52 protein-coding genes and 2 pseudogenes (1 of these 54 cut by a window edge) are annotated in these 57,369 nt (G+C 62.1%); 25 read left to right on the top strand and 29 right to left on the bottom strand.

Features of this window, described 5'->3' with window-relative positions:
- The 11 genes from hutH to PSH94_RS01775 all read left to right on the top strand — a co-directional run.
- Nucleotides 1–468, top strand: the 3' portion of a protein-coding gene (hutH, locus tag PSH94_RS01725) for a histidine ammonia-lyase (RefSeq protein ID WP_181080307.1). It extends 1,065 nt beyond the left edge of the window; 468 of the gene's 1,533 nt are visible here — the last part of the coding sequence; its start codon lies off the left edge, out of view; the stop codon is at nt 466–468.
- Between the two features lie 15 nt (nt 469–483).
- On the top strand, nt 484–1,689 hold the full coding sequence (gene hutI, locus PSH94_RS01730) for an imidazolonepropionase (RefSeq protein ID WP_181080308.1): 1,206 nt from the start codon (nt 484–486) through the stop codon (nt 1,687–1,689).
- 11 nt (nt 1,690–1,700) lie between these two features.
- Complete coding sequence (gene hutG / locus PSH94_RS01735) at nt 1,701–2,501, top strand: N-formylglutamate deformylase (RefSeq protein ID WP_266245528.1); 801 nt, start codon at nt 1,701–1,703, stop codon at nt 2,499–2,501.
- A gap of 252 nt (nt 2,502–2,753) precedes the next feature.
- On the top strand, nt 2,754–3,725 hold the full coding sequence (pip, locus tag PSH94_RS01740; protein ID WP_181080310.1) for a prolyl aminopeptidase: 972 nt from the start codon (nt 2,754–2,756) through the stop codon (nt 3,723–3,725).
- Complete coding sequence (gene dtd, locus PSH94_RS01745; protein ID WP_181080311.1) at nt 3,722–4,159, top strand: D-aminoacyl-tRNA deacylase; 438 nt, start codon at nt 3,722–3,724, stop codon at nt 4,157–4,159. Before pip ends, dtd begins: the two co-directional genes overlap by 4 nt.
- Nucleotides 4,160–4,483: 324 nt before the next feature.
- Nucleotides 4,484–6,163 (top strand): glucan biosynthesis protein G, encoded by a 1,680-nt coding sequence (locus PSH94_RS01750; RefSeq protein WP_370694753.1) that lies wholly within the window; start codon nt 4,484–4,486, stop codon nt 6,161–6,163.
- Nucleotides 6,156–8,726, top strand: coding sequence for a glucans biosynthesis glucosyltransferase MdoH (mdoH, locus tag PSH94_RS01755; protein WP_181080313.1), 2,571 nt, complete (start codon nt 6,156–6,158; stop codon nt 8,724–8,726). The genes PSH94_RS01750 and mdoH overlap by 8 nt, the downstream gene beginning before the upstream one ends.
- A 186-nt stretch (nt 8,727–8,912) precedes the next feature.
- Nucleotides 8,913–9,713: a transporter substrate-binding domain-containing protein gene (locus tag PSH94_RS01760; RefSeq protein ID WP_253510029.1), complete on the top strand. Its 801-nt coding sequence runs from the start codon at nt 8,913–8,915 to the stop codon at nt 9,711–9,713.
- Between the two features lie 166 nt (nt 9,714–9,879).
- Nucleotides 9,880–10,677 carry a transporter substrate-binding domain-containing protein gene (locus PSH94_RS01765; RefSeq protein WP_305436247.1) on the top strand — a complete coding sequence of 266 codons (798 nt, stop codon included), beginning with the start codon at nt 9,880–9,882 and terminating at the stop codon, nt 10,675–10,677.
- A gap of 137 nt (nt 10,678–10,814) precedes the next feature.
- A complete protein-coding gene (locus tag PSH94_RS01770) occupies nt 10,815–11,774 on the top strand; it encodes an amino acid ABC transporter permease (RefSeq protein ID WP_305436249.1) in 960 nt (319 codons plus the stop codon).
- Nucleotides 11,767–12,501: an amino acid ABC transporter ATP-binding protein gene (locus PSH94_RS01775; RefSeq protein ID WP_181080317.1), complete on the top strand. Its 735-nt coding sequence runs from the start codon at nt 11,767–11,769 to the stop codon at nt 12,499–12,501. The genes PSH94_RS01770 and PSH94_RS01775 overlap by 8 nt, the downstream gene beginning before the upstream one ends.
- Before the next feature lie 15 nt (nt 12,502–12,516).
- Here PSH94_RS01775 and PSH94_RS01780 read toward each other — a convergent pair whose 3' ends face one another.
- From PSH94_RS01780 to ubiE, 12 genes and pseudogenes are all read right to left on the bottom strand, one after another.
- Nucleotides 12,517–14,424 carry a methyl-accepting chemotaxis protein gene (locus PSH94_RS01780; RefSeq protein WP_305436251.1) on the bottom strand — a complete coding sequence of 636 codons (1,908 nt, stop codon included), beginning with the start codon at nt 14,422–14,424 and terminating at the stop codon, nt 12,517–12,519.
- Nucleotides 14,425–14,568: 144 nt separating this feature from the next.
- A complete protein-coding gene (locus PSH94_RS25975; protein WP_370694754.1) occupies nt 14,569–15,441 on the bottom strand; it encodes a methyl-accepting chemotaxis protein in 873 nt (290 codons plus the stop codon).
- 33 nt (nt 15,442–15,474) lie between these two features.
- Nucleotides 15,475–16,485: pseudogene (locus PSH94_RS25980) on the bottom strand (methyl-accepting chemotaxis protein); the annotation flags it as partial.
- Nucleotides 16,486–16,793: 308 nt separating this feature from the next.
- The gene (locus PSH94_RS01790; protein WP_181080320.1) at nt 16,794–17,501 is read right to left on the bottom strand and encodes a 16S rRNA (uracil(1498)-N(3))-methyltransferase; all 708 of its coding nucleotides are present in this window, start codon (nt 17,499–17,501) and stop codon (nt 16,794–16,796) included.
- Nucleotides 17,498–18,289, bottom strand: a complete 792-nt coding sequence (tatC, locus tag PSH94_RS01795) for a twin-arginine translocase subunit TatC (protein WP_181080321.1) — start codon at nt 18,287–18,289, stop codon at nt 17,498–17,500. The genes PSH94_RS01790 and tatC overlap by 4 nt, the downstream gene beginning before the upstream one ends.
- Complete coding sequence (tatB, locus tag PSH94_RS01800) at nt 18,286–18,684, bottom strand: Sec-independent protein translocase protein TatB (protein WP_181080322.1); 399 nt, start codon at nt 18,682–18,684, stop codon at nt 18,286–18,288. The genes tatC and tatB overlap by 4 nt, the downstream gene beginning before the upstream one ends.
- Before the next feature lie 10 nt (nt 18,685–18,694).
- Nucleotides 18,695–18,973 (bottom strand): twin-arginine translocase TatA/TatE family subunit, encoded by a 279-nt coding sequence (locus tag PSH94_RS01805; RefSeq protein ID WP_017738835.1) that lies wholly within the window; start codon nt 18,971–18,973, stop codon nt 18,695–18,697.
- 26 nt (nt 18,974–18,999) lie between these two features.
- Nucleotides 19,000–19,332: a phosphoribosyl-ATP diphosphatase gene (locus PSH94_RS01810; protein ID WP_027605032.1), complete on the bottom strand. Its 333-nt coding sequence runs from the start codon at nt 19,330–19,332 to the stop codon at nt 19,000–19,002.
- A gap of 2 nt (nt 19,333–19,334) precedes the next feature.
- Nucleotides 19,335–19,727: a phosphoribosyl-AMP cyclohydrolase gene (gene hisI, locus PSH94_RS01815; RefSeq protein WP_305436254.1), complete on the bottom strand. Its 393-nt coding sequence runs from the start codon at nt 19,725–19,727 to the stop codon at nt 19,335–19,337.
- A 41-nt stretch (nt 19,728–19,768) separates the two neighbouring features.
- Complete coding sequence (gene ubiB, locus PSH94_RS01820) at nt 19,769–21,373, bottom strand: ubiquinone biosynthesis regulatory protein kinase UbiB (RefSeq protein ID WP_253510037.1); 1,605 nt, start codon at nt 21,371–21,373, stop codon at nt 19,769–19,771.
- The gene (locus PSH94_RS01825; protein WP_181080325.1) at nt 21,370–21,993 is read right to left on the bottom strand and encodes an SCP2 domain-containing protein; all 624 of its coding nucleotides are present in this window, start codon (nt 21,991–21,993) and stop codon (nt 21,370–21,372) included. The genes ubiB and PSH94_RS01825 overlap by 4 nt, the downstream gene beginning before the upstream one ends.
- Complete coding sequence (gene ubiE / locus PSH94_RS01830; protein ID WP_034095486.1) at nt 21,993–22,763, bottom strand: bifunctional demethylmenaquinone methyltransferase/2-methoxy-6-polyprenyl-1,4-benzoquinol methylase UbiE; 771 nt, start codon at nt 22,761–22,763, stop codon at nt 21,993–21,995. Before ubiE ends, PSH94_RS01825 begins: the two co-directional genes overlap by 1 nt.
- Nucleotides 22,764–22,921: 158 nt before the next feature.
- On the opposite strand from ubiE, the gene PSH94_RS01835 reads away from it, so the two are divergent.
- The 3 genes from PSH94_RS01835 (at nt 22,922) to PSH94_RS01845 (ending at nt 24,621) form a co-directional block, all read left to right on the top strand.
- Nucleotides 22,922–23,197, top strand: coding sequence for a polyhydroxyalkanoic acid system family protein (locus PSH94_RS01835; protein WP_181080326.1), 276 nt, complete (start codon nt 22,922–22,924; stop codon nt 23,195–23,197).
- A gap of 104 nt (nt 23,198–23,301) precedes the next feature.
- On the top strand, nt 23,302–23,724 hold the full coding sequence (locus PSH94_RS01840) for a phasin family protein (protein WP_253510041.1): 423 nt from the start codon (nt 23,302–23,304) through the stop codon (nt 23,722–23,724).
- 12 nt (nt 23,725–23,736) lie between these two features.
- The gene (locus PSH94_RS01845) at nt 23,737–24,621 is read left to right on the top strand and encodes a phasin family protein (RefSeq protein ID WP_285427699.1); all 885 of its coding nucleotides are present in this window, start codon (nt 23,737–23,739) and stop codon (nt 24,619–24,621) included.
- A gap of 57 nt (nt 24,622–24,678) precedes the next feature.
- Here PSH94_RS01845 and PSH94_RS01850 read toward each other — a convergent pair whose 3' ends face one another.
- The 6 genes from PSH94_RS01850 to PSH94_RS01875 form a co-directional block, all read right to left on the bottom strand.
- The gene (locus tag PSH94_RS01850; protein ID WP_219855352.1) at nt 24,679–25,173 is read right to left on the bottom strand and encodes a fimbrial protein; all 495 of its coding nucleotides are present in this window, start codon (nt 25,171–25,173) and stop codon (nt 24,679–24,681) included.
- Nucleotides 25,174–25,224: 51 nt separating this feature from the next.
- Entirely contained in the window at nt 25,225–26,172 is a 948-nt protein-coding gene (locus tag PSH94_RS01855) for a fimbrial protein (RefSeq protein WP_181080329.1), read from the bottom strand.
- Between the two features lie 38 nt (nt 26,173–26,210).
- Nucleotides 26,211–28,823, bottom strand: a complete 2,613-nt coding sequence (locus tag PSH94_RS01860) for a fimbria/pilus outer membrane usher protein (protein ID WP_305436259.1) — start codon at nt 28,821–28,823, stop codon at nt 26,211–26,213.
- A 144-nt stretch (nt 28,824–28,967) separates the two neighbouring features.
- Nucleotides 28,968–29,735: a molecular chaperone gene (locus PSH94_RS01865; protein WP_305436260.1), complete on the bottom strand. Its 768-nt coding sequence runs from the start codon at nt 29,733–29,735 to the stop codon at nt 28,968–28,970.
- A 7-nt stretch (nt 29,736–29,742) separates the two neighbouring features.
- On the bottom strand, nt 29,743–30,504 hold the full coding sequence (locus tag PSH94_RS01870; RefSeq protein WP_305436262.1) for a molecular chaperone: 762 nt from the start codon (nt 30,502–30,504) through the stop codon (nt 29,743–29,745).
- Between the two features lie 61 nt (nt 30,505–30,565).
- Complete coding sequence (locus PSH94_RS01875; RefSeq protein WP_305436264.1) at nt 30,566–31,144, bottom strand: fimbrial protein; 579 nt, start codon at nt 31,142–31,144, stop codon at nt 30,566–30,568.
- A 399-nt stretch (nt 31,145–31,543) separates the two neighbouring features.
- Between PSH94_RS01875 and PSH94_RS01880 the strand changes: the two genes are divergently transcribed.
- The gene (locus tag PSH94_RS01880; protein WP_181080343.1) at nt 31,544–32,206 is read left to right on the top strand and encodes a response regulator transcription factor; all 663 of its coding nucleotides are present in this window, start codon (nt 31,544–31,546) and stop codon (nt 32,204–32,206) included.
- Between the two features lie 12 nt (nt 32,207–32,218).
- Here PSH94_RS01880 and PSH94_RS01885 read toward each other — a convergent pair whose 3' ends face one another.
- The 10 genes from PSH94_RS01885 to PSH94_RS01930 all read right to left on the bottom strand — a co-directional run bounded on the left by PSH94_RS01885 (nt 32,219) and on the right by PSH94_RS01930 (nt 44,885).
- Nucleotides 32,219–32,839 carry a TetR/AcrR family transcriptional regulator gene (locus PSH94_RS01885; protein WP_181080334.1) on the bottom strand — a complete coding sequence of 207 codons (621 nt, stop codon included), beginning with the start codon at nt 32,837–32,839 and terminating at the stop codon, nt 32,219–32,221.
- A 26-nt stretch (nt 32,840–32,865) separates the two neighbouring features.
- Nucleotides 32,866–34,548, bottom strand: a complete 1,683-nt coding sequence (phaC, locus tag PSH94_RS01890; RefSeq protein WP_305436267.1) for a class II poly(R)-hydroxyalkanoic acid synthase — start codon at nt 34,546–34,548, stop codon at nt 32,866–32,868.
- An 88-nt stretch (nt 34,549–34,636) separates the two neighbouring features.
- On the bottom strand, nt 34,637–35,482 hold the full coding sequence (phaZ, locus tag PSH94_RS01895; protein ID WP_285427694.1) for a poly(3-hydroxyalkanoate) depolymerase: 846 nt from the start codon (nt 35,480–35,482) through the stop codon (nt 34,637–34,639).
- An 84-nt stretch (nt 35,483–35,566) separates the two neighbouring features.
- Nucleotides 35,567–37,246 carry a class II poly(R)-hydroxyalkanoic acid synthase gene (gene phaC / locus PSH94_RS01900; RefSeq protein WP_305436268.1) on the bottom strand — a complete coding sequence of 560 codons (1,680 nt, stop codon included), beginning with the start codon at nt 37,244–37,246 and terminating at the stop codon, nt 35,567–35,569.
- Between the two features lie 249 nt (nt 37,247–37,495).
- Nucleotides 37,496–37,873, bottom strand: coding sequence for a gamma-butyrobetaine hydroxylase-like domain-containing protein (locus PSH94_RS01905; protein ID WP_253510051.1), 378 nt, complete (start codon nt 37,871–37,873; stop codon nt 37,496–37,498).
- 79 nt (nt 37,874–37,952) lie between these two features.
- Nucleotides 37,953–39,290, bottom strand: a complete 1,338-nt coding sequence (gene hslU / locus PSH94_RS01910; RefSeq protein ID WP_181080339.1) for an ATP-dependent protease ATPase subunit HslU — start codon at nt 39,288–39,290, stop codon at nt 37,953–37,955.
- Nucleotides 39,291–39,326: 36 nt separating this feature from the next.
- Nucleotides 39,327–39,857, bottom strand: a complete 531-nt coding sequence (gene hslV / locus PSH94_RS01915) for an ATP-dependent protease subunit HslV (protein ID WP_003171209.1) — start codon at nt 39,855–39,857, stop codon at nt 39,327–39,329.
- Nucleotides 39,858–40,115: 258 nt separating this feature from the next.
- Complete coding sequence (locus PSH94_RS01920; protein WP_181080344.1) at nt 40,116–40,817, bottom strand: SPOR domain-containing protein; 702 nt, start codon at nt 40,815–40,817, stop codon at nt 40,116–40,118.
- 1 nt (nt 40,818) lies between these two features.
- Nucleotides 40,819–42,555, bottom strand: a complete 1,737-nt coding sequence (argS, locus tag PSH94_RS01925; protein WP_253510052.1) for an arginine--tRNA ligase — start codon at nt 42,553–42,555, stop codon at nt 40,819–40,821.
- 110 nt (nt 42,556–42,665) lie between these two features.
- Nucleotides 42,666–44,885, bottom strand: coding sequence for a primosomal protein N' (locus tag PSH94_RS01930; protein WP_253510053.1), 2,220 nt, complete (start codon nt 44,883–44,885; stop codon nt 42,666–42,668).
- A 216-nt stretch (nt 44,886–45,101) separates the two neighbouring features.
- Here PSH94_RS01930 and rpmE point away from each other — a divergent pair, with 216 nt between their 5' ends.
- From rpmE to PSH94_RS01945, 3 genes are all read left to right on the top strand, one after another.
- Entirely contained in the window at nt 45,102–45,335 is a 234-nt protein-coding gene (gene rpmE, locus PSH94_RS01935) for a 50S ribosomal protein L31 (protein ID WP_005784030.1), read from the top strand.
- Between the two features lie 14 nt (nt 45,336–45,349).
- Nucleotides 45,350–46,156 (top strand): thermonuclease family protein, encoded by an 807-nt coding sequence (locus PSH94_RS01940; RefSeq protein ID WP_181080347.1) that lies wholly within the window; start codon nt 45,350–45,352, stop codon nt 46,154–46,156.
- A gap of 181 nt (nt 46,157–46,337) precedes the next feature.
- Nucleotides 46,338–47,606: a malic enzyme-like NAD(P)-binding protein gene (locus PSH94_RS01945; protein WP_181080348.1), complete on the top strand. Its 1,269-nt coding sequence runs from the start codon at nt 46,338–46,340 to the stop codon at nt 47,604–47,606.
- A gap of 144 nt (nt 47,607–47,750) precedes the next feature.
- Here the strand turns inward: PSH94_RS01945 and PSH94_RS01950 are convergent, their stop codons facing one another.
- The gene (locus PSH94_RS01950; RefSeq protein WP_370694755.1) at nt 47,751–50,216 is read right to left on the bottom strand and encodes a penicillin-binding protein 1A; all 2,466 of its coding nucleotides are present in this window, start codon (nt 50,214–50,216) and stop codon (nt 47,751–47,753) included.
- Between the two features lie 216 nt (nt 50,217–50,432).
- Between PSH94_RS01950 and pilM the strand changes: the two genes are divergently transcribed.
- From pilM to PSH94_RS01985, 7 genes and pseudogenes are all read left to right on the top strand, one after another.
- Complete coding sequence (gene pilM / locus PSH94_RS01955) at nt 50,433–51,086, top strand: type IV pilus biogenesis protein PilM (protein ID WP_305436272.1); 654 nt, start codon at nt 50,433–50,435, stop codon at nt 51,084–51,086.
- A complete protein-coding gene (locus PSH94_RS01960; protein ID WP_253510060.1) occupies nt 51,083–51,637 on the top strand; it encodes a PilN domain-containing protein in 555 nt (184 codons plus the stop codon). The genes pilM and PSH94_RS01960 overlap by 4 nt, the downstream gene beginning before the upstream one ends.
- The gene (locus PSH94_RS01965; protein ID WP_305436273.1) at nt 51,634–52,614 is read left to right on the top strand and encodes a pilus assembly protein PilP; all 981 of its coding nucleotides are present in this window, start codon (nt 51,634–51,636) and stop codon (nt 52,612–52,614) included. The genes PSH94_RS01960 and PSH94_RS01965 overlap by 4 nt, the downstream gene beginning before the upstream one ends.
- A gap of 139 nt (nt 52,615–52,753) precedes the next feature.
- Nucleotides 52,754–54,010 (top strand): annotated as a pseudogene (locus tag PSH94_RS01970) (type IV pilus secretin PilQ); the annotation flags it as partial.
- A 4-nt stretch (nt 54,011–54,014) separates the two neighbouring features.
- Complete coding sequence (gene aroK / locus PSH94_RS01975) at nt 54,015–54,533, top strand: shikimate kinase AroK (RefSeq protein ID WP_034105907.1); 519 nt, start codon at nt 54,015–54,017, stop codon at nt 54,531–54,533.
- Between the two features lie 125 nt (nt 54,534–54,658).
- On the top strand, nt 54,659–55,759 hold the full coding sequence (aroB, locus tag PSH94_RS01980; protein WP_253510064.1) for a 3-dehydroquinate synthase: 1,101 nt from the start codon (nt 54,659–54,661) through the stop codon (nt 55,757–55,759).
- Nucleotides 55,760–55,769: 10 nt separating this feature from the next.
- Nucleotides 55,770–57,347 (top strand): SPOR domain-containing protein, encoded by a 1,578-nt coding sequence (locus PSH94_RS01985; RefSeq protein WP_181080354.1) that lies wholly within the window; start codon nt 55,770–55,772, stop codon nt 57,345–57,347.
- Nucleotides 57,348–57,369: the final 22 nt, after the last annotated feature.

The raw sequence follows: 57,369 nt of genomic DNA on the forward strand, positions 1-57,369 counted from the left end.
CGTATCTCGCTGATGATGGACAAGCACATGTCCCAGTTGCCGCCGTTCCTGGTGGGCAATGGCGGGGTCAACTCCGGCTTCATGATCGCCCAGGTCACCGCCGCCGCGCTGGCCAGTGAGAACAAGGCATTGGCCCATCCCCACAGCGTCGACAGCCTGCCGACCTCCGCCAACCAGGAAGACCACGTTTCAATGGCCCCGGCTGCCGGCAAGCGCCTGTGGGAAATGGCCGAAAACACCCGTGGCATCCTCGCCGTGGAATGGCTGGCGGCGTGCCAGGGCCTGGACCTGCGCGAAGGCTTGAAAACCTCGCCGAAACTGGAAAAAGCCCGTGGCATCCTGCGCAGCAAAGTGGCGTTTTACGACAAGGACCGCTTTTTCGCCCCGGACATCATCGCCGCCAGTGAACTGCTCGCCGGCCGCTGCCTGAACGAGCTGGTCCCGGCCCGGTTGCTGCCGAGCCTGTAACCCAAGGAGTGTCGGATGAAAACCCTTTGGCAGCACTGCCACGTCGCAACCATGGCCCAGGGCAAGTACTCGATCATCGAGGATGCGGCCATGGTCACCGCCGGTTCGCTGATCGAGTGGATCGGCCCACGCAGCCAGGCGCCGAGCGCGGATTACGCCCAGGTCCACGACCTGCAAGGCGCGTGGGTAACCCCCGGGCTGATCGATTGCCACACTCATACGGTGTTCGGCGGCAACCGCAGCGGCGAATTCGAGCAACGCCTTGAAGGCGTGAGCTATGCCGAGATCGCGGCCCAGGGCGGCGGGATCGCCAGCACCGTGCGCGCCACCCGCGCCGCCAGTGAAGATGAACTGTTCGCCAGCGCTCATAAGCGCCTGCGCAGTCTGCTGCGTGACGGTGTGACCACGGTGGAAATCAAATCCGGCTACGGCCTGGACCTGGCCAACGAGCGCAAGATGCTGCGCGTGGCCCGACGCCTGGGGGAAGCGCTGCCGGTCAGCGTGCGCGCTACCTGCCTGGCCGCCCATGCCTTGCCGCCGGAGTACAAGGACCGTACCGACGACTATATCGAGCATATCTGCAGCGAAATGCTGCCGGCCCTGGCGGCCGAAGGGCTGGTGGATGCGGTGGATGCGTTCTGCGAATACCTGGCATTTTCCCCGGCACAAGTGGCCCGCGTGTTTGACGTCGCGCAGCAACTTGGCCTGCCGGTGAAGCTGCACGCCGAACAACTGTCCTCGCTGCACGGCTCCAGCCTGGCGGCGCGTTATCACGCATTGTCGGCGGACCACCTGGAGTTTATGACCGAAGAAGACGCCATCGCCATGGCCGCCGCCGGCACCGTTGCGGTGTTGCTGCCGGGGGCATTCTACTTTCTGCGTGAGACTCAGTTGCCGCCCATGGAGGCCCTGCGCAAGCACGGTGTGAAAATCGCCATCGCCAGCGACCTCAACCCCGGCACCTCGCCAGCGCTGTCTGTGCGCCTGATGCTGAACATGGCCTGCACCTTGTTCCGCATGACCCCGGAAGAAGCCCTGGCCGGCGCCACGCAACACGCGGCCACCGCCCTGGGCATGGGCCACACCCACGGTTCGCTGGAGGTGGGCAAGGTTGCGGATTTTGTCGCCTGGCAAATCGACCGTCCAGCCGACCTGGCTTACTGGCTGGGCGGCGAACTGGATAAACGCGTCGTGCGCCATGGCGTCGATGCCATCGTCTAAGGAGTACCGTTGTGGATAAGGTTCTGAACTTCAAACAAGGCCGCACACCGCTGCTGATCAGCATGCCTCACGCCGGCTTGCGCCTGACGCCTGCGGTAAAGGCCGGGCTGATCCCCGAGGCGCAAAGCTTGCCGGACACCGACTGGCATATTCCTTTGCTGTATGACTTTGCCGAGGAATTGGGTGCCAGCACCTTGTCGGCGGAGTATTCGCGGTTTGTCATCGATCTGAACCGACCGTCCGACGACACGCCGCTGTATGCCGGCGCCACCACCGGCCTGTACCCCAAAACCCTGTTCGATGGCGTGCCGTTGTTTCTGGAAGGCCAGGAACCCTCCGAGGAAGAACGGGCGACCTACCTGCAGAAAATCTGGGGCCCCTACCACCGCGCGCTGCAGGAGGAGCTGGCACGACTCAAGGCAGAGTTCGGCTATGCGCTGCTGTTCGATGCGCACTCGATTCGCTCGGTGATCCCGCACCTGTTCGACGGCAAACTGCCGGACTTCAACCTCGGCACCTTCAACGGCGCGGCCTGCGCCCCGGAACTGGCCGGCCAATTGGAAGCCATCTGCGCCAGGCACCCGCAGTACACCCATGTGCTCAACGGGCGCTTCAAGGGCGGGCATATCACCCGGCATTACGGCGACCCGGCCGAGAATATCCACGCCGTGCAGCTGGAATTGTGCCAGAGCACCTATATGGAGGAGTTCGAACCGTTCAAGTACCGCGCCGACCTGGCCGAGCCGACGCAGGTGGTGTTGAAACAGTTGCTCGAAGGCCTGCTGGCCTGGGGGCGCAAGCGTTACGGCTAGGCAGGATCTGCAGCGCAGGTCTTGCCCTCAGCCCAAGACAGCCCCAACCGTGGGAGGGGCCTGCCCTGGATTGCACCCTGCCAGGCACTTATCCCACCAATGGCTGGCTAAGCCTTCCTAAGCTGGGCGAAGGGCTGACACAGGTCTAAGCGCTCAAGGACATGCTCATTGCACAATTCGGGTTTATAGTGCCAGACGGCAGAATAATAGACGTCCCCCCAGGGATGAACCCGAACCCCTACGGAGCGCGCAATGCAGACTTGGTTCCCGCAGATCAAACCCTACGCCCGGCACGATCTGGCTGTCGATGACACGCATACCCTGTATGTCGATGAAAGTGGCTCCCCCGAAGGCTTGCCGGTTGTATTCATCCATGGTGGCCCCGGCGCCGGTTGCGATGCCCAAAGCCGTTGCTATTTCGATCCCAACCTGTATCGCATCGTTACCTTCGACCAGCGCGGTTGCGGTCGCTCTACGCCGCGCGCCAGCCTGGAGAACAACACCACCTGGGACCTGGTCGCCGACATGGAGCGCATCCGCGAGCACCTGGGCATCGATAAATGGGTGCTGTTCGGCGGTTCCTGGGGCTCGACCCTGGCGCTGGCCTATGCGCAGACCCATCCCGAGCGCGTGCATGGCCTGATCGTGCGCGGCATCTTCCTGGCCCGCCCGCAGGACATTCACTGGTTCTACCAGGAAGGCGCGAGCCGCCTGTTCCCGGATTACTGGCAGGATTACATCGCGCCGATCCCGGCCGACGAGCGTCACGACATGATCGCGGCGTATCACAAACGCCTCACCGGCAATGACCAGATCGCCCAGATGCACGCGGCCAAGGCCTGGTCCGGCTGGGAAGGGCGCATGCTCGGCCTGTGCCCGAGCCCGCAGCATGTGGAGCGGTTTTCCGAGCCGCAGCGGGCGCTGTCGATTGCGCGCATCGAGTGCCATTACTTCACCAACCACTCGTTCCTGGAGCCTGACCAGCTGATTCGCGATATGCACAAGATCGCGCACCTGCCTGGCGTAATCATCCACGGGCGCTACGATATGATCTGCCCGTTGGATAACGCCTGGGAATTACACCAGGCGTGGCCCAACAGCGAGCTGCAGGTGATCCGCGAGGCGGGCCATGCGGCGTCCGAGCCAGGCATCACGGATGCGCTGGTACGCGCGACCGGCGAAATGGCCCGGCGTTTGCTCGACCTGCCGCCTGAAGAAGCATGAAGGGCCTGCTGCAGCGGGTGCTTGGCGCCCGAGTCGAGGTGGCGGGTGAAACCGTGGGTGCCATCGACCAGGGGTTGCTGGTGCTGGTGGCGGTGGAGCCTTCAGATACGCCCGAAAGCGCCGACAAACTGCTGCACCGGCTGCTGAACTATCGGGTGTTCGGCGATGACGAAGGCAAGATGAACCTGTCGCTCAAGGACATTGACGGCGGATTGCTGCTGGTCTCGCAGTTCACCCTGGCGGCGGACACCAAGAGCGGGTTGCGGCCCAGCTTCTCCACAGCGGCCCCTCCGGCCCTGGGAGCGGCGCTTTTTGATCACTTGCTGTTACAAGCGCAACAATTGCATGGCAAGGTGGCTTCGGGCCGTTTTGGCGCGGATATGCAGGTGCATTTGGTCAATGATGGCCCTGTGACCTTCCTCCTGCAGACGTGAATGTATTGAAAACGACTTTTAATGCTTAAAAACGCAGGATTTCGCTACAAATACTTCGTTGCCCCTGATGCGTTGTCTCGCGGGCTACTAGATAATCGCGCGCTACGGGGATCAGCGTTGTTTGGTCCATTTTTGACTTAGGTAGAGACTTGTCCGACATCCACTGGGGAATCATTTTGACCCAGGGGAGTCGGAACAATGCTCGCCAACCTGGCATATAGATAGCTGGCCGTTGGTTTTTTGATCTGTTTTCGGCGAGGGTTGCTCGTGATTGTTAGTCCCTGTAATGCACCAAAATTGTCTGCCAAACGGTTACGAAACGCACTGGTGACGGGCTCTGCCCTGTTTTGCCTGTTCGGCGCGGGTCAACTGTGGGCATTCAATCTGGATGATGTGTCGGCCAAGGCAAAAGAGCTGGCTGGGCAGAAATACGAAGCTCCGCGCAGCAATCTGCCGAACGAATTCCGCGAAATGAAGTTCGCGGACTACCAGAAGATTCGTTTCCGCAATGAAAAAGCCGAGTGGGCCGATCAAAACACCCCGTTCAAGCTGTCCTTCTATCACCAGGGTATGCACTTCGATACACCGGTGAAAATCAACGAAGTGACCGCTGACAGCGTCCAGGAAATCAAATACGACCCGTCGCGTTTTGACTTCGGCGACGTGAAATTTGACCCTAAAGCCACCGAACAGCTGGGTTATGCCGGTTTCCGTGTGCTCTACCCGATCAACAAGGGCGACAAGCAAGACGAAATCATGACCATGCTCGGCGCCAGCTACTTCCGCGTCGTGGGCAAGGATCAGGTGTATGGCCTGTCCGCCCGCGGCATGGCGATCGACACCGCGCTGCCGTCCGGCGAAGAGTTCCCACGCTTCACCGAGTTCTGGATCGAGCGTCCTAAGCCGGGTGACAAGCACCTGGTGATCTTCGCCCTGTTGGACTCGCCACGCGCGACCGGCGCCTATCGCCTGACCCTGCGTCCGGGCACCGACACGGTGGTCGACGTCAAATCCCAGATGTACCTGCGGGACAAGGTCAGCAAGCTGGGCGTTGCCCCATTGACCAGCATGTTCCTGTTCGGCGCGAACCAGCCGTCCAAGGTGCTCAACTACCGTCGCGAGCTGCATGATTCCAGTGGCCTGTCGATCCATGCCGGCAACGGCGAGTGGATCTGGCGTCCACTGAACAACCCTAAACACCTGTCGGTCAGCAACTTCAGCGTAGAAAACCCGCGTGGTTTCGGTCTGCTGCAACGTGGCCGCAACTTCAGCCACTACGAAGACCTGGACGATAACTACGACAAGCGTCCAAGCGCCTGGATCGAACCTGAAGGCGATTGGGGCAAAGGCTCCGTGGACCTGGTTGAGATCCCGACCGCCGACGAGACCAACGACAACATCGTTGCGTTCTGGAGCCCGGAAAAACTGCCGGAAGTCGGCCAGCCGCTCGACGTCGCCTACCGCCTGCACTGGACCCTCGACGACGCCGCGTTCCACTCGCCGGACAGCGCGTGGGTCAAGCAGACCCTGCGTTCGACCGGTGACGTCAAGCAATCCAACCTGATCCGTCAGCCGGATGGCAGCGTCGCGTACCTGGTGGACTTCGAAGGCCCGTCCCTGAAAAAACTGCTGCCGGATGCGCCCGTGCGCAGCCAGGTGAGCGTGGGTGACAACGCTGAACTGGTTGAAAACAGCGTGCGTTACAACGAGCACACCAAAGGCTGGCGCCTGACCCTGCGCATGAAGATCAAGGACGCGAGCAAGCCGACCGAAATGCGTGCTGCCCTGGTGCAGGACGTTGCTCCGGCCGAGCCTGAGCATGTGTCCACCCAGGTTCTCAAGGCCGACAAGGTCCTGGCCAAGCAACATGAGAAGCAGGCCAAAAAAGACGCCAAGGACAAGGAAGCCAAGCAGCCGGAAGCTGCCCCAGCCACACCGGAGCCGATCAAGACTGAAGAAGTCCTGACCGAAACCTGGAGCTATCAGTTGCCTGCCGATGAGTAATTCCCAAGCCCAGCCAGAGACTCTGTCCGAGTATCTGGCGCATCTCCCGATGACCCCAGAGCAGCGCGCCGAACTGGCGGGCTGCACCTCCTTCGCCGAACTGCACGAGCGCCTGTCGTCCGCAACCTTCGACGCGCCGGTCGACGCCGCACAGGCGTCGGTTGGCCGCCGGTTGACGCTCAACACCGCCGAAGAGCTGCAGGACGCGGAAATGCTTGCGGTCGACGCCGCCGGTCGCGTGTGCCTTAAGGCCACGCCGCCGATCCGTCGTACCCGCGTAGTGCCGGAGCCGTGGCGCACCAATATCCTGGTGCGCGGCTGGCGTCGCATCACCGGGCGCAGCAACCCGCCCAAGCCGCCGAAGGATGAACGCGTACTGCCGGCCGCGCGCTGGCGCACCGTCGGCTCGATCCGCCGCTACATCCTGCTGGTGCTGATGCTGGGCCAGACCATCGTGGCCGGCTGGTACATGAAAGGCATCATGCCGTACCAGGGCTGGTCGCTGGTCGACTTCGACGAAATCCGCAACCAGACCCTGCTGCAGACCGCGACCCAGGTGCTGCCCTACGCGCTGCAGACCAGCATCCTGATCATGTTCGGGATTTTGTTCTGCTGGGTGTCGGCCGGTTTCTGGACGGCGCTGATGGGCTTCCTCGAATTGCTCACCGGTCACGATAAATACCGGATCTCCGGTAAAAGTGCCGGTGACGAGCCGATTCCGAAAGACGCCCGTACCGCGCTGGTGATGCCGATCTGCAACGAAGACGTGCCCCGGGTATTCGCCGGTCTGCGCGCCACGTTCGAATCGGTGGCCGCCACCGGTGACCTGGACCGTTTCGACTTCTTCGTGCTCAGCGACAGTAACGACGCCGACATCTGCATCGCCGAACAGCAGGCCTGGCTCGACGTGTGCCGCGAAGCCGGTGGCTTCGGCAAGATCTTCTATCGCCGTCGCCGTCGTCGCGTCAAACGCAAGAGCGGCAACCTCGACGACTTCTGCCGTCGTTGGGGCGGTGACTACAAGTACATGGTGGTGCTCGACGCCGACAGCGTCATGAGCGGCGAATGCCTGACCAGCCTGGTACGCCTGATGGAAGCCACGCCGGATGCCGGGATTATCCAGACTGCGCCACGTGCGTCGGGCATGGACACCCTGTATGCGCGCATGCAGCAGTTCGCCACCCGCGTGTACGGCCCGCTGTTCACTGCCGGCCTGCACTTCTGGCAGCTGGGTGAATCCCACTACTGGGGTCACAACGCTATCATCCGCATGAAGCCGTTTATCGAGCACTGCGCCCTGGCGCCGTTGCCGGGTAAAGGTGCGTTCGCCGGGTCCATCCTGTCCCACGACTTCGTTGAAGCGGCGCTGATGCGCCGTGCCGGCTGGGGCGTGTGGATTGCCTACGACCTGCCGGGCAGCTATGAAGAACTGCCGCCGAACCTGCTGGACGAACTCAAGCGTGACCGTCGCTGGTGCCACGGCAACCTGATGAACTTCCGTCTGTTCCTGGTTAAAGGCATGCACCCGGTACACCGTGCGGTGTTCCTGACCGGCGTGATGTCCTACCTGTCGGCGCCGTTGTGGTTCCTGTTCCTGGTGCTGTCCACCGCGCTGCTGGCGGTAAACACCCTGATGGAGCCGCAGTACTTCATGGCGCCGCGCCAGCTTTACCCGCTGTGGCCGCAATGGCATCCGGACAAGGCGGTGGCGCTGTTCTCCACCACCATCGTGCTGTTGTTCCTGCCTAAACTGCTGAGCATCATCCTGATCTGGGCCAAGGGCGCGAAAGAGTTCGGCGGCAAGTTCAAGGTCACGATGTCGATGCTGCTGGAGATGCTGTTCTCCATGCTGCTGGCGCCGGTGCGGATGATTTTCCACACCCGTTTCGTGCTCGCCGCCTTCCTCGGCTGGGCCGCGACCTGGAATTCGCCCAAGCGAGATGACGACTCCACCACGTGGGGCGAGGCGTTTAAACGCCACGGCACGCAAACCTTGTTGGGCTTCCTGTGGGCCTTGCTGGTGGTGTGGTTGAACCCAAGCTTCCTGTGGTGGCTGGTGCCGATCGTCGGTTCGCTGATGTTGTCGATTCCGGTGTCGGTGATCTCCAGCCGGGTGAATCTGGGCATCAAGTCCCGCGATGAGAGCCTGTTCCTCATTCCTGAGGAATACAATCCGCCGCAGGCGCTGTTGTCGACCGACAAGTACACCCACGAGAACCGTTGGCACGCGCTGCACGACGGCTTCGTGCGCTCGGTGGTCGACCCGCAGCAGAATGCCCTGGCCTGTGCACTGGCGACGTCGCGTCACGGCCAGGCCGAGCCGATCGAGTACCTGCGTGCCGAACGGGTTCGTCATGCCTTGAAGGTCGGTCCCGCCGGCCTCAACAATGCCGAACGCGTGGCTTTGCTCAGCGACCCGGTGGCCCTGGCTCGCCTGCACGAGCAGGTCTGGAGCGAAGGGCATCCCGAATGGCTCGCCGCCTGGCGTGACTCGATCAAGGCCGACCCTCACGCGCCGTTGCTGCCGTTGCAACCGCAGTCGTCCCAGGCCCAACCAGCCTGATTCAGACACCCCCGAGGGCTCACCTCGGGGGTGTTTCAAGCGCAGTTCCTACAGCGCTTACCGCTTGCCTCTTATCGCCGTAACCTCTTGTTATTTCGAAACAAAATACCCGGTTCCAGGGCGTATTGACGTGCCCGTGAGTAGGTTAGGATCGCCCCCAAATTCGACTCGGCCACAGGGGGATTCATGATCAAAAGGTACTGTTCGGCGTTGCTGATGGGGGCTGTCGCGTTGATTCACAACGGCGTGACGCAGGCGGGCGCCATTGACGATGCTGTGCGGCGGGGCGTGCTGAAAGTAGGCACTACGCCCACCTACATTCCTTTTGAAATGACCGATAAGCAGGGCCGCATCGTCGGTTTTGAAATCGACCTGCTCAAGGAAATGAGTCAAGCCATGGGCGTCGAGCTTGAGCTGGTCGCCGTGCCGTATACCGAGCTGTTGCCGGGGCTGCTGGCGAAAAAATTCGACATCATCGGCAGCGGCATGACCGTTACCCAGGAGCGCAACCTGAAGCTCAACTTCAGCGACTCCTTCATCGTGGTCGGCCAGACCGTGCTGCTGCACCCAAGCCTGGCCGGCAAAGTCACCAGCGTGGAAGATCTGGACGATGCCGGTTATCGCATCGCTGTTACCGAGGGCACCACCGGCGAAGTCGCGGCGAAACGCTTCCTGGCAGCGGCCCGATTGAGCAGCTTTGCCACCCCGGAGGAGGGCGTGCGCCAAGTCGTCAACGGAAACGCCGATGCGTTTATCCACGACGCGCCCTACAACCTGATCGCCCTGAGCCGGATGCAAAATAGCCGGTTATTGCTGCTGGAGCAGCCGTTCACCTTTGAGCCCTTGGCCTTCGGCTTGAAAAAAGGCGATTTCGACAGTCTCAACTGGATCAACCACTTTCTCAATCAAGTGGCCCAGGACGGCACCTACGATCGCCTGCATGACAAGTGGTTCAAGGACACGGGCTGGCTGGTGGGCGTCGACTGACCGCTGAGGGTTTGCACATCGGTGTCTTGCAGGTATTCCGACAAGCGCCGACAACAATTGCCTGTGAAACCTTTGTGACAGGCGGCGAGTGGGTTAGGATCGCACCCCGAAATGGTGCAGCCCTTTTGCGCGCCGACCTTATAAGAATGGTTCAGGGGACTTGATGATGAAAAAGTATCTTTCGATGCTGCTGCTGGGCGTCACCGCACTGGTTGCCGCCCATGCGGCCCAGGCCGGCGCCATCGACGATGCGGTCAAGCGCGGCACGTTGAAAGTGGGCATGGACCCGACGTATATGCCGTTCGAAATGACGGACAAGCGCGGCGAGATCATTGGCTTCGAAGTCGACATCCTCAAGGCCCTGGCCAAGTCCATGGGCGTCAAGCTGGAGCTGGTCTCCACCGGCTACGACGGCATCATCCCGGCCTTCCTGACCGGCAAGTTCGACATGATCGGCAGCGGCATGACCCTGACCCAGGAGCGCAACCTGCGCCTCAACTTCAGCGACCCGTTCATCGTGGTCGGCCAGACCCTGCTGATTCGCAAGGACCTGGAAGGCACCATCAAGTCCTACAAAGACCTGAACGACGAGAAATACCGCCTGACCTCCAAGCTCGGCACCACCGGGGAAATGGTCGCCAAAAAGCTGATCGCCAAGGCCAAGTACCATGGCTACGACAACGAGCAGGAAGGCGTGCTGGACGTGGTCAACGGCAAGGCCGATGCCTTTGTGTATGACGCTCCATATAACGTGGTGGCCGAGAAGAAAGTCGGCAATGGCAAGCTGGTGTTCCTGGAAGAACCCTTCACCTTCGAGCCTCTGGCATTTGGTTTAAAGAAAGGCGACTACGACAGCATCAACTACATCAACAACTTCCTGCACCAGATCAGGAACGACGGCACCTACGATCGCATCCATGACAAGTGGTTCAAGAGCTCCGAGTGGCTCAAGGACATGGAATAAGGTCTGACTGAACACCGCGTAGCGCCCATCGCGGGCAAGCCCGCTCCCACCGTCGACAGTTGGAACTCGGTCAAGTTGTGGGAGTGGGGCTTGCCCACGATGGCGGCCTGCCAGGCAACACACATCCGGAAAGTGAAATGAAACAGAAAAAAGCCCAATGGCCCTGGCACCTGCTGACCGTGGTCGTGCTGGTCGGCCTGGCGGGCGCCCTGTACTACGCCACCTCGTTGATGTCCTACGAATGGCGCTGGAACCGCGTGCCGCAGTACTTCGCTTATCAGGCCGAGCAAGCCGAGCGTGCAGCGGACATCTCCACCGTCATCAAGCTGGTCCGCAAAGGCGACGTGGCCGAAGTGACCCTGCGCAATGACGCAGGCGCCGAGCAAAAGGTGACGGTCGCCGACAATAGCCTGCACGTGGCCCGTGGTGACGATGTCGCCGAAGGCGATGTCATTGGCGTAAACCGGCATTGGGCATTGGGCCCGCTGATGTGGGGCTTGTGGACCACGCTGTGGCTGTCGGTGGTGTCCGGCATTCTCGGGCTGGCGATTGGCCTGGCGACCGGTTTGTGCCGCTTGTCCAGCAACCCGACCCTGCGTGACCTGTCGACGCTCTACGTCGAATTGGTGCGCGGCACGCCGCTGCTGGTGCAGATTTTCATTTTCTATTTCTTTATCGGCACGGTGCTCAACCTGTCCCGCGAGTTTGCCGGGATCGCCGCACTGTCGCTGTTCACCGGGGCCTATGTGGCGGAAATCGTGCGCGCCGGCGTGCAGTCCATCACCCGTGACCAGGACGAAGCCGCACGCTCCCTGGGCCTGAGTGCCAGCCAGTCGATGCGCCACGTTGTGTTGCCGCAGGCGTTCAAGCGCGTGCTGCCGCCGCTGGCCGGGCAATTTATCAGCCTGGTGAAGGACACCTCGCTGGTGTCGGTAATCGCCATCACCGAACTGCTCAAGAGCGGCCGCGAAGTGATCACCACCTCGTTCTCGCCGTTCGAAATCCTGTTCTGCGTCGCAGGGTTGTACCTGCTGATCAACCTGCCGCTGTCGAAAATGGCTAGCCGGCTTGAGCGGAGGCTCGCGCAAAGTGATTGAAGTCCGCGATCTGGTAAAAGTCTTCGACACCCGTGGCCAGGTGGTGCGCGCGGTGGATAACGTCACCACCCAGGTGGCCAGGGGCGAAGTGCTGGTGGTAATCGGCCCGTCCGGCTCCGGCAAATCGACGTTCCTGCGCTGTCTCAATGGCCTGGAAGAATTCGACTCGGGCTCGGTGAGCATCGACGGCCTGCAACTGGCCGATCCGAAAACCGATGTGAATGCCTACCGCCGTGAAGTCGGTATGGTGTTCCAGCATTTCAACCTGTTCCCCCACATGACAGTGCTGGAGAACCTGTGCCTGGCGCAGAAGGTCGTGCGCAAGCGCGGCAAGCAAGAGCGCGAGGCCAAGGCCCTGGCGCTGCTGGAGAAGGTTGGTATTGCGCAAAAAGCCAATGAGTTTCCGTCCCGTTTGTCCGGCGGCCAGCAGCAGCGCGTCGCCATCGCCCGTGCGCTGGCGATGGAACCCAAGGTCATGCTGTTCGACGAGCCCACGTCGGCGCTCGACCCGGAGATGGTCGGCGAAGTACTCGACGTGATGAAAACCCTGGCCCTGGAAGGCATGACCATGGTCTGCGTCACCCACGAAATGGGCTTTGCCCGCGAAGTGGCCGACCGGGTGCTGTTTTTCGACCACGGCAAGTTGCTGGAAGACGCGGCGCCGGCGGAGTTTTTCGAGGCGCCCAAAGACCCTCGCGCCCAAGCGTTCCTGCGTCAGGTTCTGTAGTGCTGTCAGGCCGGTTTAGAGCTTGAATCTGTCGATCAGCGTCTGCAGATCCAGGCTCAACCGGGTCAACTGAACGCTTGCCGCCGCGGTCTCTTCGCTGGCGGCGGCGGTTTGTTCGGATACGTCCCTCACCTTCAATACGCTGCGATTGATCTCTTCGGCTACCGCGCTTTGTTCCTCGGCGGCTGCGGCAATCTGCGGGTTCATTTCCTGGATGACCGACACCGTGCGGGCAATGGCCATCAGTGCGTCGCCGGCGTCGCGGGTCAACTGCACGCTGTGGTCGGTCAGGCTGCGACTGCTGTCCATGATGTCCGCGACTTGCTGGGTGCCGTTGTTCAATCCGAGGATCAAGCCTTCGATTTCTTCGGCCGACTCCTGGGTGCGTTGGGCCAGGCTGCGCACTTCATCGGCGACTACCGCAAAGCCTTGGCCGGCACTCCCTGCGCGGGCCGCTTCAATGGCCGCATTTAATGCCAGCAGGTTGGTCTGCTGCGACACCGACTTGATCACGTCCAGCACGCTGCCGATCTTCTGGCTTTCCCGCTGCAGCTTCAGCATCGCCTGGCCGGAAAGCTCCATTTCACTGGCCAGGTTGCCGATCTGCTCGATCGCCTGCGCGACCACTTTGTCACCGGCGCTGGCCTGCAGGTCAGCTTCATTGGCCGCCTGCGAGGCTTGCTCGGCATGCCGGGCGACTTCCTGGGCGGTGGCGAGCATTTGGTTCATGGCGGTGGCGACCTGGTCGGTTTCTTCCTTCTGATTGTTCACCCCGGTGCGTGTCTGTTCGGTGACGGTGGAGAGCTGCCCGGCCGCGCCGGCGATCTGTCGCGCACTGTCGCCAATGCCGCTGATCAGCTCGCGCAGGTTGAGGGTCATGCGCCGGATGCTGTGCTGTAATTGGCCCAGCTCATCCTGGCGCTGTGTCTCGGCATCATGGCTAAGGTTGCCCTCGGCAACGCGATTGGCCGCAGCGAGCGCCTGGCGCAACGGCAGGGTGATCAGCCGCGCAATCCACCAGGCGGCGAGGCCCCCAAGCAGCAGCGCAGCCGCCGTGACACTGACCAGCAGCGTGCGGGTGTGATCCGCCTCCAGGTCGCGCTTGGCGGTCTGGCCCTGGCTGACTTGATCGCTGTGCTCCAGTAACTGGTCCAGTTGCTGTTCGAATCGGTCCTGCACGGTTTCGGTCTTGACCTGGGCCTCCTTGAGCAGGAGCAACTGGGTGCGGTAGTTGTTCAGGTCGGTTTTGAGCAATGTTGAATTCACCGGCAGGCGGGTGACGGCCGTCAGCGCAACGTTCAGCGCCTCCAGTGTCCGGTCGACGGCCTCGGTGTAGGCTTGCAACGACGTGGCGGCCCAGGCCGGGCTCTGGGCGCGATCCTCCGCGTGCTCCATGGCCTGACGCAATGCCTCGATGGTGTCGAGGGCGCTCTGATCCTCCTGGTCGGGCAATTCGCTGGCCAGTTGCGCGAGGGTGTCGCTGGCCTGGAGCGAGACTTTTTTGAGGGGCGGGCGAATACTTTCACGGTGCTCGATCAAGTCGGGCAACTCGCTGATCTCTTCTTTGAAAAGCGCCACCAGGCGCTCCGCTTCTCTGATGTGTTGCAGGTCGTTGGGGTCTTTGAGGGTCTGGGACAAGTAGCCCAGGTGCTCATCGATAGCCGCGATCTGCGCATTCATTTTGCCCAGGCTGGCGGCGTCACTGAGGGTTCGATAAAGGATACGGTCGGCACGCATGGCCTCGGCCGACACGGCCAATTGCCCCAGAACGGTCAGGTTGCCCGACCGAAACAACGCGGCATTCAGGGCTTGCCAGCCTGTCACCGCAATCACCAGGCTGAGCAACAGCACTTGGGCAAAGCCCAGGGCGAGTTTGATGCGGACGCTGGCATTGACCAGCAAGCGGATCAGTTGAGGAAACATGGGATGAGCTCCTAATCTGAAAAAAGCGCTTCTCGACGCAAGAAACGCTAAATCGATTCGGAGACCCGAGGGGCTGATAACCGCGTAGGAAATTTCACAACTTGCCCTGCGTGACGACCAGGGTCGGCCGTCGCGCAGGACGGATCAGATGCGGAAGCGTCCGACCAGGGTCTGCAAGTAAACGCCCAGGCGGGCCAACTCGGCGCTGGAGGCGGCGGTTTCTTCGCTGGCGGCCGAGGTTTGCTCGGACACGTCGCGCACGTTGAGCACGCTGCGGTTGATCTCTTCGGCCACCGCGCTCTGCTGCTCGGCGGCCGTGGCGATCTGCGAGTTCATCGCCTGGATTGTCGATACCGTGCGCGTGATGCTGGCCAGGGCGCTGCCGGCGCGGCGGGTCAGTTCGACGCTGCTGTCGGTAAGGCCACGGCTGTTGTCCATGATGCTCGCCACTTGCTGGGTACCGCTTTGCAGGCCGGCAATCAGTTCTTCGATCTCTTCGGTGGACTTCTGGGTGCGCTGGGCGAGGCTGCGCACTTCATCGGCCACGACCGCGAAACCGCGCCCGGCTTCACCGGCGCGTGCGGCTTCAATGGCCGCATTAAGGGCCAGCAGGTTGGTTTGCTGGGCCACGGATTTGATCACGTCGAGCACGCTGCCGATCTTGTCGCTTTCGCGCTTGAGATGGCCCATGGCTTCGGTGGAGTTGCCCACCTCGGTGGCCAGGCGTTCGATCTGCGTGATGGCTTCGTTGACGACTTTGTCGCCTTCGCGAGCCTGCTGGTCCGCCGCCACGGCGGCTTCCGAGGCTTCTTCGGCGTTGCGTGCCACTTCCTGCACCGTTGCAGCCATCTCGTTCATCGCGGTGGCCACCTGATCGGTCTCGACCTTCTGGCTGTTGACCCCGGCGCTGGTCTGTTCGGTCACGGCCGACAGTTGCTCGGCGGCACTGGCGATCTGGGTGACGCCTTCGCTGATGCCGCCGATCAACTCGCGCAGGCCCACGGTCATGCTCTGCATGGCGCGCTGCAATTGGCCCAGTTCGTCCTGGCGCAGTGAGGTCAGGTTGTGGCTCAGGTCGCCTGAAGCGACGCGTTCGGCGACCTTGAGGGTCTGCTCCAGTGGAATGATGATCTGGCGGGTGATGGCCCATGCGGCCACCAGGCCTACGATCAGCGCCAGGACGGTGGCGAGCAACAACAGGTTTTTTGCGTGGGCGGCATCGGTGTCGCGCACGACGGTCTGGGACGCGGTCAACTTGTCGCTGCGGTCCAGCAAGGTATCGCCTTGTGCGCCCATGATTTTTACCGCGGCGGCGCTGGCTACCTGGGAATCGCGGTATTGGCTGACTGCGGCGCGGTAGGCTTGCAGCGAGACGCTGGCCTGTTGCAGGTTGGTCGAAAATTGATCAGGGAGTTGGCCATTGAGGCTGGTGATTTTCTTCAAGGCGTTGTCGATGGCATCCAGCGCGGGTTGTTCGGCTTCGACTTTGCCGCTGTAGGTGTAGCCGCGCACCTGGAAGCGGGCCTGCTGAATCAGCTTGCTCAGGTCGACGATGCTGTTGAACTGGCTGACGCTGTCGCCTTGCAGCAGAGCCTTTTCAACTTCAGCGACCTTGAGCACCGCATTGTCGGCGGTATCGCCCAATTTGCTGCGGGCGTTTTCGCGGTTGGCACCGGCTTGCGCCATGGCGTCGAACGCGCGCTTGTAGGCGTCGACCGCCGCCAATTGTTCGTCGATCAGGGCAATGTCGGCAGGCTGCTCGATCAGCGTGCGCGCGGTTTTCAGGCCGCCGTCCAATTTATCCAGCAGGCCGTTGACGGCGGTCGTGCCCTGTTCGCCACGGCGCATTTCGTAATCCATGCGTGCGATACGCAAGTCTTTGGTCAGGTCGTTGAGGCTGGCGATATACCCCAGCTTGTCACCGCGACTGATCACGCCCGACAGGCCGGTCCAGCCGGTGAGCGTGATCATCAAGGTCAAGAGCAGCACCAGGCCGAAGCCCACGGCCAGCTTGGTTTTAACGCTGACATTTCCCAGTTTTTCGGCTAACCAACGGTACATGCTGCAAACTCCCCTGGAACAAGGCTTGGACTTATTCAGGAGTTATCGGCCTGTCTGCGCAATTCTGTAGCGACGCTGTCCTCCTCAACCCAGGCACTTCGGCGTGTCAGGTGGAACCGCGTCGCCTGGAAGGGGGGCCGCTTCGCGGCCCAGCGCAGGGCAAGCCTGCTCACCACAGGGCAAGCCTGCTCACCACAGGGCAAGCCTGCTCACCACAGGGCAAGCCTGCACACCGCAGGGTTATTGGAGCCTTTGGTTCCACTGCGTGCTCAGTGTTAACTGAAAAAATGTGGGAGGGGCAGGTAGTGTTAGAAGAGGCGGGCGAGCAGGGCGGTGACGGCCGTTTCGACGCGCAGGATACGCGCGCCCAATTGCACCGGCTGCAAGCCGGCCTTGGTCAGCAGCTCCACCTCGTAGGGGATCCAGCCGCCTTCCGGGCCGATCGCCAGTGTGACCGGCTCATCCAGTGCGCGCGGGCACGCCGGGTAATCCCCGGGATGGCCGATCAGGCCCAGTGTGCCGTCAGTCATGGCCGGCAGGCGGTCTTCGACGAATGGTTTGAAGCGCTTCTCGATGATGATTTCAGGCAGCACTGTGTCCCGCGCCTGCTCCAGGCCCAGGACCAGTTGCTCGCGAATCGCCTCGGGCGCCAGGAACGGGGTCTGCCAGAAACTTTTCTCCACCCGGTAGCTATTGACCAGCACCACCTTGGGCACACCCATGGACGCCACGGTCTGCAGCACCCGACGCAGCATCTTGGGGCGTGGCAGGGCCAGCAGCAGGGTCAGCGGCAGTTTGTCCGGGGGCGGCAGGTCGAAGCTGACCTGCAACTCAGCCTCCGTGGCGTCAAGGCGCAGCAGTTGCGCGTTGCCCATCAGCCCACCGATGCGCCCGACGCGCAGGTTATCGCCCACCGTTGCACGATGGACATCCTGCATATGCACCAGGCGCCGATCGCGCAGGATCACCCGGTCGGCCGCGATAAAGTCGGCGTCTTCCAGCAGCAGCAGGTTCACGGTTGCGTCGCTGGCGGCTGGTCGTCGTCGGCGGGTTGGTCATCCGGGTGGTCGCTGCGCTTGCTGATCAGCCCGCTGAACAGAATGCCGATCTCGAACAGCATCCACATCGGCACGGCCAGCAGGGTCTGGGAAAAGATGTCCGGCGGGGTCAGGATCATGCCGACCACGAAGCAGCCGATGATCACGTAAGGGCGGATCTTCTTCAGGTATTTAACGTCGACCACGCCGATCCACACCAGCAGCACCACCGCCACCGGGATTTCGAAGGCCACGCCAAAGGCGAAGAACAGCGTCATCACAAAGTCGAGGTAGCTGGTGATATCGGTCATCATCTCCACGCCGGCCGGGGTGGCGGCGGCGAAGAATTTGAAGATCAACGGGAACACCAGGAAGTAGGCGAACGCCATGCCGGTGTAGAACAGCAGGATGCTCGACACCAGCAGCGGCACCGCGATGCGCTTCTCATGCTTGTACAGGCCCGGTGCGATAAAGCCCCAGATCTGATGCAGGATCACCGGGATCGCCAGGAACAGCGAGACCATCATCGTCAGCTTCAACGGCGTGAGAAACGGCGATGACACATCGGTGGCGATCATCGTCGCGCCGGCCGGCAGGTACTGGCGCAGGGGCGTGGAGACGAACGTATAGATCTGCTGGGTAAAGGCAAACAGCCCGGCAAAGATAATGAAGATGGCCGCTACGCAACGCAGCAGGCGGGTACGCAGCTCGGTGAGGTGCGAGACCAGCGGCATGTGCTGGTCGTTTTCCGGTTTATCAGCGCTCATGGGGCTCGCGGCGGCAATGTAGGGTCATGGGGAGCCGGCGACGCGGTCGGCGCCGGTGCTGGCTCCGGCGGGGTCGGCGCGGCCTCGATGGCGGGTGCCGGTGCAATGCTGTGTTCAATCACAGGCGCTGCCGGTTTGTCCGGCTCCTGCACGGGCGACAGGATCTTGCGCGCCTCCTGCTCCAACGACAGGATGTGTTCGTTGTGCAGTTGCCGGCGAATTTCGTCGGCGCCGATTTCCCGTTCAACTTCCTGTTTGATGGCGTTGAAACTGCGTTTCAGGCGCCCGATCCACAGGCCGGCCGTGCGTGCCGCGCCGGGCAGGCGTTCCGGCCCCAGCACCAGCAAGGCGACGAGGCCGACGAGGAGCAGTTCAGAGAAGCTGATACCAAACATTAGTCAGTGCTCACGAGTCTTTGCGGGTCGGCTCTTCGACTTTTTCGGCCTGCACGTCGAAGGTGCGACGCTCGGTGATCGGCTGGGCGGCCTGAGGGTGCACAGGCTGGGCTGGTGGCACCGGGTTGGCGGCAGGGTCGGCAGGCTTCTCATCGTCGTTCATGGCCTTGCGAAAGCCCTTGATCGACTCGCCCACGTCGGTGCCGAGGTTTTTCAGTTTCTTGGTGCCGAACACCAGCACCACCACCACCAGAATGACGATCCAGTGTTTCCAGTCAAAAATGCCCATGCTGCAAATCCTCTAATAAACGTTATTCAAGCGGACGGGCGCGAGGCCTTTTCGGCATGCCCGGACAGGCCGAAGCGACGGTCCAGTTCATCCAGCACGGCCTGCGGATGCTGCCCCAGTTGGGCGAGCATGACCAGGCTGTGGAACCACAGGTCGGCGGTCTCGTAGATCACATCGCTGCAGTCGCCACTGATCTGGGCGTCCTTGGCGGCAATGATGGTCTCGATCGATTCTTCGCCGAGCTTCTCCAGGATCTTGTTCAAGCCCTTGTGGTACAGGCTGGCGACGTAGGAGCTGTCGGCGTCCGCACCTTTGCGGTCCTCCAGCACCTGGGCCACACGGTTCAGGGTATCGCTCATGTTCAGTGTCCTGCGGAGTAAATGGCGTGCGGGTCTTTAAGCACCGGTTCGACCACTTTCCATTCGCCGTCCTCGAACACGCGATAGAAACAGCTGTGACGGCCGGTGTGGCAGGCAATGCCGCCGATCTGCTCGACTTTCAGGATAACGACATCCGCATCGCAATCCAGACGCAGCTCGTGCAGGGTCTGCACATGCCCGGACTCTTCGCCCTTGCGCCACAGTCTGCCACGCGAACGTGACCAGTAGATGGCGCGCTGCTCGGTGGCAGTAAGGCTCAGGGCCTCGCGGTTCATCCAGGCCATCATCAGCACGCGCCCGGTCTTGTAGTCCTGGGCAATCGCCGGCACCAGGCCGTCACTGTCCCATTTGATTTCGTCCAGCCAGTCTTTCATGTTCGGCTCCGGCAATTTGCGACAGTGTATAACCGGATGGGTTATCGACGCACGATCAGATAAACACCCACCGCGACCATGATGCCGGCTGGCCAGTGGCCCAATTGGGTCGGCGTGCCGCCGATCGCCAGCATCACGCCACCCACCAGGTGGGCCGCACCCAGCAGGCGCAGGAACCAGTCGTCCCGGCGCTGGCGCCAGGGTGGCGCGGGGTCTTTGGCATGGGGCTGGGACATGCGTTCGAGCAGGTCGCGGGTCATATTGGCCAGGTGCGGCAGTTGTTCGAACTGGCTGTGCAGGTTGCCCAGCAGGGTCTTCGGGCTGACCCGCTCGCGCATCCAGCGTTCCAGGAAGGGCTGCGCCGTCGCCCACAAATCGAGGTCCGGGTACAGCTGGCGACCCAGGCCTTCGATGTTGAGCAGGGTCTTTTGCAGCAGGACCAACTGCGGCTGCACTTCCATATTGAAGCGCCGCGCGGTCTGGAACAGGCGCATCAGTACCTGGCCAAATGAAATATCTTTTAACGGTTTTTCAAAGATCGGCTCGCACACAGTGCGGATCGCCGCTTCGAACTCGTTGAGCTTGGTCTCCGCCGGTACCCAGCCCGAATCGATGTGCAATTGCGCCACGCGGCGGTAATCGCGCTTGAAGAAGGCGAACAGGTTGCGCGCCAGGTAATCCTGGTCTTCCGGCGTGAGGCTGCCGACGATGCCGCAGTCGATCGCGATGTACTGCGGGCTCCACGGGTTGACGGTGCTGACGAAAATGTTGCCCGGATGCATGTCGGCGTGGAAAAAACTGTCGCGGAACACTTGGGTGAAGAAGATTTCCACGCCGCGCTCGGCGAGCATTTTCATGTCGGTGCGCTGGTCGGCCAGGGTGGCCAGGTCAGTGACCTGCACGCCATAGATGCGCTCCATCACCAGCACTTTCGGGCGACACCAGTCCCAGTACACCTGCGGCACGTACAGCAACTGCGAGCCTTCGAAGTTGCGGCGCAACTGGCTGGCATTGGCGGCCTCGCGCAGCAGGTCGAGCTCGTCGTAGATGGTTTTTTCGTAGTCCGCGACCACATCCACCGGGTGCAGCAGGCGTGCGTCGGCGCTGAAACGCTCGGCGGCGCGGGCGAGGATGAACAGCCATGCCAGGTCCTGGCCGATGATCGGCTTGAGGCCGGGGCGAATCACCTTGACCACCACTTCTTCGCCGGTCTTGAGCTGCGCCGCGTGTACCTGCGCCACCGAGGCCGAGGCCAGCGGCTCGACGTCGAAGCGGCTGAACACTTCGCTGATCTTGCGGCCCAGTTGCTCTTCGATCAGCTTCATCGATTGCTGGGAATCGAACGGCGGCACGCGGTCCTGCAGCAGCATCAGTTCGTCGGCGATGTCTTCGGGCAACAGGTCGCGACGAGTGGAGAGGATCTGCCCGAACTTGATAAAGATCGGCCCCAGGTCCTGCAACGCCAGGCGCAGGCGCGCGCCACGGCTGAGCGCCAGGCGTCTGCGCGGGAACCAGCGCCACGGCAGCACATAACGCACCGCCAGCAGGAACCACGGCAGCGGCAGGGCGAACAGCAGGTCATCGAGGCGGTAGCGGATTACGACGCGCTGGATACGAAACAAACGGCGGACGGCGAGCAGCTTCATGCGTTATCGCTTGGATCAAGGGAACGGCTCAGGCGCTCGAAGCGGGCCTCAAGGCGTTCCAGGTCGATTTTGGCCTTGTCGAGTTCGCGAAAGCGCGCTTGCGCTTCCCGTTGCCCGACCAGGGTGCGCGATTCTTCGCTCAGGTATTCGGCGAGATTCTGGTTAAGACTGGCGAACCCTTGCTGGTACCAACGTGCGCGGCTGCGCAGGTGGCCACTGATCAACTGGGTGGCGACGGGGCCGATCCAGCGCGAGAGCTCGTATTCCCAATCCAGTTCCAGATCCTGCAGCACGGCGGCCAGATCCATCAGCACCGCGCTGTCACCTTCCAGCTCCACTTCGGTGCTGTGCAGGATGGCGGTCTTGTTGCGGCTCAGCGCCAGGTGCAACAGGCTCGATGCCGGCGCGCGCAGGGTGCAGTCGGCGTCGGCGGCCCATTGGGTCGCCAGCATCAGGCCTTCGTCGCTGGGCAGGATAAACAGCTGCAGGGCAGGGCTGCTGCAGTCCACGGCGATGACCTTGCCGTTCAAGTGCGCAAGCCGCGCCAGAGCGGTGCTGTCCAGGCGCAGTACACGGTTGAGGCCGTGTTCGACGCTGGCGAGAAGGCCCTTGAGCAGCATCAGGGCTTGATACCGCGATGCAGGGCGACGATGCCCGAGGTCATGTTGTGGTAGGTCACGCGGTCGAAGCCGGCCTCTACCATCATCGACTTCAGGGTTTCCTGGTCAGGGTGCATGCGGATCGATTCGGCCAGGTAGCGGTAGCTCTCGGCGTCATTGGTGATCAGCTTGCCCATCAACGGCATGAAGGCGAAGGAGTAGGTGTCGTAGACCTTGGACATCAGCGCGTTGGTCGGCTTGGAGAACTCCAGCACCAACAAGCGGCCACCGGGCTTGAGCACGCGCAGCATCGAGCGGATCGCGTCTTCCTTGTGGGTCACGTTGCGCAGGCCGAAGGCGATGGTCACGCAGTCGAAGTGGTTGTCGGGGAACGGCAGCTTTTCAGCGTCGGCCTGGACGAATTCGATATTGCCGGCCACGCCCTTGTCGAGCAGGCGGTCGCGGCCTACCTTGAGCATCGAGCCGTTGATGTCCGCCAATACCACCTGGCCGGTCGGGCCGACGAGCTTGGAAAACTTGGCGGCCAGGTCGCCGGTGCCGCCGGCGATGTCCAGCACGCGATTGCCGGGGCGTACGCCCGACAACTCGATGGTGAAGCGCTTCCACAGGCGGTGCATGCCACCGGAGAGCACATCGTTCATCAGGTCGTACTTGGCGGCTACCGAGTGGAACACCTCAGCGACTTTTTCCGCTTTCTGGCTTTCCGGGACGTTCTTGAAGCCGAAGTGAGTGGTGGGTTCGGCATCGCTGCCTTTGCGCTGATCAGTCATATCGCTGTCACCAAAAGAGAATGCGGCACATGATAATCCCCAAGGCCTGCTTTGTCTTGGCAAGGCTGCAGGTAAGATAGGCGGCCACCGAGGCGTTTTGCCGCATTCACAGGGTGCAAGTCGCTGTTTTTCAAGTCTCTGCAAGAGGAATCATCGCAATGGCCCGTATCACCGTTGAGCGTGCACACTCCCTGGGTAAAGAAGGGGCGCGGGCAAAGGCCGACAAGTTGGCCAGTAAACTCAAGGAACAATATGGCGTGGACTCCTCCTGGTCCGGCGATACCCTGAACCTCAAGCGCTCCGGGGTTAAGGGCACGGTAGCCGTTGAAGACGATTCACTGCGTATCGATGTGGAACTGGGCCTGTTGATGTCGGCCATGAGCGGCACTCTCAAGGCCGAAATCGAAAAAGCCCTGGACAAGGCGTTGGCCTGACCAGTTGCCGTTAGGGTGCCGATTCTAATTTTTGCTCCTACTTTGTGCCCAAGCCCGCAACTCCTGCGGGCCGTTCCTCCACCCAATCCTGCGTGAGGTGCACCATGGCCAAAGTTATCCTGAAGAAAAAAATCGACGCCCCGTCCAGCGCCCTGAGTGATGTCAGAAGCTATGCCCGCAAGATCTGGCTGGCCGGCCTGGGGGCCTACGCCAAGGTCGGCAGCGAGGGCGGCGAATACTTCAAGGAACTCGTTAAGAGCGGACAACATATTGAAAGCAAAGGCAAAAAAGTTGCAGTTGAACAACTTGATGCGGCCAACAGTCAGATTGATCAAGTAAAGAGTAATGTCTCGTCGGTCAAAGGTCTGGTAGAAGTTCAGCTGGATAAAGTTGAAAAGGCTTTTGATACTCGTGTTGCAAGTGCCTTGAATCGAATCGGCATTGCGTCTAAACATGACGTTGAGACACTCTCTGCTAAGCTCGAAGAGCTGACGGCATTGCTCGAACGTGTCGCGCGTAAACACTAAGGAGACAACGGGATGGCTGTTAAAAAGAATACTCAGAAAGAAGGCAGCTCGTGGATCGGGGAAGTTGAAAAATACTCCCGTAAGATCTGGCTTGCTGGTTTAGGCGTGTACTCGAAGGTCAGCAGTGATGGCGGCAAGTACTTCGAGACATTGGTCAAGGATGGCGAGAAAGCCGAGAAGTTGACCAAAACCACGGTCGGCAAGAAAGTCGACGCGGCCAAGGCAAGCGCGGGTTCAGCCAAGACAAGCATTTCCGATACCTGGGGCAAGTTGGAAGAAACATTCGACAAGCGTCTCAACAGTGCCATTTCACGCCTGGGCGTGCCCAGTAAAGCTGAACTCAAGACGCTGCACAGCAAGGTCGACACCCTGACCAAGCAGATCGAAAAACTCACCGGCGCCAAAGTGGCCCCGGTAAAAGCCGCCGCTGCCAAACCTGCGGCTAAAACGGCGGCTGCCAAGCCGGCCGCAAAAACCGCCGCCAAGCCGTTGGTGAAAGCCGCCGCCAAGGCGCCGGCCAAAGCGGCAGCCAAACCGGCTGCGACTGCCAAGCCTGCGGCCAAAACCGCTGCAGCGAAACCGGCCGCCAAGGCCGCCACTAAGCCGGCAGCGGCTAAAGCAGCGGCCAAGCCCGCCGCCAAAGCCGCGGCAAAACCTGCGGCCAAGCCAGCAGCGAAGCCTGCGGCCAAAACCGCCGCCGCCAAGCCGGCCAGCGCAAAGCCTGCGGCCAAACCTGCCGCGACGAAGAAACCCGCCGCCGCCAAAAAGCCTGCGACCAGCAAGGCAGCCGCCCCGGCAGCGTCACCTTCCAGCGCCAACTCGGTGTCCGCGCCGACGCCTGCCGCGACCACCCCGACTGCAACGCCGTCCAGTGCGACGCCTTCCAGTCAGTCCTGATTTTTCCAGGACCTGAAAAATGCCCGGCCTGCAAAGGTCGGGCATTTTTTTGCGCGCTCAGTGGTAAGTGATCGACACGGTCACGGTGCTGGCCAACGTACCCTGGGTCAGTATTGCGCCGGTTTTATGGTAGGCGGCCGTCAGCGGCAGTACGGCCTTCCTGTTGCTGGTCGCCACCGTGCGGCTGCGTTGCGTCGGGGTGCCGTTGGCCGGAATGATCGAAAAGGCTGGCGCCCGATGGGCCAGCCACAGCGCCGTGCCGCCTGAGGTGCCGGTGTTGGCGAACAGCGAGGCGTCCCCGCCCGCGGGTGTGCCGGTGAACAGGAACGTCACGCTGCTGATATCCGATTCGCAATCGGCGGACAGCTCAAAATCCAACGTTCCGGCATAGGCGGCCTGGTCGAAGTCTGAAATTTTGATGGTCGGCAGGGTGATGCTGCGATTGACGTCGCCGGCATCGAGGTCGCAGGTGCCGGCGTCGACCTGGCCGCTGAAACGCAAGGTGCCGGTGGTGGCGGCCTGAGCCGCGGTTGTCGCCAGGCAGGCAGTCATTGCCAGCCGGAGCGCAAGGTTTCGGATGCTTATCAAATCGTTCTCCAGGCCTCAGTTGTACGTCAGGGTCACGGTGGCGGTGCTGGCGAGGGAGCCTTGGCTGACCGTGCCGTTCTTGTGATAGGCCGCGCCGAGCGGCAGTACGGCGCGATTGGCGGATACGGCCACTGTGCGACTGCTGTCGGTGCCATTGGCAAGGATGTCCTGGGTGCCGCCGTTAAGCCGTGAATACAGGCGCAGCGCGATTCCGCCGGCAGTCCCGGTGTTGGCAAACAGTCGGTCATTGCCTGGTGCCGGACTGCCGGTGAAGCGAAAGGTGACCTGTGCGGCATCGCTGCAATTGGCGGTTAACTCAAAGTTGCGCGCACCGGCGCTGGTGGCGCTCTGAAAGTCGCTGACTTTTACCGGCGCCAGGGCAATCGTTCGGTCCACGTCGCCGACGGACAGATCGCACGTTGCAACGGGACGGACAAAGCGCACCGAGTTGCCCAGCCGCAGCAAAAAACCGTTGGGCCCGCTGCCCCAGCGATCCAGGAAAATATCGCCGCTGGGCACGACCCCGGTGGTGACTGGCCCGATTTTGTAGAACGTCGCCTCTGCACGGGTGAGGGTGTAGTACGAGCCGGGCGGCATCACGGTGCTTTGGCTGAACAGTCCGTAGGCATTAGTCACGCCTCGGGCATCGGTAATGGTGATGCGGATGCCCACCCCTTGCACCTCGGTGTGATAGGCGCCGGTGCTCGGATCGGTAACCTGTGGATAACGCCCGATGACGGTCCGCCACGTGTGTGAGGGGCAACGAATGAGCTGGCCCGGTGCCGTGCCGCTGAAATGCGCGCGGGTTATGACGCCTCCCACCGCCAGACTGTTGGGCACGGTGATTGTTGCCGGAAGGGTGAGCGTGTGCGTGGAGTTGGGGTAGCTTACGCAATCGGCCCGGGCGCCGAGGGCCAGGCCCAGCCCCAGCAGTATCGACAGGCCAGTGAGGACGCGCTTCATCTTTGATCTCCCAAAAAACAGGGGTGAACCTTGGCCGGTCATAGGGACGCAGGCCGTGGGTGGCGGGTCGGCTTCAGTTGTACGGCAATGGCGGGGCTGCCCCGGCACGTGCCGGCGTTCACGTGGCGCAAACGCCTGGCGCTGTCGCTGTCGCCCCTGGTGCCGAGGGCATACGCCAATCGGCAGCTGGCATGGGCCTGGGTGCCCCACTTGACGCTCAACCACCCCTGGGGCTGTGCCACGCGCACAAAGGCTTTGCCACCCTGGGCGACAATCCCGACGCTGGCGCCCTGCTCATCGAACACGTCCGAGCCGAACGGCAGCGCGCTGCCGTCTTCGCGCAGAGCTGTGATCAACAGCGCCTGGCCGCTGACCGTCTCAAAGTGCAGCCTGACCACCGCGCCCGCGCGCGGCGCCACGTTTTGCGCGGCGGTCTTGAGTTCGACGTCCACCGACAAATCCTTGGGGTCCAGCTCGACGACGTTCTGTCGATAGGGCGTGAGATGGGGTACCACGGCATAGCCGTTCCCGCCGATCTGGCCACTGTGGTTGCCATTGATGCGCGCGCCTCGCGCATCCGGCGCCTGCACAATGCCGAGGGTGTCGCCCAGCTCCGGGGCGAAGGTCACGCCGCCGGCGTGGGCGACCAGGCCGCCTGTCATGCCCAGCGAGGTGGTGCGGTAAGCGTTGCTCTGGCCAACCCCGGCGGACAGCGCGCTGTAGGGCGTCTGGTACTTCACGTCCGCATGGGTGGCCTGGGTGCTGCCGCGTGCGCGGCTGGCACCCAGGCCGTAGGTCAACTCACTGCGCTCACCGAGGCTGCCGCCCAGGCTGACAAGTTCGCCGCTGCTTTGGCTGCCGTGGTACGCGGTGGTGGTCAGGGTTGGCGAGCGCGCGCCGTGGCCCAGGGGCAGGCTGAAGGTAAGGTCGATTTGTTTGTCGACCTTTTCCGTCAGCAGATCGCGGGTTCGTTGGGCGCTGAGGGTGCAGTGCAGCCCGCGCCAATTGGCGCTGTAACCGGCGGTGAAGGTCAGGTTGCCCTGGGTGCGGTTCCAGTAATTCTGCGACGACCCGGTGAAGTACACCGAGCCGTTGCCCAGGCTCTGGTTAAGGCTGAGGTCCATGCGGTCACGCAGGCGCGACACGTTATCGAGGTTGCCGGCGTCGATGGCCAGGTCACGTAGGCGCGCCGAATCGCGCACGCTCAGGAAACCCTCGGTGGAGTATCGATAGGCACCGAGCGCGAAATGAGTGCCGGTCTCGGTGAAGTTCTTGCTGTAGCGAAGCTGCACGCTTTGCCCCTGGCGAGTGCCGTGGCCGGGCAGACTGGCATCGGAGTGAGTCAGGTCCAGCGACAACGCGCCCAGGGGGGTATTGAAGGCTGCGCCCAGCAATTGCGAGCGATAGTCCTCGCCCAGCACCGCGCCGGCGTAACCGGTGAGCAGGTTGCTCAGGCCACGCTGATAGGTGGCCTGCAGCAGCTTGGGCGGATGGCGCAGGCCCACCTCATCCAGTTGGCCGACGCTCAGCGCATAGCGCTGGTGGCCGGGGCGCAGCAGGTTGGCGTTGGCGGCGAACGGCACGATGAATTCACGCTTGCGTCCGTCGGCCTCGGTCACCGTTACCGTAAGATCGCCGCCGTAGCCGGTGGGAAACAGATCGTTGAGCACAAACGGCCCGGGGGCCACCGACACTTCATCGAGCAGCACGCCGCGCTGGCGCACGCTGACCCGCGCATTGGTGAGGGCGACGCCACGCACCACCGGCGCAAAACCGGTCTGGGAGTCGGGCAGCATCCGATCATCGCTGAACAGGCTGGCACCGCGCAGGCGAACACTGTCGAACAGCTCGCCGGGGGTGTAGATCTCACCCGTCAGCAGTTGCGCGCGCAGCGGGCTCACTTCGCGTTGCACATAGGTGGCGCTGCTCTGATACCCGGAAGCGGCCTGGGAGTGGCTGTAACTGCCGTCGTGGCGCCAGTGCCAGTCGCCCAGATTGAGTCCGGTGTTCAGGCCCAGGTAGTGGGAGGCCAGGGAGCGGTCGTTGGTCCTGGTGGAAAATGTATCGGCGTTGTAGCGCACAAAGGCGGCGTCCACGCCGCTGTCCCAGTGCCGAGGGTCCACATAGCCGCGCGCCGTGCGTGGCAGGTAGATCTGCGGAATGTGCAGGTCCAGGCGGTTTTCACCCGAGTCGTACAGGCTGCGGGCGCCGGGCAGGTAGGTTGCGATGTCGGCGCAAGCGGCAAACGGTGCGATGGCGGTGGTGCCTGCTTCGATGGCGTGCTGCTGGACATTGTCCATGTCGACGCCCAATCGCAGCAGCGCCTCGCGCGAAAGGCACAGCTGGGCGTTATCGCGACCGTCGAGCGCGGCGAACACCAGGGTTTCTCGTCCCATCCATTGGCCATTCAGATGCACGTCGGCGCGGTAGCTGCCGGGCAGTACAACGTTGCCCTGGCTGAACCTGGACACATCCACCGACTGGCCCGCCGCGCTGTCGGTAAAAAACGCCGGGTTGAACTCGACGTACTCGGCACCGTGGGCCTGCAGCACGTCGGCGCCGGCAAGCAGCAACAAAGAGCGGGCGGCCAGTTTCAACCGATGGTGGGCCAGGGACCAAGTGCCGGGTCTGGCCGGCGTGTGCGAACTCATGTCTAGCGTTTCCAAAAAGCGGGGGCGGTGCGAATGCCGGCATGGGAAATCCCTGCCCGCATAAAAGGGCATCAGCCGAAGGTGTGTGATCGATCCAATAGCGTCGGCGACGACGCTACGGCGGATGGCGTGGCGCCAGGGCGGTCATGGCGCGACCTTCGCCTGGTGTGAAACCTTGACCCCGAAGTCGTCGAGCGTCTGGAACGCGACGGCCGCCGCAGCCGCGGGCGGCGGGTTGAACCCCGGCAGAGCGAAGCGGCTGCGTGCACCGGGCGCCACCATGGTGCCGGCGCCGTATGCCACGACCGCATAGGCCGGGCGTTGGTCGGCGCCACGCAGTTCGATGTGTTCGAACGTCACGTGATACGGGCTCGGGTTATAGGCTTCCAGCACCTGGCCCTGAGCGGTCTGCACGTAGCGCCATTGCAGCTTGGCGGGCGCCGCTTCGACCGCGTACGCCAGGTTCGGTGGGCGCAGGAACAGCTTGATCCGCGAACGAAAGGCCAGTTGCAGCTGGTTGCTGCGTGGTGCGTCCGCCGGCTGCGACGGCACCTCCAGCAGGTTGAGCCAGAACAGACGCTCCTGGGCGCCGGGCTGCAGATCGCCGGTGTAGGCCAGCCGTAGCACCTGTTGCTTGCCCGGGTCCATGCGAAAGATGGGCGGGGTGGCAATGAAGGGAACGGCGGTGAGGTCCGGCGTGGCGTTTTCGTCGCCGTCGTCCAGCCAGGCCTGGATCAATACGGGGGCCTGGTTCTTGCTCTCGAGCCTTACCGTGACCTCCTTATCGTTCTGGGGGTAGACGATGCGCGTGCTGTTGATCACCACGCTCGCCCGCGCCGAAGCCACACTCGACAGCACTGACACCAGCAGTACAAGTAGGGTCGGTGCGTGGAAAATCGACGTCGCGTTCATGGCTCAGTCACCCGGCGCAGGAGAGGGCAAGGTCGGTCGAGTGCGGCACTCGCGCGCCGAAGTCGCTGACCGTGGTGAATTCGACCGTGGCTGAGCCGCAGGGACGATGGCGCAGCAGCGGCAGTGCGAACCGTTTGACGTCACCGGCCGGCAGTAACAGGCTGTCATTGGCTGCCTGGTTCGGGGCTTTTTCAAAACGTCGGCCGGCGCTGAGCAAGGTCACCTTGGCCAGGGAAACATGGTACGGCGTAGGGTTGGTGGCCTGCAGCGCGAACCCTTGGGAATGCTCGACCAGTTTCCATTGCAGCCTGGCGGCCGCAGCGGCGACGGGGTAGGGCAGGGCGTGCGGGCGCAGGAACACGCGCAAGCGGGTGCGGAAGGACAGTTCCAGCTGATTGTTTTGCCCCGCATCCGCCGAGCGCGGCGGTACTTCCAACACGTTGAGCCAGAACAGCCGCTCCCGGTCGGCCGCCAATGGCTCGCCGACGTAGCGCAGGCGCAAGGCCTGTTGTTGCTGGGGCTCGATGCGAAAGATCGGCGGCGACAGGGCGAAGGGCGTCCTGGCTGTGGCCGGGGTGGACTGACGGTCGCCCGTGTCCACCCAGGTCTGCACCAGGGCGGGTCGGTTACCGCGGTTTTCCAGGCGAACCACGACTTCCGCCCTGTCGGCAGGGTAAACCACACGCGTGCCATGCACGATCACGCCGGCGTGGCCGGTGGAGGCCGCCAGGGCACAGGCGGCAAGTGTGAAACAGACCCATGTCTTCATCGTTTGAACGCTCCCCGAATCAGGGGGGCCCCCGACACCTTGGGTGCAGCCCCCACGAGCCTCACTCGGCGTACTCGACCGTGAAGCCGACCCGCGTACTGACCGTGCCCTCGGAAGCGGCTCCGGTGGCATACAGCTGCGCGGCCAGCGGGATGACGGCCTGGTTGTCGACAATCACCACGCCGGCGGACTTTTCGGTGTAGACATTGATCGGCGAGCCGTCGCGGTTGGTGACTTCCACTTGGACGTTCTTGGCGTGAGTGGTGTCGGAAGGGTCGTCAAAACCGTCGATGTTCAAGCGGCCGGTGGCCACATCGATGGCTGCGCTGGTAGGGTCGAAGGCCACCATCGCGGTGCGTCCGTTGGTGCAACTGCCTTCGCCGGGTGCGCCTATGCGAATCGTGAAGCCCGTGAGGTTGGCGCGGCTGCCGGCGGTGGCCAGACGCGAGGCCGAGACGCCTCCCAGGTTGACGTCCTTGACCACGGCACCCGAGCCCGGTGCCGCGCCTTCCACGGTGCAGGTCACATCGGTGACCAGGCCGCTGAAGTTGATAACACCGTCGTTGGCGTATGTGGCTTGTGACGCGGCAACGGACAAGACCAGCGCAGCGGTTGCAGTGCAGAGAGCATTAACGTTCATGGTAATTCCAAGGCTGATGGAGAGTGTTCCCGGTCGCGGGTGATGACGCTGCATCCGAGATGCGTGTCTAGTTGTTCGCGATTGGCGGGATCACTAATTTGTATCTAGAAGTTAATTGTCTCTATAGAAGAGTGACGAGTTTCAGTTCGAAAATGTTCGAAAGCGTACTGTTTTACTTGAACTTTCTAAAATCACTGTTGGGTGTGTATGAAGTTTCGTTAAGTCTTTTCTGTCGGGAAGTTCTGTAGGGCAAGTGGGTATTAATTGTCGGCTTGTATTGAAGCGTAGATATCGCTGGGCTATACCGAGCAGGTAATAACCGATGATGGTGCGTGCAGCGTTGCATTAACTTGGGTGGGTGCCTTTATGCCTGCAGCAGATTCCACTCCTTATACGGTCATGTTGCTTGATGACCATGAAATGGTGCGGCAGGGCATCGAGTGGGGCCTGAGCCAAGCCGCCGACATCAAGGTGATCGGTTCCTTCGGGACAGGCAGGCAATTGCTCGAAGCGCTCGCCCGGCAGCCTGCGGACGTGGTGGTGATGGATTTTATCCTGGCACCCTCGGAAATCGACGGCCTGAACCTGCTCCAGGCGCTCAATCGGCGCTTCAGTCAGTGCCGGCCGTTGATTGTGTGTTCGCACTACACGCCCGCGACGGTGGCGCTGTCGTTGAAGGCCGGTTGCTGGGGGATTCTCGGTAAAACTCAGAACCTGGCTGAGTTGACCACGGCTGTACGCACCGTCGCACAGGGCCGACTTTACTTGCAGCCGTGTATGGTGCCCGAACTGCAGGGCATGCAGTCGGTGTTGGAAGTGGCGAACAAGAGAGCGAATGCGGACTTTTGCGCGTCGGGTCGTTTGAATAACGGTCTTACGCCCAAAGAGCAGGAAGTATTGCGCTGTTTTCTGGATGGCATGTCCGTCAGTTCAATTGCCGCAAAGTTCTCACGCAGTGCAAGTACCATCAGCACACAAAAACAATCGGCTTATCGAAAACTGGGGATAAGCAGCGACAGTGAGCTGTTCAAGTTTTCTCACCAGTTCGGTGAACCTGGATAGCCACCCCAACGCTTAAATCCGATCATCCAGATAACGCAGTGCCAGGCGCTCGGTGGCGTGCCGCGCCGGCGCCAGCAGATGCGGCGCCACCAGCATCATGATTTGGTACACCACCACGCGCACTTCCCCTTCGCGGTCGAGAATGCGTTGGTAGTCCAGGGAAAACAGTAACGTCAGGGTGATCTGTTCCACCAGTTGCCCGAGTGCCTGCGTATCGCTGACCAATTGCCCGCCCGCCTTCAAGCGTGCCAGCAGTGACGCCAGTGTGCGCTTGAGCGCCGTGAGCAGATTGCGAATGCCCTTGGCCAGCTTCGGCAGGCGCCCGGCCAGGTTCGACAGGTCCTGGAACAGGAACCGGTAATGGGCCATGCGTTCGATGATCAGGTGCAGGAACAGCCAGTAATCCTGAGGCTCCAGCTGCGCATCCGCCGGTGGGTCGAGCAGCGGCGCCAGTTCATTTTGAAAACGTTCGAACAACCCCAGTACCAACGGCTCCTTGCCGTGGAAGTGGTAATAGAGGTTGCCGGGGCTGATCCCCATTTCATTGGCCACCTCCATGGTCGACACGTTGGGTTCGCCCTTGTGGTTGAACAGTTGCAGAGCGCATTCAAGAATTCGATCGCGGGTCTTCATCCAGTCTTCTTAATCTGTCGTCGAGCTCAGCGCACCCGCACATAGGTGCCCGGCGCCGCTTCCATCGGTGGGTAATTCTGGTTGCCCAGGGCGGTAAGGGTGTCGCGCTGCACGCCCGAACGTTGCTGTACCCAGTCCAGCCACTGCGGCCACCAGCTGCCTTCGACATGGTTGGCGTCGTAGTACCAGGCGCGTGGGTCGCTGCTCAGCCTGGGGTTTTCGACGTAATTGGCCTTGGGGTTGCCCGGCGGGTTAAGGATGCTCTGGATATGCCCGCTGTTGGACAGCACGAAGCGGCGATCACCGCCCAGTAATTGCGTGGAGCGATACACCGCGTCCCACGGCGTGATGTGGTCGTTGATACCGGCCACGCTGAAGCTGTCCACGGTGACCTTATGCAGGTCGATGGGCGTGCCGCACACTTCCAGGCCGCCTGGATGGCTGAGCGGGTTGTGCTTGAAAAAGTCCAGCAGGTCGCCGTGCAGCGCGGCGGGCAGGCGTGTGTTGTCGTTGTTCCAGTACAGGATGTCGAACGCCGGCGGTTCCTTGCCCAGCAAGTAATTGTTGATCCAGTAGTTCCAGATCAGGTCGTTGGGGCGCATCCAGGCAAACACCTTGGCCATGTCGCGCCCGTCCAGCACACCTTGTTGGTAGGACCGACGCTTGGCGGCTTCCAGGGTCTGTTCATCGGCGAACAGCGTGGCGGGGCTGTCGATCTGGCTGTCCAGCAGGCTCACCAGGTAGCTGGCGCTGGAGATACGCCGCAATTGGCGCTTGGCCTGCAGATGGCCTTGCAGGGCGGCGATGGTCAGGCCGCCGGCGCAGGCGCCCATCAGGTTGACCTCGCGCGCACCGCTGATGGCCCGGCAAACATTGAGCGCTTCTTCCAGCGCCGCCACGTAGGTCGACAGGCCCCATTCGCGATGCCGCACATCCGGGTTGCGCCAGCTCACGATAAACGTCTGCAGGCCGTTCTTGAGCGCGTACTGCACAAAGCTGTTGGCCGGGCTCAGGTCGAAGATGTAGTACTTGTTGATTTGCGGCGGCACGATCAGCAGCGGCCTGGCGTACTGTTTTTCGCTCATCGGTTTGTACTGGATCAGCTCCAGCAGCTCGTTGCGAAACACCACCGAGCCGGGTGTAGTGGCAACGGTCTTGCCGACTTCGAACGCGTGCTTGGTGACTTGGCGCGGCAGTCCATTGTTGTGCAGCAAGTCGTCGAACAGGTTGCTTACCCCGCGCACCACGCTGTTGCCGCCGGAGTTGAGCAGCTCTTTGACCGCCAGCGGATTGAGCAAGGTGTTGGAGGGCGATACCGCATCGTTGAACAGCGACAGGGCAAAGTGCGCCCGCGCCCGGTCATCGTTGCCCAGGGTGCTGTCGTCGATCCAGTGCCGGGTCTGTTTCTGCCAGCTCAGGTACGCCTGCAGGCTGCGCCGATACAAGGGGTTGAGTTGCCAGGTGGGGTCGACGAAGCGGCCGTCGCGGGGGTTGGGCTCATGCACCGTCTCGCCGAGCAGGACGCGGCCCAGCTGGCCGCCCAGGGCGAGGGCGTGACGCGCAGTGTGCACCGGGTTACGCAGGCCATGAGCGGCCACGCTGCGCAGGGTCGACAGCAGGTCGCGGCCTCTCAGCCCGGTGATCGCATTTTGCGCATTGATGAACGCGGCAGGGGTGGGCGCCGGGTTCGTCACGGGTCTTTCTCGCATGAGCCAACACTCCTTCGTCAAACCATCAACACGCAGGCCAAGTCAGAACCATAGTCGGTTCCTGGCAAGTTGCGCGGCGGTGTGGTCCTTACACCGCGGGTCTTGGGTGAATCACTGCGCGCAGGCGCTCCTCCTCCAGGAATTTCATGATGATCGGCGCCACCGCCTCTGCGCGGGTGATCAGGAACAGGTGGCCGTCATCAATGATGTGCAGCTGCGCATTGGGAATGCGCCAGGCAAGCATGCGCATATTGATCAGTGGGATCAGCGGGTCGTCGTCCCCGGCCAGTACCAGGGTGGGCTGGCGGATCTTGTGCAGCCAATGGATGCTGGTCCAGCCCAGCCCCGCGAACAGTTGCCAGTAGTAGCCGAGCTTGCCGGCCGAACGCACTTTGCTGGCATGTTCGGCCGCCAGCTTGGCGTCGCGACGGAATGAGCCGCCGTAGATCATCGGCGCGATGCGCACCACATGAGACGGCTGGATATAGCGGCGCGGGCTCGCCATCAGCCACAGCACCTTCGGCTTGCCCGGTACCATGAAGGCGCCCGCGGCGGTCGCCGCCAGGATCAGCTTCTTGCAGCGCTCCGGGTAGTCATAGGCGAACTGCTGAGCCAGCGCGCCACCCCAGGACACCCCGACTGCGTTTACCTGGCCGTAGTCGAGGTAATCGAGCATGCGCGCGGTGAGCTTGGCCAGGCCGGGGAAGCGGTAAGGCCGGCTGGGCGTCGAGGAGCCGCCCACCCCAGGAACGTCGAAGGCAATTACCTCCAGATCCGGGTCCAGGGCCTGGACGAACGGAAACACCAGCTCCAGGTTGGCGCCGATGCCGTTGAAGATCAGCAATGGCGTCAAGTGAGGCTTGCCCGGACGTACCGCCGTGCGGATGGTCTGGCCATCCAGGTCGATGGTACGAAAGATGAACGGTTGCGGCATGGGGGAACCCTTAGGGTTAGAGGGGCAGCTTCAAGCTACAAGCCTCAAGCTGAACTCAATCGGCTCGAGGCTTGTAGCTTGAAGCTAACGTTCATGCACATAGGTACCTGGCGCCGCTTCGGCTGCGGCGTACGTCTTGTTGCCTAATACCGTTGGGGCCTTTTTCAGCTTGCCCGCCCGCTCCGCCTGCCATGCCTGCCAATGCAACCACCACGAATCGGTGTGCTTGGTGGCGTTTTCCTGCCATTCCAGCGGCTTGCCTGCCAGGCCATCGCTGGTCTGGTAGCGCGCCTTGGGGTTGCCCGGCGGGTTGAGGATGCTCTGGATATGTCCGCTGCTGGACAGCACGAACTCCACCTTGCCCCCAAACAACTGCGCCGATTTGTAGCACGACTGCCATGGGGTGATGTGGTCGTTGGTGCCGGCCAGGGAGTAGATATCGGCGGTCACTTGCTTGAGGTCGATCGGCGTGCCGCACACTTCCAGGGCGTTGGGGCGAACCAGCGGGTTGTTCTTGAACAACTCGATCAGGTCGCCGTGAAACGCCGCCGGCAGGCGCGTGGTGTCGTTGTTCCAGAACAGGATGTCGAACACCGGCGGCTCGTTACCCAGCAGGTAGTTGTTGACCCAGTAGTTCCAGATCAGGTCATTGGGGCGCATCCACGCGAACACCTTGGCCATGTCGCGGCCTTCCAGCACGCCGGCCTGATAGGAGTGACGCTTGGCCGCTTCCAGGGTCTGCTCGTCGACAAACAGCGCGACCTGGGTGTCCAGGGTGGTGTCCAGTACGCTTACCAGCAATGTCAGGGCGTTGACTTTCTTCTCGCCCAGCGCCGCGTAGTGGCCCAGCAGCGCAGTGCAGGTGATGCCGCCGGAGCAGGCGCCGAGCATGTTGATGTCCTTGCTGCTGGTGATCGCCGTGACCACATCGACGGCTTCCTTGAGCGCCTCGATATAGGTCGACAAGCCCCACTCGCGCTGGGCCTTGGTCGGGTTGCGCCAGCTGATGATGAAGGTCTGCTGGCCGTTGCGCAGGCAGAAGCGCGCCAGGCTTTTATCCGGACTCAAGTCGAATACATAGAATTTGTTGATCTGCGGCGGTACCACCAGCAGCGGGCGTTCGTGCACCTGCTCGGTGACGGGCTTGTACTGGATCAGCTCCAGCACATCGTTGCGAAACACCACCGCGCCTTCGGTGGTGCCCAGGCTCTTGCCCACTTCGAAGGCGCCCATATTGACCTGGCTCGGCATGCCACCGTTATGCACCATGTCCTTGGCCAGGTGGGACAGGCCGTCGAGCAGGCTCTTGCCGCCGGTTTCGAAGAAACGTTTGACCGCCGCCGGGTTGGCCGCACTGTTGGTGGGCGCCATGGCTTCGGTCATCAGATTGATCACGAAGTGGCCGCGGCTGATGTCCTGTTCCGACAGGTTGCTGTCGCCGATCCAGTCGTGCAGTTCCTTGCGCCACGCCAGGTAGGTTTGCAAGTAACGTTTGTAGAGCGGGTTCTGGCTCCAGGCCGGATCGTGGAAGCGACGGTCATCGCTTTCCGGCGCCAGCGCCGATTTGCCGAACATCACGTTTTTCAGTTCCACGCCGAAATGGGCGACATGCTTGACGCTGTGCAACGGTTGCTTGATGGCTTGGGTCAGTACCATCTTCGCCGAGGCCAATAAATCCTTTTTGCGTAACGCGATGATCGGGTTCAACCCCAGGGTGTTTTCCGAGGCCTGGCGTTTCAAGTCATCGTTGTTCTTGTTACTCATCTACGACGCTCCATTGTCCGAAAGACGAGTACCGGGTACCGCTGCGCACCAAGTTTCGATACACAACACAAGCCTGGTACTGCGACTCGGGTGACCGTTGATACCGCATCGTCAAATGCAGGGAACTTGCCAGTTCCATTGGTTACCCGAGTTTAATTTTTTTCGCAAGCCGGCCAATCATTGGCCTATAGACAGGGCATTCAAGCAGATGGAATTAGAAAATGCCCTCTAAAGAGCAAGACGGCTGACTTAGAGCATCAGGCGCACGACCGATTCACTCGGGTCGCGGGTTTTGCCGGCAGCCTTGAGTTCGGCGAGATAATCGGCCCACAACGTTTCCTGACGCACGGCCAGTTGGTAGAGGTAGTCCCAGGTGAACAGCCCGCTGTCGTGACCGTCGTCGAAGGTCAATTTCAGTGCGTACTGGCCGGCGGGCTCGACCTTGGTCAGCCGCACGTTCAGCTTGCCGAATTGCAGGATAGGTTTGCCGTGGCCCTGGACCTCGGCGGAAGGCGAGTGCACCCGCAGGAACTCGGCGGGCAACTGGTAGACCTCATCGGGGCCGTAGGTGAGGCCGAGGGTGTTGGAGGTTTTGTGCAAATTAACAGCGGTGGGGAATTTCGGCATTGGGGACACCTTGGGCTGCAAGCTACAAGCCGCGAGTTGAATGTGCTCAACTCGCGGCTTGTAGCTTACAGCTTGCGGCTTACAGAATGTACCGCGACAAGTCTTCGTTCTGCGCCAATTCGCCCAAGTGGCTGTTGACGTAGTCGACGTCGATTTTGATCGCTTCGCCATTCTGCAAGCCCGCCATGTCGCCGGCGCTGAAGGACACTTCTTCAAGCAGGCGCTCAAGCAGGGTGTGCAGGCGACGGGCACCGATGTTCTCGGTCTTCTCGTTGACTTGCCAGGCGATCTCCGCCAGGCGCTTGATGCCATCGGCCTGGAACTCGATGCCCAGCCCTTCGGTTTTCAGCAACTCGCGGTATTGCTCGGTAAGCGAGGCGTGCGGCTCGCTGAGGATGCGCTCGAAGTCGCCCGGAGTCAGGGCCTTGAGCTCGACGCGAATCGGCAGGCGACCCTGCAGCTCCGGCACCAGATCGCTGGGCTTGCTCAGGTGGAACGCACCGGAAGCGATGAACAGGATGTGGTCGGTCTTGACCATGCCCAGCTTGGTATTGACGGTGCAGCCTTCGATCAGCGGCAGCAGGTCGCGCTGTACGCCTTCACGGGACACATCGACGCCGCCGGAGTTGCCACGCTTGGCCACCTTGTCGATCTCGTCGATAAACACAATGCCATGCTGCTCGACCGCTTCGAGGGCCTTGGCCTTGAGTTCTTCTTCATTCACCAGGCGCCCGGCTTCCTCGTCGCGCACCAGCTTGAGCGCTTCCTTGACCTTGAGCTTGCGGCTCTTCTTCTTGCCCTTGCCCATGTTGGCGAACAGGTTCTGCAACTGGCTGGTCATTTCTTCCATGCCAGGCGGCGCGGAGATGTCGACGCCGGACACTTCGGCTACTTCGATTTCGATCTCCTTGTCATCCAACTGACCTTCGCGCAGACGCTTGCGGAACAGCTGGCGTGTGTTGGAATCCGACGCCGGTGCGGCGTCTTCATTGAAACCCATGCGCGCCGGTGGCAGCAGGGCGTCAAGAATGCGTTCCTCGGCGGCGTCTTCGGCGCGATGGCTGACCTTGGTCATCTCCTGCTCGCGCAGCATCTTCAGCGCGGCGTCGGCCAGATCGCGGATGATCGACTCGACGTCACGGCCCACATAGCCCACTTCGGTGAACTTGGTGGCCTCGACCTTGATGAACGGGGCGTTGGCCAGTTTGGCCAGGCGCCGGGCGATTTCGGTTTTACCGACACCGGTGGGGCCGATCATCAGGATGTTCTTGGGTGTTACTTCAACGCGCAATTCTTCGGGCAATTGCATCCGGCGCCAGCGGTTACGCAGTGCGATGGCAACGGCGCGCTTGGCATCGTCCTGGCCGATGATATGGCGGTTGAGTTCATGGACGATTTCACGGGGAGTCATGGACATAGTGTTTGGCGGCCTCAAGCGGAATAAGCCTACGGCTTACTCGGCGAGGTCCTGCTCCTCAATGGTCTGGTTGTGGTTGGTGAACACGCAGATATCGCCGGCGATACCCAGGGCGGTCTCGACGATTTCCCGTGCCGACAGGTCGGTTTTCTTCAACAGCGCACTGGCCGCGGCCTGGGCATAGCCCCCGCCGGAGCCCATGGCAATCAGGCCATGCTCGGGCTCGACCACATCGCCATTGCCGGTAATGATCAGGGACGCGTCTTTGTTGGCGACGGCCAGCATGGCTTCCAGACGGCTGAGTGAGCGGTCGGTGCGCCATTCTTTGGCGAGCTCGACGGCGGCGCGCACGAGGTGGCCCTGGTGTTTTTCCAGTTGGCCCTCGAAACGTTCAAAGAGGGTGAATGCGTCGGCAGTGGCACCGGCGAAACCGGCGAGCACCTGGCCGTGGTACAGGCGGCGCACTTTTTTCGCGTTGCCTTTCATCACGGTATTACCCAGGGAAACCTGGCCGTCGCCGCCCATGACGACTTTGCCGTGGCGACGTACTGAAACGATGGTGGTCAAGGGGAGAGTCTCCACGCAGCGGGGCGAAAATGCCCTGATGGAAACTCATATGGGGGTGGCGGGGGGGATTTCAACCATGGGGGTTTATGGCGGACGAGTGGTGTTTATCGGTCTGACACCCATTTCAGAGCACTGCAAAACCAAATGTGGGAGGGGGCTTGCCCTCGATGGCGGTGTATCAGTCACCGAAAATATTGACTGATCTACCGCTATCGGGGGCAAGCCCTCTCCCACATTCATGCTGGTGTGTCTTCGAAATCAGCGGCTCTGGCGCTGTTGTAACAACAGGTTGCTAAACCCGGCCCCGGCCAATTGCTTCTGCGCCACGGTCAGCTGTTCGCGGTTGCTGAACGGCCCTACCAGCACGCGATACCAGGTCGCGTCCTTCACCGTGCCGGACTCCACGGTCACCGTCTGGCCCAGCAGGATGATCTGCGCACGCACGCGATCGGCGTCCGCCTGTTTCGGGAACGAACCGGCCTGCAGGAAGAACTTGGTCACCGGTGCCGCCTTGGTCTCGGCGACCGGTGGTGCCGGCGGCGGGGTGATGCCGGCCAGCGCTGCCTGGGCGCGTGCGGTATCGATCTTGGCGGCTTCGGCCGGGGTGACCGGGGTGGTCGGCACTTGCGGCGTCGGCAGGGTTTTTTCCGGGACGGCGTCGGGCGGGACGATCACTTCCGATTCCGGCAGCAGCGTATAGAAGTCGTATTTAGGCTTCACCGGTGCGGTCGGGCTCGGGGCGGTCTTGTTGGCTTCGGCGATCTTCGAGGCTTTCTGCTGTTCCTGCTTGACCCGTTTGACGTCATCGCCCTGACCCGGGTCCAGCTTCATCAGAAACACCACAAACGCACCGACCGTGAGGCCGATAGCCATCCACAACCAGCCCGGGATCGGCTTCTTCGCCGGGGCCTGGTAGCGGCTCGCGCCGCGCTTGGGTGCAGGTTTTTTCTTGGCAGCCAACTTACATACGCTCCAGGGTTTCCAGGCCCAACAACTCCAGGCCTTGCTTGAGGGTCCGTCCAGCCAGTGCGGCCAGGCGCAGGCGACTCTGCTTCTGGGCTTCGTCGTCGGCGGTGAGGATCGGGCAGTTCTCGTAGAAGCTGGAGAACAACCCGGCTACTTCGTACAAATAGGTGCACAGGATATGCGGCGTGCCTTTTTCGCCGACGCTGTTCAGCACTTCGCCGAACTGCGCCAGCTTGGCGGCCAGGTCCTGTTCATGGGGCGCGTCCAGCACGATCCGGCCTTCGACCTGGCTGAAGTCCTTGCCCAGTTTGCGGAACACACCGGCCACGCGGGTGTAGGCATACAGCAGGTACGGCGCGGTGTTGCCTTCGAAGTTGAGCATCAGGTCGAAGTTGAAGCTGTAGTCGCTGGTGCGGTGCTTGGACAGGTCGGCGTACTTCACCGCGCCGATGCCTACTACGCGGGCGATATTGCGCAAGTCGGCCTCGGCCAGCTCCGGGTTCTTTTCCTTCACCAGATTGTAGGCCCGTTCCTGGGCTTCGTTAAGCAGGTCGATCAGCTTGACGGTGCCGCCATCGCGGGTCTTGAACGGTCGGCCGTCGGCGCCGTTCATGGTGCCGAAGCCCATGTGTTCCATGTGCATCGGGTGGGTGACGAACCCGGCGCGGCGTGCCACCTCGAACACCTGTTGGAAGTGCAGGGCCTGGCGCTGGTCGACGAAGTACAGCGCACGGTCCGCCTTGAGCACGCCGCTGCGGTAGCGCACGGCCGCCAGGTCGGTGGTGGCGTACAGATAGCCGCCGTCGGCCTTGACGATGATCACCGGCAGCGGCTCGCCGTCGGCGGTCTTGAATTCTTCGAGGAACACGCACTGCGCGCCGTTGCTCTCCACCAGCAAACCCTTGGCTTTGAGGTCGTTGACCACATTGATCAGGTCGTCGTTATAGGCGCTCTCGCCCATTACGTCGGCCATGGTCAGCTTGACGTTGAGCAGCTCGTAGATTTCCTGGCAGTGGGACAGCGAGATATCGCGGAAGCGATTCCACAGGTCCAGGCATTCCTCGTCGCCGGCCTGCAGCTTGACCACCAGGCCACGGGCGCGGTCGGCGAACGCTTCGGATTCGTCGAAGCGCTTCTTGGCGGCGCGGTAGAAGTTTTCCAGGTCCGACAGCTCATTGCTGGTGATCGGATTTTCCTGCAGGTAGGCCATCAGCATGCCGAACTGGGTACCCCAGTCGCCGACGTGGTTCTGGCGAATCACGGTGTCGCCGAGGAACTCCAGCACCCGTGCCACGCCGTCGCCGATGATGGTCGAGCGCAGGTGGCCGACGTGCATCTCTTTAGCCAGGTTGGGCGCCGACAGGTCGATGACCACGCGTTGGGTGTCGCCGGCCTTGCGCGCGCCGATACGGGCATCGGCCAGCGCGGCGTCCAGGCGCGAGGCCAGGGCCTGGGTGTTCTGGAAGATATTGATAAAGCCCGGGCCTGCGATCTCGGCCTTGCTCACCTGCGGGTCGGCGGGCAGGGCGGCGATGATTTTCTCCGCCAGGTCGCGTGGCTTCATGCCGGCCGGCTTGGCCAGCATCATCGCAATATTGCTGGCGAAGTCGCCGTGGGTCTTGTCACGGGTGTTCTCCACCTGGATCGCCGGCGTCAGGCCTTCAGGCAACACACCTTCGTTGACGAGTTGGGTGAGGGCTTGTTGGATCAGCTGGCGAATGGTGTCTTTCATGGTGTTCTCTTTCGACCGCAAGCGGCGGCGCGCGATGCGCAGGTGGAAAAACTGGGCATTATCCGTGGCGGGGGCGGGCTTGCCAACCTTCGCGGGACCTGTGGCCAGGCTTAATACAAATCTACCGGGTCTACGTCCAACGACCATCTCACCTGGCGACCGCTTGGCATTTGCTCCAGCGCAAGTAACCAGCTACTTAACAGGCGATGCAAGGGCGCACGTGACGTTGCCTGCAAAAGCAGTTGAGCACGATAACGTCCGGCGCGGCGTTCCATGGGCGCGGGCACCGGGCCGAGCAGTTCGATGCCGGTCAGACCCAGCTCGCCGAGCAAACGTTCGGCGGCGCTGCAGGCTTCATCCAGAAAACCTTCGGCCTGCCCGGGTTTATGAGCCTCGGCGCGCAGCAGCGCCAAGTGCGCGAATGGCGGCAGGCCGGCGGAACGACGCTCGCTCAGGGCCTGTTCGGCAAAGGCAAAATAACCTTGTTCGGTCAGCTGGATCAGCAACGGATGGTCGGCCAGGTGCGTCTGGATGATCACTCGCCCAGGCTCCTCGGCGCGTCCCGCGCGGCCGGCGACTTGCACGATCAACTGGGCCATGCGTTCGCTGGCACGGAAATCCCCGGAAAACAGGCCGCCGTCGGCGTCCAGGATCGACACCAGCGTCACCCGAGGGAAGTGATGACCCTTGGCGAGCATCTGCGTGCCCACGAGGATGCACGGCTGGCCCTTCTGGATCGTGGCGAACAGCTGGTTCATCGCGTCCTTGCGCGAGGTGCTGTCGCGGTCGACCCGCAGCACCGGGTAGTCAGGGAACAGAATGCCCAGGCGCTCCTCGGCGCGCTCGGTACCCGCGCCGACCGGTCGCAGGTCCACTTTGCCGCATTGCGGGCAGTGGCGTGGCACCCGTTCCACGTGGCCGCAGTGATGGCAACGCAACTCGCCGTAGCGCTGATGCACGGTCATGCGCGCATCGCAGCGTTCGCACTCGGACATCCAGCCGCAGTCATGGCACAGCAGGGTGGGGGCAAACCCGCGGCGGTTGAGGAACACCAGCACCTGCTGGCCGGCGGCGAGGGTCTGGCCGATGGCTTGCTGCATCGGCCCGGAAATGCCGCTGTCCAGTGGGCGACTTTTCACGTCCAACCGCAGGAAACGTGGTTGTTTGGCGCCACCGGCTCGCTCATTCAAGCGCAGGAGTCCGTAACGGCCGGTGTAGGCGTTGTGCAGGCTCTCCAGCGATGGCGTGGCCGAACCCAGCACAATCGGAATGTCTTCCTGGCGCGCGCGCACCAACGCCAGGTCGCGGGCGTGGTAGCGCAGGCCTTCCTGCTGTTTATAGGAGCCGTCGTGCTCCTCGTCGATGATGATCAGCCCAGGGTTTTTCATTGGCGTGAACAGCGCCGAACGGGTGCCGATAATGATATCGGCCTCGCCGTCCCGCGCCGCCAGCCAGGACTCCAGGCGCTCACGGTCGTTGACCGCCGAATGCACCAGGGCAATGCGTGCATTGAAGCGTTGTTCGAAGCGGGCCAGGGTTTGTGGGCCGAGGTTGATCTCCGGGATCAGCACCAGGGCTTGTTTGCCGGCCTGCAGGGTTTCACGGATCAGTTGCAGATAAACTTCGGTCTTGCCACTGCCGGTCACGCCGGCCAGCAGGAACGCATGGAAGCTGTCGAAGCCGGCGCGAATCGCTTCATAGGCGGCACGCTGCTCGGCATTCAACGGCAGTTCCGGCTGGGCCAGCCAGTGTTCGTGGCGGGCGTCGGGGGCATGCTTGCGGATTTCCACCTGCACCAGGCCTTTGGCGAGCAGCAGGTCGAGGCTGTCCTTGCTCAGCATTAGCTTGCTCAACAATTGATGCGCCACGCCATGGGGGTGTTGAGCCAGCGTCGCCAGGGCTTCACGCTGGCGCGGGGCGCGGGCGATGCGTGGGTCGTCCAGGCGCGCGCCGGGCACCGTCGACCAGAAACGTTCCTGGCGCGCCTCGGCCAGTTCGCCCTGGCGCAGCAGAACCGGCAGCGCCCAGCTCAAGGTATCGCCCAGGCTGTGCTGGTAATACTGCGCGGTCCACAGGCATAGCTTGAACAGCGCAGGCGGCAGCGGCGGGGTGGCGTCGAGGATCGCCACGGCCGGCTTGAGTTTCTCGGCCGGCACCTCGCTGTGGTCGGCCACTTCCACCAGGATCCCGATCATTTCCCGACGGCCGAACGGCACACGCACGCGCATCCCCGGCTGCAACTGCGCACGCAGCACGCCGGCCGGCGCACGGTAATCGAACAGGCGGCGCAGGGGCGAGGGCAGGGCGAGGCGCAAAATGGCGTCGGGCACGCGGGGAGTCTCTTATAAAGGCAGGCGGTGGCGCAGGGGCGCGAGCCTAGCAGAGGAGGGCGTTAATGGGTATGCCGTGGTTTTCTGATGAAAGGGGCTTTTCTGGCATAGGGGCCGCTTGCGCGATTACAAAGGTCTGGTAGAATCCGCGGCCTAATTACGTGCGGTATTCGACAATAGTGTCGAGTGGCGGCACGCTAGCCCGAGGAAGTCACCATGAAAGCCGATATCCATCCAGCGTACGAAACCATCGAAGTGACCTGCAGCTGCGGCAACAAGTTCGAAACTCGTTCGAACCTGTGCAAGCCACTGGGTACTGACGTATGCAACGAGTGCCACCCGTTCTACACCGGTAAGCAGAAAACTCTGGACACCGGCGGCCGTGTACAGCGCTTCGCAGATCGCTTTGGTGCTTTCGGCAAGAAGCCTGCTGCTACTCCAGCAGAGTAAGGTTCAAAAGCCTTATGGGCTTTTACCTGTGGTTGAAGAAGGCGTCCCTTGTGGGCGCCTTTTTTGTGCCTGGGATTTGGCTGTCGGCCGTTCAAGCGCAGGCCTTTTGCAGCGCGCCGGCGTCCTTGGTGCAGGTGCAGGTGGCGCGGGTGGTGGATGGCGACACCGTGCGTCTCAGCGATGGTCGCAGCGTGCGCATGATTGGCCTCAATGCGCCGGAAATCGGCCAGAAGGGGCGCCCTGACGAGCCGTTCGCTGTCGCCGCGCGCCAGCGTCTGCAGGCGTTGGTGCAGGCCAGTGGCGGGCGGGTCGGCCTGGTGCCGGGACGCGAGGCCAAGGATCGCTACGGGCGAACCCTGGCGCATCTATACGGCGCCGATGGCCGCAACCTGGAAGCGCAGTTGCTCGCCGACGGCCTGGGGTTTCAGGTCGCGGTCGCGCCGAATGTCGACCTGGTGACATGCCAGCAGGCTGCCGAAGCCAGCGCGCGCAATGCGCAAAAGGGGTTGTGGCGCCAATCGCCGGTGCGCACGGTGGCACACGTCAAACGTTCCGGATTCGCCGTGATCAGTGGGCAAGTTCGCGGTATCGAACGCAACCGTGGCGGAATCTGGATCGAGTTGCAGGGCTCATTGGTATTACGCATTGCGCCCGATCTGGCCGGGCACTTCGACAGTCGCCTGCTGAAGAATCTGCAGGGCGAGACCGTCGAGGCTCGAGGCTGGGTGCAGGATCGCGCCCGGCGCGGTGGCATTAAAACTCATCAGGCGCGTTGGTTATTGCCACTGACCGATCCCGGCATGCTGAAAGTGCATCGCTGATAAAAAGTTGTAGACATTTTTTAAGTGGATTGTGAACAGTCAAGCCCTTGTATCTCGTGGCCTTAGACCAAAGTACGGCGCTTTGGGGTCTTGACACCGGTGACTGCCCAGTCTTGTAGGGACTTTGCGACACGCGTATCCTCGGCGGTCCGTCGACCAACAGTAAAAGCGGAATGCCGATATGTCTGATTTGAAAACTGCCGCTCTCGAATATCATGCCCATCCTCGTCCAGGAAAGCTGAGTGTAGAGCTCACCAAAGCCACCGCCACCGCCCGCGACCTGTCGCTGGCTTACAGCCCTGGCGTGGCCGAGCCCGTACGTGAAATCGCTCGCGACCCCGAGCTGGCGTACAAGTACACCGGCAAAGGCAACCTGGTTGCAGTAATTTCCGATGGCACCGCGATTCTCGGCCTGGGCAACCTCGGCCCATTGGCATCCAAGCCGGTCATGGAAGGTAAAGGCGTGCTGTTCAAGCGCTTTGCCGGCATCGACGTGTTCGACATCGAAGTCGATTCCGAAAGCCCGCAGGCCTTCATCGACACGGTCAAGCGCATTTCCATCACCTTCGGTGGCATCAACCTGGAAGACATCAAGGCGCCTGAGTGCTTCGAGATCGAAAAGGCCCTGATCGAACAGTGCGACATTCCGGTATTCCACGATGACCAGCACGGCACCGCGATCGTGACCGCGGCCGGCATGATCAATGCGCTGGAAATCGCCGGCAAAACCCTGGCTGACGCCAAGATCGTCTGCCTGGGTGCCGGTGCGGCGGCCATCTCCTGCATGAAGTTGATCGTCAGCATGGGCGCCAAGCTGGAAAACATCTACATGGTCGACAGCAAGGGCGTTATCCAGTCCGAGCGTACCGACCTGAACCAGTACAAGGCGATGTTTGCCCACCCGTCCTCCAAGCGCACCCTGGCTGACGCGCTGAACGGCGCTGACGTATTCGTCGGCCTGTCCGGCCCGAACCTGCTGAGCGCCGAAGGCCTCAAGTCCATGGCGGCCAACCCGATCGTGTTCGCCTGCTCCAACCCGGACCCTGAAATCGCGCCGGAACTGGCTCACGCCACCCGCAGCGACGTGATCATGGCCACCGGCCGTTCGGACTACCCGAACCAGGTCAACAACGTATTGGGCTTCCCGTTCATCTTCCGTGGTGCCCTGGACGTTCGCGCCAAGCGCATCAACGAAGAAATGAAAGTAGCGGCCGCCAACGCCCTGCGTGAGCTGGCCAAGCTGCCGGTGCCTCAGGACGTGTGCGACGCCTACGGTGGCGCCAAGCTGGAATTCGGACGTGAGTACATCATCCCGAAACCAATGGACAAGCGCCTGATCACCCTGATCTCCGACGCCGTGGCCAAGGCTGCGATCGAGACCGGTGTGGCGACCCTGCCGTATCCGAAGAACTACCCGCTGCAGAGCGTGGATGATGTGTTCAACGGCTAAGCCGTAGACCCGTAGACCCATAAAAAAACCCGGCTAAGAACGCCGGGTTTTTTTATGGGGAAGTTTCAAGCTGCAAGCGACAAGTTCAAGAACGGCACATCGCAGCTCTTAACTTGCCGCTTGTAGCTGACAGCTTGCCGCTCTCTAAAAGAGATCGATCGGCGCGCCTTCATCCGCCGGCAGCGGGCTGCCCGGCACGACGCCATTGCCCAGTTCGTTGACCGACGGCGGCGTGTCTTCGCTCTTGAACAGTTCGAAGTACGCATTCGGCGTGCTTGGCGAGGCCGCACGGCCACTCACCGGGTCGATCCTCAGGCTGAGGATGCCTTCCGGTTCCGGCTGGGTGTGCAGCGGCTTGTCCTTCAAGGCTGCGCCCATGTAGCTCATCCAGATCGGCAGCGCGACGGTGCCGCCGAACTCACGGCGACCGAGGCTTTCCGGTTGGTCATAGCCGGTCCACACCGTGGTGACGTAGTCGCCGTTGTAGCCGGAGAACCAGGCGTCCTTGGATTCGTTGGTAGTACCGGTCTTGCCCGCGATATCCGCGCGGCCCAGGGCCAGGGCGCGGCGGCCGGTGCCCTTCTTGATCACATCTTCCAGGATGCTGTTGAGGATGTAGGTGGTACGGCCATCCACCACGCGCTCGGCCACAGCCGGTGCCTGCGGTTCGCTGGGGGCGCTGGGGTTGGCGGCTGCCGGAGTCGTGCCGGGTGTTGGCTCGATGGTGATGCCGCCGTGGCTCGGCGCGGCCAGGCCCTCAGTGGCCGCCACACCGTTGACCACATCGCCCGGAACGCGTGGCGGGTTTGCGGTGAAGAGGGTGTCGCCGTTGCGGCTTTCGATCTTGTCGATCAGGTACGGCGTGATCTTGTAGCCGCCGTTGGCAAAGGTGCTCCAGCCGGTGGCGATTTCCATCGGCGTGAGGGTGGCGGTGCCGAGCGCCAGCGACAGGTTCGGCGGCAGGTCTGACTTGTTGAAGCCAAAGCGCGTGATGTAGTCGATGGTCTTGCCGACGCCCATGGCCTGCAGCAGGCGGATCGACACAAGGTTGCGCGACTTGTACAGCGCTTCACGGATACGGATCGGACCGAGGAAGGTGTTGGTGTCGTTCTTCGGGCGCCAGACCTTGTCCAGGTACTCGTCGACAAACACGATTGGCGCATCGTTGACCAGGCTGGCAGCCGTGTAGCCGTTATCCAGCGCGGCGCTGTAGATGAACGGTTTGAAACTCGAACCCGGTTGGCGCTTGGCCTGGGTGGCGCGGTTGTAGTTGCTCTGTTCGAACGCGAAGCCGCCGACCAGGGCGCGAATCGCACCGTTCTGCGGGTCCAGCGATACCAGCGCGCCCTGGGCCAATGGCACCTGGCTGAATTTCAGGCTGTCGTCCTTCTGGCGTTGCACACGGATCAGGTCGCCCACCTGCGCGACGTCCGATGGCTGCTTGGGCATGGCGCCCATGCTGTTGGTATTCAGGAAGGGGCGCGCCCATTTCATGCTGTCCCAGGCCACGTGGGCTTCGCCGGTACGGGTGAGCACTTGCAGGCCGTCTTTCTTGACCTGGGTGACAATGGCCGGCTCCAGGCCGCTGATCGGGCGCTGTTTACCCAACTCTGCGGTCCAGGCGCTCAGGGTCTTGCCTGGCAGGCGTGATTCGGGGCCGCGGTAGCCGTGACGCTGGTCGTAGGCAACCAACCCGGAATGCACCGAATCGTTGGCAATTTCCTGCAAATCGCTCGGAACGGTAGTGGTCACGCGAAAGCCTTCGGTGTAGGCGTCGCTGCCGTAGCGACCGACCATCTCGGCGCGGGCCATTTCGGCGATATACGGTGCATTCACTTCCGGCGTCGGCACGTGATAGCTGGCATTCAGCGGCTCGGCCACGGCGCTTTCGTAAGCACTCTGGGAAATCTTGCCCAGCTTGTACATGCGTCCCAGGATCCAGTCGCGACGCTCTTTGCTGCGTGCCGGGTTGGCCAGGGGGTTGAAGCGCGACGGAGCCTTGGGCAAGCCGGCGATCATGGCCATCTGCGCCAGGCTGGCGTCGCGGATGGACTTGCCGTAGTACACCTGGGACGCGGCTTCGATGCCGTAGGCGCGGTTGCCCAGGTAGATCTTGTTCACGTACAGCTCGAGGATCTCGTCCTTGGTCAGCTGGCGCTCGATCTGCAGGGCCAGGAGGATCTCGGTGGCCTTGCGTGAAAAACTGCGCTCGCTGGTGAGGAAGAAGTTCTTCGCCACCTGCATGGTGATGGTGCTGCCGCCGGATTGAATATGTCCGCTTTTTACCAACTGTGTCGCGGCGCGCACCAGGCTGCTGGGGTCGACGCCATAGTGGTTGGCAAAATTATCGTCCTCGGCCGACAGCAGGGCGCTGATGAAATTGGGCGGAATGTCGGCAAAACGGATCGGTGTGCGGCGCATTTCGCCGAACTCCGCGATCAGTTTTTCATCGCTGCTGTAGACCCGCAGAGGAATCTGCAACTGGATACTTCTGAGGGCCTCTACCGACGGTAAACCCGGACTAAGGTAGAGATACGCCCCGCTGAGCACGAGCAAGAGCCCGCAGACGATGGCGACAATGGAGTACCCGAAAAACTTCAGCAGACGAATCAAGGCTTTTGGATTTCCAGAGAAAAGAATGGGTTAGGCGTCGGGGCATGCATGGCGAACGATGGATCAACCCGAGCTGCAGATAAAAGCGGGAAAAAACGCTGGGCATTAAAGCATTTTCGGCCTGGGGCGTCATTCGCGCCTCTGCAACAAGGCGACCGAATGCACGGTGTCAGGCAACCAGGCGGTATGACAGGGAAAGTTTTGGGGAGTTTTATGAGAAAAGGATTATTCAGGCGAAAAGTCGACACCTTGCTGGGCATCGATATCAGCGACACGGCCATCAGGCTCGTCGAGTTGCGGCTCGATCCCGCTGGTTACAGCGTCGCAGGGTATGCCATCCACGGGTTGCCCGCCCGGGCGGTGGTGGAGGGCGCTTTTTTGGACTTCGAAGGCATCGGGCAGGCCCTGCGCGCGGCGCTGCCCAGGGTTCAGGCAACGTCCAGGCGCGCTGCAGTGGCGGTGTCGGGCCCATCGGTCCTCACGCGATTGATCGAGCTGGAGGCCGGGCTCGCGGAGGAAGAGATGGCGGGCGTGGTCGAGAGGGAGGCAGAGCAGTACATTCCATACCCGTTGGATGACATGGCCTTCGACTTTCAAGTCCAGGGGCGCTCGGCTGCTGACCCGGCACGGGTCGAGGTATTGCTGGCGGCGTGCCTGAAGGAACATGTGGAGGCCCGGGAGGCCGTTCTGGCCATGGCTGGGCTGGTGCCGGCGGTGGTCGATGTTGAAGCGTTTGCAATGGCGCGCGCGAGCAGTCAGGATTTCGCCAGCTTCACGTCGGGCCATCGAGTCGATGGTGCACAATGGGCCATGGATGCCCAAGGAATGGGAATCGCCTGCGGACTGGCCCTGAGGAGTTTCGCTTGAAGACACGTATCAATCTTTTGCCCTGGCGCCAGGCTCGGGCCGAGCGGCGACGCCGCTACTTTATGGTGTTGATGCTGGTGTTCGTCTGCGTGGCGTTGGTGGTTGTGTGGCTGGCGGACCAGGTCATTGACCAGGCCATAGATCGGCAGGTGACGCGTAATAATCACCTGGACAAAGATCTCGCTCTTCAGGATTCCAGCATCAAGACCCTTGACGACCTGGAGGCGCAAAGCCAGCAGTTGGCCGAGCGAATGAAGATCGTGCAGGACTTGCACAATGGTCGCTCTTCCGGCGCCCAGTTACTGGACCAACTGGCGCGTGCGGTGCCGGATGGGGTGCATCTGCATGAAGTAGTGGCCAAAGGCGATACGGTGAGTATTCGCGGCAGTGCCGAATCCAGCCAGGACATTGCCCAACTGATGCGCCGGCTGGAGGTGTCGCAAGGCGTCCACACAGCGCGCCTGCAGCACGTGCGCACCGAAGGTGCGAGCGGTGATAACGAATTTCAATTGATGGTGCGCCAGGGAGAATCCTCCGAGGCCCAGCCATGAGCCTGCCCAGGCTCGAACTCGGCGCACTCTCTTACCACGCTGCAAAATGGCCCTTGCCTGGCAAGCTCTTGCTCGGCTGCCTCCTGGCCGGTGCAGTGCTGGCTGTGGGTGAATGGATGCTCTTGAGTCCTGCACGGGCTCGGTTGCATCAGGCACAGGCGCAGGAGGGGATTCTTCGCCAGCAACTCGCGCAGCAGAGCGCCGTAGCGGCCAGCCGTGACGTGCGTGCGCGGCAGCTCCAGGTGATGCAGGCCGAGGCCGATGCACTGTTACGGCTGTTGCCCGGCGGGTCCGAAATGCCCGGCCTGCTGGAGGATATCGCGCGGTTGGCGCTGGCCAATGGCGTGTTAGTCGAAAGGGTGGCTCCGCTGGAGGAACAGCCGGCGCCGCTGTATACCGCGCAGCCGGTGCAGATCGGCGTCACGGGTGCCTATCACGATCTGGCCATGTTTATGAGCGCCGTTGAAGGGCTTTCGCGACTTACCACGGTGCATGAGATGGACGTGCAGCGTGAGGGCCGATTATTGCGCCTCGATCTGCTGGTCAAGACGTACCGGCGTGATCAGGCCGCCGTTGGGGCTCCGGTGCGTGAGCGACGACTGCCACAAGGCGCGTCCTTTGTCTATCAAGGGGCCGGTTTGCGCGATCCGTTCCAGCCGTCGACCTTGCAGGTTGAGCATAGGCCTGGGCGGCGTGCGCCTGCGCCGGATCTGGAGCGGCCCAGAGGCCCTCTGGAGCGCCAGGCGCTGGAGCGCTTCCAGATGGTCGGCACGCTCGCGCGAGGCGCGCAGACCTTCGCGCTGTTGCGCGTGGCGACCGATGTGTATCGCCTGGCGCTGGGCGATTATCTCGGGCCGGACCACGGGCGCGTTACGGCTATTCATGACAGCCATATTGAAGTGGTCGAGCTGTTTCCCGATAAACAGGGTGCGTGGCTGGAGCGCCCCAGAACCCTCGTGTTGAACGTCAACTCATAACGGAATCGAACAAATGAAAAGGACTTTCTCGTCCTTCGGTGTGGCGCTATGGATAGCGTTCACAGCACCGATGGCTGCCGCTGTGCCCAACCGTATAGATCTTATTCAACTGCCGCCGCCGGGTGGGGCCATGGCGGGTGCCTACAGCGGCGACAAGCTCACGCTCAACTTCCAGAACATAGAGCTGCGCGCGGTATTGCAGCAGATTGCCGATGTGGCCGGCCTTAACCTGGTCGCCAGCGATGACGTCCAGGGTTCGATCACACTGCGCCTCAAAGATGTGCCCTGGGATCAGGCGCTGGAGCTGGTGTTACAGACCAAGGGGTTGGATAAGCGCATTCACGCCGGCGTATTGCTGGTAGCGCCCGCCGAGGAATTGGCAGCCCGCGAACTGCTGACGCTGGAGTCGCGCAGGCAGATAGCCAACCTCACACCGCTGCGGCGGGAGCTGTTGCAGGTCAATTATGCCAAGGCAGCCGATCTGGCCAGGCTGTTCCAGTCGGTGACCGGCCTTGAAGGGGCCACCGACGAACGCGGTTCGGTGGCGGTGGATGAGCGCACCAACAACATCATCGCCTACCAGACCGGCGAGCGGCTCGACGAGCTGCGGCGCATCGTGGCGCAGTTGGATATCCCCGTGCGGCAGGTCATGATCGAAGCGCGGATCGTGGAGGCCAACGTCGATTACGACAAAAGCCTGGGAGCACGCTGGGGCGGACGGCTCAATCGCGGCAACTGGCAGGCCGGTGGCATTCCAAAGCCCCTGCCCGATGGCGTAGAACCGCCGGAAAATCCGCCCGGCTCACCGTTTGTCGACCTCGGCGCAATAGCCGGCGCGTCCGGCCTGGGTGTGGCTTACATCACCGACAATGTGCTGCTGGACCTGGAACTGACGGCCATGGAAAAGACCGGCAACGGCGAGATCGTTTCCCAGCCCAAGGTCGTGACCTCCGACAAGGAGACCGCGCGCATCCTTAAGGGCACCGAGATTCCGTACCAGGAGTCCAGCTCCAGTGGCGCCACGTCGGTGTCGTTCAAGGAGGCCTCGCTGTCGTTGGAAGTGACCCCTCAGATCACCCCTGATGACCGGGTGATCATGGAAGTGAAAGTCACCAAGGATGAGCCGGACTATCTCAACAGGCTCAACGACGTACCACCGATCAAGAAAAACGAGGTCAACGCCAAGGTGTTGGTCAAGGATGGCGAGACCATTGTGATCGGCGGAGTTTTCTCCAATACCCAAAGCAAAGTGGTAGATAAAGTGCCATTTTTGGGCGATGTGCCGTATCTTGGCCGCCTTTTCCGGCGCGATGTGCTGGCGGAGAAAAAATCCGAGCTGCTGGTATTCCTGACTCCGCGTATTATGAATAACCAGGCGATTGCTGTGAGTCGTTGATTCTGTGCGAAATTTGATTCTTGTGGGACCGATGGGGGCTGGAAAAAGCACCATCGGCCGTTTGCTGGCCAAAGAGCTGCGCCTGCCGTTCAAAGACTCCGATAAGGAAATTGAATTGCGCACGGGTGCCAATATCCCGTGGATCTTCGATAAAGAAGGGGAACTGGGCTTTCGCGACCGCGAGCAGGCAATGATTGCTGAATTATGCGGCTGCGATGGCGTGGTATTGGCCACCGGCGGTGGCGCAGTGATGCGCGATGAAAACCGCCGTGCGCTGCATGCCGGTGGTCGGGTGGTTTACCTGCATGCATCGGTCGAGCAGCAGGTCGGTCGGACTGCGCGCGATCGCAATCGCCCATTGCTGCGCACCGCCGATCCGGCGAAAACCCTGCGCGATCTACTGACGCTGCGCGATCCGCTGTATCGGGAAATTGCCGATCTGGTGGTGGAAACCGATGAGCGGCCGCCACGTATGGTGGTGCTCGACATTCTTGAGCGCCTGCAACGGCTGCCTCCCCGTTAAAGCCAGGGGCGAAATGCGCTATTCTCGGCGTCGCGCCATCGCCCTGCGGGTTGTGGCGTAGAGCCATCAGGCAGCGTCGTATCCTGACGTTACCGGTCGTCAATTCATCTCTCACGCGGGGACACATGCAGACACTTAAGGTCGATCTAGGCGAGCGCAGCTACCCGATCCACATTGGCGAGGGCCTGTTGGACCAGCCCGAGTTGCTCGCACCGCACATTGCCGGGCGGCAAGTGGCGATCATCTCCAACGAAACGGTCGCGCCGCTGTATCTTGAGCGTCTGAGCCGCAGCCTTGCGGCCTACTCGGTGATTTCGGTAATACTGCCCGACGGCGAAGCCCACAAGAACTGGCAAACCCTGCAACTGATTTTCGATGGCCTGCTGACCGCGCGCCATGACCGGCGTACCACGGTGGTGGCCCTCGGAGGCGGCGTTATCGGCGATATGGCTGGTTTCGCCGCTGCCTGCTACCAGCGCGGCGTGGACTTTATCCAGGTGCCGACCACCCTGCTGTCCCAGGTCGATTCGTCGGTGGGCGGTAAGACCGGCATCAACCATCCGCTGGGCAAGAACATGGTCGGTGCGTTCTATCAGCCCAATGCCGTGTTGATCGACACCGCTACCCTTAACACGCTGCCGCCGCGTGAGCTGTCGGCGGGCCTGGCGGAAGTCATCAAGTATGGATTGATCTGCGATGAGCCTTTCCTGACTTGGCTGGAGGAGCACATGGACGCCTTGCGCGGCCTCGATCAGGTGGCGCTCACCGAAGCGATTTCCCGCTCCTGCGCCGCCAAGGCCCTGGTGGTCAATGCCGACGAGCGTGAGTCCGGCGTGCGGGCCACGTTGAATCTGGGTCACACCTTCGGGCATGCGATCGAAACCCACATGGGCTATGGTGTGTGGTTGCATGGCGAGGCCGTGGCGGCTGGCACGGTGATGGCTATGGACATGTCGCACCGGCTTGGCTGGATCAGCGCCCAGGAGCGGGATCGCGGTATTCGCCTGTTTCAGCGGGCCGGTCTGCCGGTCGTTCCGCCGCAGGAGATGACCGAGGCGGATTTCCTCGAACATATGGCAATAGACAAGAAAGTGATCGACGGTCGACTGCGACTGGTGCTGCTGCGCCACATGGGCGAAGCGGTGGTGACCGACGATTATCCGAGAGAGATTTTACAGGCCACGCTGGGAGCGGATTACCGCGCCCTGGCCCAGCTTAAAGGTTAACAGGATCACCATGACTAGTTTGCATGCCGACGAGGCGTTCCTCGGCCATTACCAGTTAAGCCACGACCCTTTTGCTCCACGGGTGCCGGGTTTCAAATTCTTCCCGGCCCAGCGCAAGCCGGTGCTGGGGCAGCTTCACCATCTCGCGCGCTACAGCCAGTTGCTGCTGGTCGTCACGGGCCCCTTGGGCAGCGGCAAGACGTTGCTGCGCCAGGCCCTGGTTGCCAGTACCAACAAGCAATCGGTACAGAGCGTGGTGGTGTCGGCCCGCGGCGCCGCTGATGCGGCGGGTGTGCTGAGCCAGGTGGCCCAGGCGCTGGATGTGGCCACCGCCGAGCCGAGCGCGATCCTCAAGCAGGTGGTGCAGTTGGGCTTGACCGGCCAGGAGGTCTACCTGCTGGTGGACGATGCCGAGCAGCTCGACGAATCGGCCCTGGAAGCCCTGCTGGCGTTGGCTGCGGGTACGCCGGAAGGTCGCCCCCATGTGTTCCTGTTTGGTGAGTCTTCGCTGATCGCCGACCTTGAGCAGATCAGTGGCGATCAGGAACTGTTCCACGTCATCGAACTGCAGCCGTATGAAGAGGAAGAAACCCGCGAATACCTGGCTCAACGCCTCGAAGGCGCAGGGGCGGGCATCGAACTTTTCTCCGCTGCGCAGATCTCTGATATTCACGACAGCGCAGGCGGCTGGCCTGGCACCATCAACCAGGTTGCCCGCGATGCGATGATCGAAGCCATGATTGCCAGCCGCTCAGCGGTCAAGCGTCCAAAGATGGGGTTCACTATGCCTAAGAAGCACGTACTGGCCATTTCCGCAGTGGTCGTGGTTGCCGTTGCCGCCGCCTGGTTGATCCCAGGCCGCAACAAGGCTCCCACCCCTGCTGGCGCGCCTGCCGAACAGGCGCAGTTGCCACTGGGCAAACCCACACCGAATGTCGAATTCGCCAACTCCGGTCAGCCGACCAACCTGCCGATGGTCGGTCAGCCTGTGATGCGCGGCCCGCTCGCCGAAGAAGCCGGTGGCATTTCCGAAGGCGACGACGGCGTCCCGGTGGAAGGCTCCAGCGCCACGCCGCCGACCGTAACCACCACCGCGCCGCCTGCGGGCGTACCGGCCGGCCAGCCCGCTGCCAAGCCGACGCCTGCCCCAACGCCGGCACCGACCGTCGCAACCGCCAAACCTGCACCGGTCACCAAGCCTGTGGTCGCAGCGCCTGCGCCAGCCCCTGCGGCCAAGCCGGCCCCGGCCGCCAAGCCCGCTGAAAAACCCGCCACCACCGTGGCCAAGGCAGGCGCCGCCGGCAGCAGTTGGTACGCCAGCCAGCCGAGCGGTAACTTCGTGGTGCAGATCCTCGGCACCAGCTCAGAAGCCAATGCCCAGGCGTTCGTGAAAGAGCAGGGCGGCGAGTACCGTTATTTCAAGAAAGTGCTCAACGGCAAGCCTCTCTATGTGATCACCTACGGCAACTTCTCCAGCCGTGCAGCCGCTGATTCCGCTATCAAGGCCTTGCCAGCGAAGGTTCAGGCTGGTAAACCTTGGCCTCGCACTGTTGCCAGCGTTCAACAAGAACTCGCAACAACTCGCTGAAGATCCGGCGGCCTTACCCAGG

Source organism: Pseudomonas sp. FP2254, from assembly GCF_030687695.1.
GTDB lineage: Bacteria > Pseudomonadota > Gammaproteobacteria > Pseudomonadales > Pseudomonadaceae > Aquipseudomonas > Aquipseudomonas quebecensis.

Coding starts and splice junctions, on each gene's coding strand:
- phaC (WP_305436268.1), bottom strand. CDS start 37,246: ATGAGTAACAAGAACAACGATGACTTGAAACGCCAGGCCTCGGAAAAC.
- PSH94_RS01765 (WP_305436247.1), top strand. CDS start 9,880: ATGAAAAAGTATCTTTCGATGCTGCTGCTGGGCGTCACCGCACTGGTT.
- PSH94_RS01940 (WP_181080347.1), top strand. CDS start 45,350: ATGGGCTTTTACCTGTGGTTGAAGAAGGCGTCCCTTGTGGGCGCCTTT.
- PSH94_RS01845 (WP_285427699.1), top strand. CDS start 23,737: ATGGCTGTTAAAAAGAATACTCAGAAAGAAGGCAGCTCGTGGATCGGG.
- PSH94_RS01945 (WP_181080348.1), top strand. CDS start 46,338: ATGTCTGATTTGAAAACTGCCGCTCTCGAATATCATGCCCATCCTCGT.
- PSH94_RS01965 (WP_305436273.1), top strand. CDS start 51,634: ATGAGCCTGCCCAGGCTCGAACTCGGCGCACTCTCTTACCACGCTGCA.
- phaZ (WP_285427694.1), bottom strand. CDS start 35,482: ATGCCGCAACCGTTCATCTTTCGTACCATCGACCTGGATGGCCAGACC.
- PSH94_RS01865 (WP_305436260.1), bottom strand. CDS start 29,735: ATGAACGCGACGTCGATTTTCCACGCACCGACCCTACTTGTACTGCTG.
- PSH94_RS01855 (WP_181080329.1), bottom strand. CDS start 26,172: ATGAAGCGCGTCCTCACTGGCCTGTCGATACTGCTGGGGCTGGGCCTG.
- PSH94_RS01860 (WP_305436259.1), bottom strand. CDS start 28,823: ATGAGTTCGCACACGCCGGCCAGACCCGGCACTTGGTCCCTGGCCCAC.
- hutI (WP_181080308.1), top strand. CDS start 484: ATGAAAACCCTTTGGCAGCACTGCCACGTCGCAACCATGGCCCAGGGC.
- phaC (WP_305436267.1), bottom strand. CDS start 34,548: ATGCGAGAAAGACCCGTGACGAACCCGGCGCCCACCCCTGCCGCGTTC.
- PSH94_RS01870 (WP_305436262.1), bottom strand. CDS start 30,504: ATGAAGACATGGGTCTGTTTCACACTTGCCGCCTGTGCCCTGGCGGCC.
- PSH94_RS01780 (WP_305436251.1), bottom strand. CDS start 14,424: ATGTTTCCTCAACTGATCCGCTTGCTGGTCAATGCCAGCGTCCGCATC.
- dtd (WP_181080311.1), top strand. CDS start 3,722: ATGAAGGGCCTGCTGCAGCGGGTGCTTGGCGCCCGAGTCGAGGTGGCG.
- PSH94_RS25975 (WP_370694754.1), bottom strand. CDS start 15,441: ATGCAGAGCATGACCGTGGGCCTGCGCGAGTTGATCGGCGGCATCAGC.
- PSH94_RS01850 (WP_219855352.1), bottom strand. CDS start 25,173: ATGACTGCCTGCCTGGCGACAACCGCGGCTCAGGCCGCCACCACCGGC.
- PSH94_RS01985 (WP_181080354.1), top strand. CDS start 55,770: ATGACTAGTTTGCATGCCGACGAGGCGTTCCTCGGCCATTACCAGTTA.
- PSH94_RS01810 (WP_027605032.1), bottom strand. CDS start 19,332: ATGAGCGATACCCTGAACCGTGTGGCCCAGGTGCTGGAGGACCGCAAA.
- mdoH (WP_181080313.1), top strand. CDS start 6,156: ATGAGTAATTCCCAAGCCCAGCCAGAGACTCTGTCCGAGTATCTGGCG.
- tatC (WP_181080321.1), bottom strand. CDS start 18,289: ATGAGCGCTGATAAACCGGAAAACGACCAGCACATGCCGCTGGTCTCG.
- PSH94_RS01880 (WP_181080343.1), top strand. CDS start 31,544: ATGTTGCTTGATGACCATGAAATGGTGCGGCAGGGCATCGAGTGGGGC.
- PSH94_RS01875 (WP_305436264.1), bottom strand. CDS start 31,144: ATGAACGTTAATGCTCTCTGCACTGCAACCGCTGCGCTGGTCTTGTCC.
- pilM (WP_305436272.1), top strand. CDS start 50,433: ATGAGAAAAGGATTATTCAGGCGAAAAGTCGACACCTTGCTGGGCATC.
- PSH94_RS01840 (WP_253510041.1), top strand. CDS start 23,302: ATGGCCAAAGTTATCCTGAAGAAAAAAATCGACGCCCCGTCCAGCGCC.
- ubiB (WP_253510037.1), bottom strand. CDS start 21,373: ATGAAGCTGCTCGCCGTCCGCCGTTTGTTTCGTATCCAGCGCGTCGTA.
- rpmE (WP_005784030.1), top strand. CDS start 45,102: ATGAAAGCCGATATCCATCCAGCGTACGAAACCATCGAAGTGACCTGC.
- hisI (WP_305436254.1), bottom strand. CDS start 19,727: ATGAAAGACTGGCTGGACGAAATCAAATGGGACAGTGACGGCCTGGTG.
- aroB (WP_253510064.1), top strand. CDS start 54,659: ATGCAGACACTTAAGGTCGATCTAGGCGAGCGCAGCTACCCGATCCAC.
- argS (WP_253510052.1), bottom strand. CDS start 42,555: ATGAAAGACACCATTCGCCAGCTGATCCAACAAGCCCTCACCCAACTC.
- tatB (WP_181080322.1), bottom strand. CDS start 18,684: ATGTTTGGTATCAGCTTCTCTGAACTGCTCCTCGTCGGCCTCGTCGCC.
- PSH94_RS01825 (WP_181080325.1), bottom strand. CDS start 21,993: ATGCTGCTCAAGGGCCTTCTCGCCAGCGTCGAACACGGCCTCAACCGT.
- PSH94_RS01770 (WP_305436249.1), top strand. CDS start 10,815: ATGAAACAGAAAAAAGCCCAATGGCCCTGGCACCTGCTGACCGTGGTC.
- pip (WP_181080310.1), top strand. CDS start 2,754: ATGCAGACTTGGTTCCCGCAGATCAAACCCTACGCCCGGCACGATCTG.
- hslU (WP_181080339.1), bottom strand. CDS start 39,290: ATGTCCATGACTCCCCGTGAAATCGTCCATGAACTCAACCGCCATATC.
- PSH94_RS01760 (WP_253510029.1), top strand. CDS start 8,913: ATGATCAAAAGGTACTGTTCGGCGTTGCTGATGGGGGCTGTCGCGTTG.
- PSH94_RS01885 (WP_181080334.1), bottom strand. CDS start 32,839: ATGAAGACCCGCGATCGAATTCTTGAATGCGCTCTGCAACTGTTCAAC.
- PSH94_RS01905 (WP_253510051.1), bottom strand. CDS start 37,873: ATGCCGAAATTCCCCACCGCTGTTAATTTGCACAAAACCTCCAACACC.
- PSH94_RS01805 (WP_017738835.1), bottom strand. CDS start 18,973: ATGGGCATTTTTGACTGGAAACACTGGATCGTCATTCTGGTGGTGGTG.
- ubiE (WP_034095486.1), bottom strand. CDS start 22,763: ATGACTGATCAGCGCAAAGGCAGCGATGCCGAACCCACCACTCACTTC.
- PSH94_RS01835 (WP_181080326.1), top strand. CDS start 22,922: ATGGCCCGTATCACCGTTGAGCGTGCACACTCCCTGGGTAAAGAAGGG.